The 45,304-nt window shown below is 36.2% G+C and carries 35 protein-coding genes; 13 read left to right on the top strand and 22 right to left on the bottom strand.

Going from position 1 to position 45,304, the window contains the following annotated elements; genetic code table 11:
* Positions 1-197: 197 nt before the first annotated feature.
* From NK356_RS16765 to NK356_RS16775, 3 genes are read right to left on the bottom strand one after another with little or no spacing between them, the layout of a single operon-like run.
* Positions 198-1,616: an MFS transporter gene (locus NK356_RS16765; protein ID WP_253317512.1), complete on the bottom strand. Its 1,419-nt coding sequence runs from the start codon at positions 1,614-1,616 to the stop codon at positions 198-200.
* Entirely contained in the window at positions 1,616-2,134 is a 519-nt protein-coding gene (locus NK356_RS16770) for a nuclear transport factor 2 family protein (RefSeq protein WP_034695902.1), read from the bottom strand. Before NK356_RS16770 ends, NK356_RS16765 begins: the two co-directional genes overlap by 1 nt.
* A gap of 9 nt (positions 2,135-2,143) precedes the next feature.
* On the bottom strand, positions 2,144-4,003 hold the full coding sequence (locus NK356_RS16775; protein ID WP_253317513.1) for a glycoside hydrolase family 13 protein: 1,860 nt from the start codon (positions 4,001-4,003) through the stop codon (positions 2,144-2,146).
* Between the two features lie 203 nt (positions 4,004-4,206).
* Between NK356_RS16775 and NK356_RS16780 the strand changes: the two genes are divergently transcribed.
* A complete protein-coding gene (locus tag NK356_RS16780; RefSeq protein ID WP_253317531.1) occupies positions 4,207-5,196 on the top strand; it encodes a sterol desaturase family protein in 990 nt (329 codons plus the stop codon).
* 57 nt (positions 5,197-5,253) lie between these two features.
* Here the strand turns inward: NK356_RS16780 and NK356_RS16785 are convergent, their stop codons facing one another.
* From NK356_RS16785 to NK356_RS16800, 4 genes are all read right to left on the bottom strand, one after another.
* Positions 5,254-7,410: a glycoside hydrolase family 97 protein gene (locus tag NK356_RS16785; protein WP_253317514.1), complete on the bottom strand. Its 2,157-nt coding sequence runs from the start codon at positions 7,408-7,410 to the stop codon at positions 5,254-5,256.
* A 79-nt stretch (positions 7,411-7,489) separates the two neighbouring features.
* Positions 7,490-8,599, bottom strand: coding sequence for a SusE domain-containing protein (locus NK356_RS16790; protein WP_253317515.1), 1,110 nt, complete (start codon positions 8,597-8,599; stop codon positions 7,490-7,492).
* Between the two features lie 18 nt (positions 8,600-8,617).
* Complete coding sequence (locus NK356_RS16795) at positions 8,618-10,198, bottom strand: RagB/SusD family nutrient uptake outer membrane protein (protein WP_253317516.1); 1,581 nt, start codon at positions 10,196-10,198, stop codon at positions 8,618-8,620.
* Positions 10,199-10,203: 5 nt separating this feature from the next.
* Positions 10,204-12,972: a SusC/RagA family TonB-linked outer membrane protein gene (locus NK356_RS16800; RefSeq protein WP_253317517.1), complete on the bottom strand. Its 2,769-nt coding sequence runs from the start codon at positions 12,970-12,972 to the stop codon at positions 10,204-10,206.
* A 335-nt stretch (positions 12,973-13,307) separates the two neighbouring features.
* On the opposite strand from NK356_RS16800, the gene metG reads away from it, so the two are divergent.
* Together metG and NK356_RS16810 are read left to right on the top strand one after the other, a co-directional pair.
* Positions 13,308-15,344: a methionine--tRNA ligase gene (gene metG / locus NK356_RS16805; protein WP_253317518.1), complete on the top strand. Its 2,037-nt coding sequence runs from the start codon at positions 13,308-13,310 to the stop codon at positions 15,342-15,344.
* 64 nt (positions 15,345-15,408) lie between these two features.
* The gene (locus tag NK356_RS16810; RefSeq protein ID WP_253317519.1) at positions 15,409-16,074 is read left to right on the top strand and encodes a hypothetical protein; all 666 of its coding nucleotides are present in this window, start codon (positions 15,409-15,411) and stop codon (positions 16,072-16,074) included.
* Positions 16,075-16,277: 203 nt separating this feature from the next.
* Here the strand turns inward: NK356_RS16810 and NK356_RS16815 are convergent, their stop codons facing one another.
* The 7 genes from NK356_RS16815 to NK356_RS16845 form a co-directional block, all read right to left on the bottom strand.
* On the bottom strand, positions 16,278-16,982 hold the full coding sequence (locus NK356_RS16815; protein ID WP_034695913.1) for a bifunctional 2-polyprenyl-6-hydroxyphenol methylase/3-demethylubiquinol 3-O-methyltransferase UbiG: 705 nt from the start codon (positions 16,980-16,982) through the stop codon (positions 16,278-16,280).
* A gap of 193 nt (positions 16,983-17,175) precedes the next feature.
* A complete protein-coding gene (locus NK356_RS16820; RefSeq protein WP_253317520.1) occupies positions 17,176-17,988 on the bottom strand; it encodes a siderophore-interacting protein in 813 nt (270 codons plus the stop codon).
* Between the two features lie 104 nt (positions 17,989-18,092).
* Positions 18,093-20,303 (bottom strand): TonB-dependent receptor, encoded by a 2,211-nt coding sequence (locus NK356_RS16825; RefSeq protein ID WP_253317521.1) that lies wholly within the window; start codon positions 20,301-20,303, stop codon positions 18,093-18,095.
* Positions 20,304-20,664: 361 nt separating this feature from the next.
* Complete coding sequence (locus tag NK356_RS16830; RefSeq protein WP_253317522.1) at positions 20,665-22,257, bottom strand: MFS transporter; 1,593 nt, start codon at positions 22,255-22,257, stop codon at positions 20,665-20,667.
* A 109-nt stretch (positions 22,258-22,366) separates the two neighbouring features.
* Positions 22,367-23,482, bottom strand: a complete 1,116-nt coding sequence (locus NK356_RS16835) for an HlyD family secretion protein (RefSeq protein ID WP_253317523.1) — start codon at positions 23,480-23,482, stop codon at positions 22,367-22,369.
* Between the two features lie 22 nt (positions 23,483-23,504).
* Complete coding sequence (locus tag NK356_RS16840; protein ID WP_034695921.1) at positions 23,505-24,815, bottom strand: TolC family protein; 1,311 nt, start codon at positions 24,813-24,815, stop codon at positions 23,505-23,507.
* 89 nt (positions 24,816-24,904) lie between these two features.
* Positions 24,905-25,750: an AraC family transcriptional regulator gene (locus NK356_RS16845; RefSeq protein WP_034695922.1), complete on the bottom strand. Its 846-nt coding sequence runs from the start codon at positions 25,748-25,750 to the stop codon at positions 24,905-24,907.
* 74 nt (positions 25,751-25,824) lie between these two features.
* On the opposite strand from NK356_RS16845, the gene NK356_RS16850 reads away from it, so the two are divergent.
* Positions 25,825-26,298 carry a DUF962 domain-containing protein gene (locus NK356_RS16850; RefSeq protein WP_253317524.1) on the top strand — a complete coding sequence of 158 codons (474 nt, stop codon included), beginning with the start codon at positions 25,825-25,827 and terminating at the stop codon, positions 26,296-26,298.
* On the opposite strand, the gene NK356_RS16855 is transcribed toward NK356_RS16850, so the two are convergent.
* On the bottom strand, positions 26,295-27,362 hold the full coding sequence (locus NK356_RS16855) for a DUF2891 domain-containing protein (RefSeq protein ID WP_253317525.1): 1,068 nt from the start codon (positions 27,360-27,362) through the stop codon (positions 26,295-26,297). The genes NK356_RS16850 and NK356_RS16855 overlap by 4 nt on opposite strands.
* A gap of 178 nt (positions 27,363-27,540) precedes the next feature.
* On the opposite strand from NK356_RS16855, the gene NK356_RS16860 reads away from it, so the two are divergent.
* Entirely contained in the window at positions 27,541-28,440 is a 900-nt protein-coding gene (locus NK356_RS16860) for a DUF4349 domain-containing protein (RefSeq protein ID WP_253317526.1), read from the top strand.
* 135 nt (positions 28,441-28,575) lie between these two features.
* Here the strand turns inward: NK356_RS16860 and NK356_RS16865 are convergent, their stop codons facing one another.
* The 5 genes from NK356_RS16865 to dnaA all read right to left on the bottom strand — a co-directional run bounded on the left by NK356_RS16865 (position 28,576) and on the right by dnaA (position 34,062).
* Entirely contained in the window at positions 28,576-30,375 is a 1,800-nt protein-coding gene (locus tag NK356_RS16865; protein ID WP_253317527.1) for a lytic polysaccharide monooxygenase, read from the bottom strand.
* Between the two features lie 473 nt (positions 30,376-30,848).
* Positions 30,849-31,547 carry an SAM-dependent methyltransferase gene (locus tag NK356_RS16870; RefSeq protein ID WP_034695928.1) on the bottom strand — a complete coding sequence of 233 codons (699 nt, stop codon included), beginning with the start codon at positions 31,545-31,547 and terminating at the stop codon, positions 30,849-30,851.
* 4 nt (positions 31,548-31,551) lie between these two features.
* Positions 31,552-32,052, bottom strand: coding sequence for a nuclear transport factor 2 family protein (locus tag NK356_RS16875; RefSeq protein WP_034695929.1), 501 nt, complete (start codon positions 32,050-32,052; stop codon positions 31,552-31,554).
* A 5-nt stretch (positions 32,053-32,057) separates the two neighbouring features.
* Positions 32,058-32,507 carry a low molecular weight protein-tyrosine-phosphatase gene (locus NK356_RS16880; RefSeq protein ID WP_034695930.1) on the bottom strand — a complete coding sequence of 150 codons (450 nt, stop codon included), beginning with the start codon at positions 32,505-32,507 and terminating at the stop codon, positions 32,058-32,060.
* Between the two features lie 100 nt (positions 32,508-32,607).
* Positions 32,608-34,062 carry a chromosomal replication initiator protein DnaA gene (dnaA, locus tag NK356_RS16885; protein WP_034695932.1) on the bottom strand — a complete coding sequence of 485 codons (1,455 nt, stop codon included), beginning with the start codon at positions 34,060-34,062 and terminating at the stop codon, positions 32,608-32,610.
* 136 nt (positions 34,063-34,198) lie between these two features.
* On the opposite strand from dnaA, the gene NK356_RS16890 reads away from it, so the two are divergent.
* The 5 genes from NK356_RS16890 (at position 34,199) to NK356_RS16910 (ending at position 39,704) form a co-directional block, all read left to right on the top strand.
* Complete coding sequence (locus NK356_RS16890; protein WP_253317528.1) at positions 34,199-34,609, top strand: thioesterase family protein; 411 nt, start codon at positions 34,199-34,201, stop codon at positions 34,607-34,609.
* A gap of 267 nt (positions 34,610-34,876) precedes the next feature.
* Positions 34,877-35,725 (top strand): prephenate dehydratase, encoded by an 849-nt coding sequence (pheA, locus tag NK356_RS16895; RefSeq protein WP_034695934.1) that lies wholly within the window; start codon positions 34,877-34,879, stop codon positions 35,723-35,725.
* Between the two features lie 365 nt (positions 35,726-36,090).
* Complete coding sequence (locus tag NK356_RS16900; RefSeq protein WP_034695937.1) at positions 36,091-36,801, top strand: hypothetical protein; 711 nt, start codon at positions 36,091-36,093, stop codon at positions 36,799-36,801.
* A 114-nt stretch (positions 36,802-36,915) separates the two neighbouring features.
* Positions 36,916-39,150 carry a DUF2339 domain-containing protein gene (locus tag NK356_RS16905; protein WP_253317529.1) on the top strand — a complete coding sequence of 745 codons (2,235 nt, stop codon included), beginning with the start codon at positions 36,916-36,918 and terminating at the stop codon, positions 39,148-39,150.
* Positions 39,151-39,266: 116 nt separating this feature from the next.
* The gene (locus NK356_RS16910) at positions 39,267-39,704 is read left to right on the top strand and encodes a hypothetical protein (protein ID WP_034695940.1); all 438 of its coding nucleotides are present in this window, start codon (positions 39,267-39,269) and stop codon (positions 39,702-39,704) included.
* A gap of 265 nt (positions 39,705-39,969) precedes the next feature.
* Here the strand turns inward: NK356_RS16910 and NK356_RS16915 are convergent, their stop codons facing one another.
* The gene (locus tag NK356_RS16915) at positions 39,970-41,247 is read right to left on the bottom strand and encodes a replication-associated recombination protein A (RefSeq protein ID WP_034695942.1); all 1,278 of its coding nucleotides are present in this window, start codon (positions 41,245-41,247) and stop codon (positions 39,970-39,972) included.
* Between the two features lie 103 nt (positions 41,248-41,350).
* Here NK356_RS16915 and yidD point away from each other — a divergent pair, with 103 nt between their 5' ends.
* Positions 41,351-41,602, top strand: coding sequence for a membrane protein insertion efficiency factor YidD (gene yidD / locus NK356_RS16920; protein WP_034695943.1), 252 nt, complete (start codon positions 41,351-41,353; stop codon positions 41,600-41,602).
* Between the two features lie 450 nt (positions 41,603-42,052).
* Entirely contained in the window at positions 42,053-42,901 is an 849-nt protein-coding gene (gene lgt, locus NK356_RS24175; protein ID WP_367399312.1) for a prolipoprotein diacylglyceryl transferase, read from the top strand.
* A 113-nt stretch (positions 42,902-43,014) separates the two neighbouring features.
* Here lgt and NK356_RS16930 read toward each other — a convergent pair whose 3' ends face one another.
* Positions 43,015-44,532, bottom strand: a complete 1,518-nt coding sequence (locus NK356_RS16930) for an NAD(P)H-hydrate dehydratase (protein ID WP_253317530.1) — start codon at positions 44,530-44,532, stop codon at positions 43,015-43,017.
* Between the two features lie 246 nt (positions 44,533-44,778).
* On the opposite strand from NK356_RS16930, the gene mscL reads away from it, so the two are divergent.
* On the top strand, positions 44,779-45,156 hold the full coding sequence (mscL, locus tag NK356_RS16935; protein WP_034695945.1) for a large conductance mechanosensitive channel protein MscL: 378 nt from the start codon (positions 44,779-44,781) through the stop codon (positions 45,154-45,156).
* Positions 45,157-45,304 lie beyond the last annotated feature (148 nt).

Genomic DNA, 45,304 nt, shown 5'->3' on the forward strand with positions numbered 1-45,304 from the left:
CTTATTTTTGAGAAAAGGCTCAGATTATAAAATCTAAGCCCTGACTTTTTAACTTACACACTTTACGGGATAGTGTCGAATTTTGTTATATTTTTTTATATTTAAGTTAAAGTTTTCGGCGCAACTAACTTCTAACTTCTAACTTCTAACTTCTAACTTCTAACTTCTACTTCTAACCTCTAACTTCTAGTTTCTAATTAAAAATGTACCTGCTTGATTTCTTCTTCAATTTCCTTTGGTGTTTCATCTTCAGATTTTACAAAAATCATGGTTACTACAGCTCCAATCAGCATGCAAACACCTCCAACAACAACATAATCCATGGCCTGTTTTCCGAAAATACCGCTTACGACAGGACCTCCGAATAAACCATTGATGATCTGCGGAATCACAATAAAGAAGTTGAATATTCCCATATAAACACCCATCTTCCGTTGTGGAATCACCTCAATAAGCATGGCATAAGGCATTGCCAGAATACTTGCCCAGGCAAAACCTAATCCGATCATTGAAATCCATAGGTTGTTGACATCTTTAATAAAGTACATTGAAACCAGTCCCAAACCTCCACACAATAAAGCTAAAGCATGAGTCTGTTTTTTACCAATCAGTTTAGCGATAGGTGTTAACAGAAACGCAAACGGAATTGCCCAGAGATTATACATTCCGAAAAGTTTTCCGGTAAGGTCACCTGCATCATTAAATGCTTTGGAATGGGTATCTTCCGGGGAAAGACCGAAATGATGGGTTGCCAATGCACTGGTTGTGAAAACCCACATCGTAAACAATGCAAACCACGAGAAAAACTGAACAATTCCCAGTTTTTTCATCTGTGCAGGAATCGCAGCAAAATCTTTAAAAATATCTGAAAACTTAGAGTTATGTTGTTCTCCTTCTTTTCCATCTTCAAAATCAGCAAATTCCTGTGGGGAATACTCTCTGGTTGTCATGATGGTGTATAGAATTGATATGATAAGCAATCCTGCACCAATATAAAAAGAGTAAATAACATTATCCGCAACAAATCCTTCTGGAGCTACATTGGAAATTCCCATTTTTGTTAACCAATCCGGTAGATAAGAGCCTAGTACCGCACCGATTCCAATTAAAATCGTTTGTACGGAAAATCCTATAGTACCTTGATGTTTGGGAAGCATATCTCCTACCAAAGCTCTGAATGGCTCCATCGCAATATTGACCGAAGCATCCATCATGGCAAGGAATATTACCGCTAACAAAAGAGCATTGGCCGCAAACATCTGCGTAACTGAAGCTGCATTAGGAAGCAAAACCAATCCTATAGCACACAAAACAGCGCCAATCAGGAAATAAGGTTTTCTTCTACCCAACGGACTCCAAGTATTGTCGCCCATGTGGCCGATTATAGGCTGAACAATCAGACCTGTAATGGGGGCCACCAGCCAGAACCACGATAATTCGTGTACATCTGCTCCTAAATTCCCAAGAATACGGCTCGCATTTCCATTCTGTAGTCCAAATGCCATCTGAATTCCCAGGAATCCCATGCTCATATTGATAATCTGGAGCATTGATAAGTCTGGCTTTTTTCTTTTTCCGACTGCCCCAGTATCATATTTCCCCATCATTATTGCCATTATGACTTCAGTTTTTGAATTAATGCATCTTCGATAGGTGCTTTTTCAGTAACCACTTTATCTACCACTTCATTAGGAACTGTCACAGAAAGAACATATTGTTTTACCTTCCAGCTTCCATTGATTTTTTCTACCACTCCGGAACCTCTGCAAATTTTCATCTGCGTATCCAATAATTCATCAAACCATGCCAGTTTTCCATCTTTGCTGAAGTAAATATTTCTTTTAAGCGCTTTAAAATTCCAGGTTTTCTTTTTGTCGAAATAAGGTTTTGCCCACACCATAAATGCTTTTTTATCCCAGATTTCGGTAGCATCTGTTCCGATGAAAGTAGATTCATCCGCAAAGAGATTAAAATACCCTGTATAATCCGCCTTTGCAGCTGTTGCATTGAAAGTGTCCAGCATCATACTTATTTCCGTTTTTTCTTTCTCAAATGTATTTTTTGACTGTGCGGTAAATAAAGAGAATCCCAGTAAAAAAAGGATTAATGTATAAGCAGTCGTTAGTTTTTTCATATGGTATTATTATTTTTCTAGTTCAATAATCAATGATGTTTTCGCAGGAATATTCATATTGTTTTGTAATGAAATTTCTTTGTCTGAAATAATCTCTTTTCCTTTTGCAAATCCGTTAAGTGATTCCGCAAATCGTTTCAATTCTAACGACTGATCTTTTTCATTATTGTTGATGATTACCATTACACTTTCTTTTGCATTATATCTGAAGTACACAAAAACACCATCCTGAGGAACGAAATTTTTAGTCTTTCCATTATGAATCACCTCTTTGCCTTTTCTCCAGTTCATTAATTTTTGAGTAAACTGAAAAAATTCTTTCTGCTCCTGAGTCTGAGTAGATGAATTGAAAGCATTTTGTTGATCAGATTTCCATCCTCCCGGAAAATCTCTGCGGATATCGGCATCGCCTCCTGCTTTTTTATCGCCTCTCATTCCTATTTCAGATCCGTAATAAATCTGTGGAATTCCTCTTACTGTCGAGATCAGAGTGAGTGCCATTTTGTAGGCATCAGGGTTTACATTAAAGATTTCGTTCCACCTTTCGGTATCATGATTTTCGAAGAAAACAAGCGTATTATTGATATCCGGGTAAAGAAAATCACTGGTAAAAGAATCGTAAATACGGATCATTCCTTTATCCCAGCTTTCTTTTTCTTTAAGGGCTTTAGGCATATTTTCAAACAGCATGAAGTCCATCACAGAAGGTAAATTTGAATTGTACCCTTCTATTTCTCCGATCTTCGAATTTTTCTGCCATGCTGCAATTTGTGCCGCCGTATAAAGCCAGGTTTCTCCTACAATATTGAATTTCGGATATTCATCAGTGATTGCCTTTGCCCATTTTGCCATCGCATCTTTATCATTGTAAGGATAGGTATCTACACGAAATCCTCCCAGTTCGGCATATTCTATCCACCAGATTGCATTTTGTATGAGATACTTCAGAACCAATGGATTTTTTTGGTTGATATCAGGCATCGTAGTATCAAACCATCCATCCAGTGCATATTTTTTATCAATATCAGAAGCATTGGTATCAAATTGCGTTGTGGTTTTATAATTGGAACGTTTAAATCCTTTTTCTCCTTCATCAAACCAATGGATCCAGTCTTTGGAAGGAAGATCTTTAATCATCCAGTGTGAGCCACCCCAGTGATTGGTAACATAATCCATCACCAGCATCATCTTTCGTTTATTCAGTTCCTGAGATAATGTTTTATATTCTTCGTTGGTACCGTAGCGGGAATCAATTTTATACAGATCGGTCTGAGCATAACCGTGGTAGGAATACACTTTTTCGTTGTCTTCATTCACTGGAGTCAGCCAGACTGCTGTTGCTCCCAGATTCTGAATATAATCAAGGTTATTGATAATCCCACGGAGATCACCTCCATGTCTGCCGTTTGGAAGACTGCGATCTGCTTTCTCGGTAAGTTCCGGCCTTGAGTCATTCTTCTCATCACCGTTGGCAAATCGATCCGGCATGATCAGATACATGAGATCTTTTGAAGTAAAAGATTCACGGTTGGCAGATCCCGGATTTCTTTGTTTCAGCTCATAAGTGTATGAACCTATATTTTTTTTGCCTTTTTTAAGATTGATAGCAAACTTCGGAACGTTTATCTCGTTGGTATTGACTGTAATAAAAACATAATTCGGATTGTCTACTTTCCGGATGTCTTTAATCTGTATTCCATCTGAAAGCGTAATTTCGTTATTAGCCACTTCTTTTCCGTACACAAGAATCTGAAGTTCAGGATTTTTCATTCCCTTCCACCAGAAAGCCGGTTCTACTCTTTCCAGATTTTTCTGAGAAAAAGCACAAGAAGCTATTGAAAGGGCGAATGCTGCATATATTGTCTTCATATTAGTTTTCAATTTAGCATTAAATTTTCAAATACACGTTCAAAAATGTTACGGAAAACCTCTTTTTTTCATCTTCATTTCTAGAAGATGATAAGATTAAATATCTTCATTTTAAATTTTATAAAGAATAATTAAATTTTTCACAAAAAATTCATGCATAAAATTAATTTCCCATGCTTTTTATGTTTAGTTTTATAGAAAAAATGTTGGATTTCAGCAATATATTCAAAACTGAAGGACCGGATGTTGTTTACACATGGACAATTCCTGTTTTTGCTGCTATAATTTTCCTGGAAATGGCCTACAGTCATTTTAATAAAGAGAAAATATATGAGACTAAAGATGTAGCAACAAATGTTCTTTTCGCCTTGCTTAATTATGGGCTAGATATCATCATGAAAGGTTTTTCATTATTCGTTATGATGTTTTTTTACCAACATCGTCTTTTCGACTGGCAGGAAGGAATCTGGTACTGGATCGCCGTATTCCTGGCCCAGGACTTTGCTTATTATGTCCATCATTATGTAGATCATCATTCACGTGTTTTCTGGGCAGTACATATTACGCACCACAATTCTGATTATTTCAATATCAGCACAGGATTCAGAAGTCCTGTATTTCAGCCCTTGTACAGGTATTTATTTTTCTCTCCATTAGCTTTCATGGGCTTTCATCCGTGGCATATTCTGGTAGCGTATTCTTCCATACAGATTTACGGTACATTTGTACACACTCAATCCATTAAAAGTATGGGATTTTTAGAATATATTCTGGTGACTCCTTCTCATCACAGAGTACATCACGCTTGTAATATCAAATATCTGGACCGTAACATGGGAATGGGACTGATTATCTGGGATAAAATTTTCGGAACTTTTGAAAAAGAAGATCCTGAAGTTCCTGTAAAATATGGTGTTTATCCTAAAATAAAATCCAAAGACCCTGCAACGATGCTTTTCTATGAATGGAGAAGAATAGGGAAAGATATCAGACAGCCGGGAATCTCTTTTAAAGACCGCATTAAATATCTTTTTTATTCGCCGGGATGGAGGCATGACGGTACTGGAAAAACTGTCAAACAGTACCAGAAAGAATATAAAGAGAAAGTAAAAACTCCTGTTAAAGTACAGGAGCAACTATTAGAATCTGAAAATCAATATTCCCAACTGATTCAACAGGCAGAGGATAAATAAAAATACCCCGGCCATCGAAAATTCGATAAACCGGGGCACCTTAGTGTCTCTTTACAATTATTTTACTGGTTTAATTGAAATTGCGAAACCGCCACTTCTTACCATTTTAAAATTAATTTTCGACTTACCTGTAATCTCTTTTTTATAGATGTTATAGCTTTGAGGATTATCAATATAATCAGCGTTTTTTCCGTCTTCATAGATGGTTGCTTCATATTTTTTTCCTTTGTCTAAGAAAGAGAAATCTACTGCATATTCACGTTTGTTTTCATCAGTAATACCTCCTACAAACCAGTTTTCAGTACCTTTTGCTTTTCTTGCTGTAACTACATAATCACCTGGCTCAGCAGCTAAGATTTTTGTATCATCCCAATCTGCTGCTACATCCTTAATAAACTGGAATGCATCCATGTGCTTTTTGTAGTTTTCAGGAAGATCTGCAGCCATCTGAAGCGGCATATACATCGTTACATAAAGCGCTAACTGTTTTACCAAAGTAGTTTTTACAAAACGGTTATCTCCAGGGAAATAATAGTCAAGTTTTGTCTGGAAAATTCCCGGCGTGTAGTCCATAGAACCTCCCATCCATCTTGTAAACGGAAGAACCGTCTGATGATCTGGCTTATTTCCTCCGAAAGCTTCATATTCCGTTCCACGAGCTGCTTCTGCAGAGATGTAGTTCGGATAAGTACGGCTTTCTCCCGTAGGACGTACAGACTCGTGAGAATTCACCATGATTTTATAGTCGTTTGCTTTTTCTGCAATTCTATAATAATGGTTGATTGTCCATTGAGAATAATGATGTTCCCCTCTAGGAATGATATCTCCTACATATCCGGTTTTCACGGCATCATATCCATACTTATTCATTGTTTGGAAAGCTTTATCCGCCCATCTTTCATAGTTCGTGGCAGAACCTGAAGTTTCGTGGTGCATGATCAGCTTGATTCCTTTTGAATGGGCATATTCATTCAACATTTTAATGTCAAAATCCGGGTAAGGTGTGATGAAATCAAAAACAAATTCTTTTGAGTGTCCGAACCAGTCTTCCCAACCGATATTCCATCCTTCGATCAATAATCCCTGGAATCCGTTTTCTGCAGCAAAGTCAATATATTCTTTAACTTTTGTATTGTTGGCAGCATGTTTTCCGTTTGGAGTTAATTTTGCAAAGTCTGTTTTACCTAAATGAACATTTTCAGCGATAGAATAAGCCCACTGTGATTTCCCGATGATCATTTCCCACCAGACTCCCATGTATTTTGTAGGGTGAATGTAAGAAGTATCGGTGTACTTTGTAGGCTCATTAAGGTTGAAGATCATTTTAGAATCCATCACCTGTTCTGCTTTCGGAGCTACAATAATCGTTCTCCAAGGCGTTACTGACGGAGTCTGAATATATCCTTTCGCTCCCTGTCTGTCGGCAGTCAAATGCGTTTTGAATTTAAAATTCTGTGCATCTACCTCAAGGTGTGAAGCCGGATAATCTAATACAGCAGCTTCAGCAACGTTGATATATAAAGGTTCTTTTCCTTCTTTTTTAAGCATCAATGGAGACTGAACTGCATTTTTCACCAATGACTGTGAAGCGTTTGCATCGTATGCTTTGTCCCATTTTGAAGGAATTTCAGACACTTTAGTTTCCTGATACTGATATTCCTGAGAATCGTAATCTGCTACCATCCACCATGCCTTCATATCGGTAGGGAAATCGATTTCAGAATCTTCTTCTCTGATGACGAAATAATTAAGGTTTTTCTGTTGTGGAAATTCATATCTGAAACCAAGACCATCATTGAATAGTCTGAATTTCACCACAATACTTCTGTCTGTAGAAGCCTGGTTCAGGGTAACTGCCAGTTCGTTGTAATGGTTGATATAATTTTTCTTTTCTCCTAAAACCGGCTGCCAGGTTTCATTTTTGGAGTCTCTTTTTTCATCTGTCTTCGCAAAACCGTTGTTCAGATCGTATTTTGCATCTTCTGGTTTGGCAATCTCAGAAGCGAATTTTATGGCTGTGTCTTTAAATAATCTCAATCCCAATTTAGAATCTTCCACTACTACTGCACCGTTATACTTAAGGTTGTAGTAAGGCACTCCTTCTTTCAACTGAAAGTTCATTTCAAATTTCCCGTCCGGAGATTTTAAAGCTTGGGCTTTCACACCTGTAAACATCATTGAGAGCAAAAGTGCTCCAACTGTAATTTTCTTCATAATGACTATTTATTAACTTAAAAAATAGATAAAGTGCCGCAGTAAAGCAGCACTTTGCTTTATTATCAGATTTAATCTATTATATTGGTTTTATTGTATACACACCTAATTTAACATCTACTGAGATTTTATAATTTCCACCAGTACCATCAAATTTGATATTTCCATTACTTCCTTTTGGCCCCAAGTATCCTGTATTCCCGTCAGCCGTTATATTACCCCAGTCTAAATCACCAAAGCTCTGCTGACCAAGAAATTTAAATTCAGAAGCTGCTGGAAGAGCTATTGTATATTCAAATTTTCCATTTCCTAAACTATTCATTGGAATAGCTGTAGCAGCATTCCATCCGTTAATAGTACCTACCAGATACATATTTGTTGGATTCCAATTATTAATAGGTGATGGAGTTACAGTAATTGATTTTTGTGTAGCATCCGCATCAATAACTATTTTATACATTCCTGTTGCTCCATTAAACTGAATATTTTCAGCAGGTGCTGCCAATAAGTTATTTGACCAGGTTTTGAAATACTTATAAGTAGTATTAATTCCTGCAGTATCTAAACTATAATTGATAGGACTCCAATCCTGCTGTCCCAAAAATCTAAATGATTTACTATTCTCCAGATAAGTATAGATTGTGGAAAAATTATCTTTTTTATAAAGAAGCTGAGCTGCTGTTGCATTCCAACCTACAGCCGACGCATCTCCAACAATATAAAATGAAGGGTAAGCAGTAGTATAAGGTGTTACCTTAATAGTCACTGCATTTGAAACGATCGCAGCATTCTCTCCAAGTTTTGAAGAAAGTCTCACTTCAACATCAGCTGCAGTTTCAGGAATTAATCCCGCATCTAATACATAATTATTGAAATCCGCTACTGTAAAGGTTACTTTGGTAGCTCCATCATTCAAATCCACATTTTTCGGAGTGGCAAAGTTTGTTCCCTTAACAGCAATCTGAAGCTGATTCTTCTGAGCAACAGCTACACCATAGTCAGGCATTTTCCAATTAAAAGTGATCGCAGATTGTGTGGCATTATCTTTAAGTAAAACCAAACTTGTTTTATCTGAAGTAAGGCTAGATGCAGAAGGATTTCCCAATACTGCCCTATCTTCATCTTTCTCACAGGAAATAACCAAAAATCCTAAAACAAGAAGTGTAAATATTTTGAATAAATTTTTCATTGTAATCAAATTTTTAAATTAATATCCAGGATTCTGAATTAAGTTTGGATTAGCAATAATATCTTTTGCAGGAATAGGATAAAGATTTCTATAGTCTTCTACACTTTTTCCATCCTTAACTCCTCCTTTCCAAGGCCATAAATATGAAGCAGTAGTAAATTTACCATAACGGATAAGGTCTGTTCTTCTTGTCATCTCCCAGCCAAGTTCCCTTCCTCTTTCATCCAGTATATAATCTGTATTAATAGAAGCTACAGTTCCAGCACCAGCACGTTTTCTTAAAGCATTTACATAACCAAGAGCTGTTGCCGCATTTCCTCCACTTCCTCCTCTTAAAGTAGCCTCAGCATACATTAAGTAAACATCAGCCAATCTGAATAAAGGAATATCAGTATCACAGAAGTTTCCGGCAGCATCAGATCCTGGTTTACCTGCACTCGTTAAATTTTTGTATTTAACAAATCCGTAACCATCTGTAAAAACTCCTAAATCATTAATCTCAAGATTCTGTCCGTCTGTATAGAAGTTACCTCTTTGATCAGAAGGAGATCCCGCAAATAAATTGACATAAGCCTTTGTAGTTCTTAAACCACCCCAGCCGCCACTGATCCCAAAACTTGAAGCAGGCATACTTCCTCCTACTCCAGCATGGATAAGATATGTTGTCCCTCCAGATGTCTGAATATGAACACCGTCAAATGCAATTGGAAGTATCACTTCCGGATTATTTTTATCATTATCCGCAAGGAATAAATCTGCAAATTTTGTTTTCAGAGAATACCCCGACTGAATTATTTTATTACAATACGTAATACAATCTGTATAATGATTAGAGCCATTATAAACCTGAGAATTAAGATACAGACGAGCCAATAAAGCCCATGCAGCTGCTTTATCTACTCTTGCATAAACATTTGCTTTAGGATCTTTCAGATCTCCAGATACTGCAAGCAGTTCACTTTCAATAAAATTAAATAACTCTGCCCTGGTAATTCTTTTAGGTGGATTAACAGATCCCGGCAAATAACTTTCATCAACGAAAGGTACATTTCCAAAAAGATCCAGCGCATAATAATATGATAATGCACGAAGGTATCTTGCTTCAGCTCTCATATATTTTGCCTCTGTTAAATTAGCACCAGTAATATTATTTGATGCAAGTTTTTCATCGGTTACGTTTCTTAAAAACTCATTACTTGTAGCAATTTGTGTAAAAATTCTGTAATATGCACCTTCAACAAACTCACTTGAAGAATCCCAAGTCATTTTATGAATTGTCTGTAGGGTACCATCATTCCAGGCAATTACCGCTTCGTCTGTGGGAAGGGTCTGCAATGTATACAATACTCTTGTATATTGTGAGAAGTTTCCATCAATTCCGTTAATATCTGAGTTTCCACCATTTGTATTCTGTCCACCATTTGCAAAACCTCCATAAATTTTTGCTAACGCTAAAGGATAATTAGCAAAATCAGTAAATACACTGGCAGAAGTGACATCCGTTATAGGCTGCTGTTCAAGATCGTTCACACAAGATGTTGCAGTAAGAATACTGAATAAGGCTGCAACAGCTATTATATTTGTTTTAAATTGTTTCATTTTTCTTAAAATTGAAAGTTAAACCCTAAAGAATACACTTTTGGCATCTGATAATATCCATTGTCAATGTTTCCAAATACTTCAGGATCTATTCCCGAATATTTGGTAATCACAAATACGTTTTGAAGCATCGCATATACTCTGATATTGCTTCCTTTATAGAAAACATCTTTAAAATTGTACCCTGCGTTGATATTATCTAACCTTAAGAAAGAAGCATTTTCTACAAAAATATCGGAGAAATATTGTGGGCTTGAAAATCTGTAATCTGCTGCAGTAGAATACACATTCTGCAGATAATTATTGGTTGTTAATGACTGAATTGAACTATTGGAGGCAGCATTATTATAGACATAATTCCCTAGTACAGCTCTTGCACTTAAACCAATATCCCAGTTATTGTGAGAGAATTTAGTATTAAATCCTATGATAGCATCCGGCTGTGTTGATTTGTAATAATATCTGTCATTAACATCAATTTTTCCGTCATTGTTTCTATCTACATAGATTCCATCCAATGGTTTCCCATTAGCATCATAAACTTGTTGGAATACATAGAAAGCATTAGGCTGGCGTCCTACCGTATGAGCCTGAATTGTATTATTCACACCACCATCAATTCCTCCTACCAGAATTCTGTATGAAGAATCCGCTCCATTAATAAGCTTGGTAATCTTAGATTTATAGTGCGTAGCATTAAAAGATACTTCCCATGTTGTATTTTCTTTTTTTACAGGAACAAATGTAACCGAAGCTTCTATACCCTTTGTCTGCATATTCCCCACATTCAAAAGATTATGGTTACTTAAATCCCCTGCTGCAATTGGTGAATCTACAATAAGATCTTTCGTATCTTTCTGATAAACATCAATGGAACCTGTGATTCTGTTTTTTGCAAAACCAAAGTCAATACCTGCATTTTTTGTTGTTGTGATCTCCCAACCTAGATTTGGATTATAAATTTCGGGTCTCATCATAAAAAAGAACTGATCTCCAAACTGGTATTCTGCTCCACTGAAACTTAAATTATAAGCAGCATAAGATGGGTAGTTTCTCGGTTTATTTGTATCTAGTGTAGGAAGTTCTTGTTGTCCGGTTTTACCCCAACCAGCTCTTAATTTTAAAACATTGATACCTGTATCTTTCAGGAAATTTTCTTCGTTAATTTTCCATGCAACTGACACACCTGGGAAGTTCCCCCACACATTACTGCTGGTACCATTATAAAATCTTGAAGAACCATCTCTTCTTATGGAGGCTGAAATAATATATTTATTAGCTATCGTAAAAATACCTCTACCGTAGAATGATAATAGGACACTTTTCGTTTCAAAATCATTAGTAAATGTATTTTGCCCTCTTCCTTTGAAAGTAGTTGATCCCGGAATAATTGTATGAAAATCCTGATAAGCATATCCTGCAGTAAGATCAATAGTAGTAGAAATTGAAGAAATTGTTTTAAGATAATTTAAATAAGTTTCCAGCAACTTATTCTTTTTCTCCATCGTATACTGATTATAGGTTCCTAAATCACCTATCCCAGCTCTGTATATTGGACTTACAGTTTTCGCTCCATTACTTTTAGAGTAATCATATCCAGCATTTACATTAACATGTAAATCAGGCAAAAAGTGCAGCTTATAATCTAATTGAATATTTCCTAATCCTCTCCAAAGAGAAGATACATCGTGTACACCATTTAAAAGACCAACTGGATTGGAAGTTCCATTTACATTAAGACCGGTAATATCATTATTAGGATCTGTCCATTCATAAAACCCTCCGTATTTTGTGTTTCCTGAATAAACAGATTGGGTAGGATCAAAATATGTAGCAGCCTTAATTACTTTATCATCAGTAAATCTATTGTCTGTGAAAGTACCTTTTGCATTTACATTTACGCTTAAATGATTATCAAAAAATTTAGGATTCAAATTTAACCCTACAGAGGTTCTTTTAAAAGAATTCGTCTTTACGATACCATTTTGATCATTATATCCGATCGATAAGCGGTATGGCAACCCCTTAATACCTCCTGAAAATGCCAAATTATTATCCGTTCCCCATGCATTTTGATAAATAAGATCCTGCCAATTTGTATTAGCAGTCCCCATTCTTGATACATTATTAGCAACTGCAGCATTTGTTTTTGCAAGATCATTTACAAATGATCTGTATTCATTGGCATCAAGAACATTCACATTATCCATTTTTGTAGAAACAGTGGTAAGAGTTGAAAAATTAACTTTTAATTTACCTGCAGTTCCTTTTTTAGTAGTGATTAAGATAACCCCATTGGAAGCTCTGTTACCATAAATTGCCGTAGCAGAAGCATCTTTAAGAATATCAAATGTTTCAATATCATTTGGATTAATAAGTGATAATGGATCCGATGCTCCGTTTATCCCTGTAAAATCCTGTGGCACACCATCAATCACGATTAATGGTGAATTTTCACCATTCAAAGAAGAAGTACCCCTGATCCTGATTTTCGTTCCTGAACCCGGAGCTCCGCTGTTATTGGTAATCTGAACTCCTGGTGTTTTACCCTGGATCAACTGCCCGGCAGAAGTAGCTCCTCCGTTGAAGTCTTTAGCCGTAACAGAAGTTATAGAACCGGTAAGATCAGATTTTTTCTGTTTTCCATATCCGATTAGTACAACTTCGTCAATCTTCTTCTCCTGAGGAAGAGAATCTTTTTTCTGCGCATGTATTACTGTACTGGCCAGTAAAAAAGCGGGCGCGATTTTTAATACTGTTGCAAAATTCTTCACAATCTTATTTTTTTATAGTTTCGTTTTTCAGTCATATTTTGGCCTGGAGCCAGACTCGCAATTTAAAAAAAAAATAGAATTATTATAAATTTAATATAATTTTAGTTAAAATTATGTATATTACGAAACCCATTTTAGTTAGTTTTTTAAAATCCAATAATTTACAACGTCTTATGCATTGCATAATATTTGTTTTAAATTAAGATAATGTTAAACAACTGTTTAACTTAATTTCATATTCAGCTCCTAAAATTTGCTTTCTTCATCATAATAATGCCACCAATAGCGGTATTCAACAGATATTCCTTATCTTTGCAGTTAAAACTTTACTATAAATGTCAAACAGAAAGATGATTACGGCAGCTTTGCCTTATGCAAACGGGCCGGTTCATATAGGACATTTGGCAGGTGTTTATATTCCTGCGGATGTTTACGCAAGATTTCAGAGAAGATTAGGAAAAGATGTAGCGTTTATCTGTGGTTCGGATGAGCACGGGATTCCTATTACCATAAGAGCTAAAAAAGAAGGAGTAACTCCTCAGGATATCGTGGACAAATATCACGAAATCATTAAAAAATCTTTTTCTGACCTTGGAATTTCATTTGATGAATATTCCAGAACAACGTCTAAAAATCATTATGAAACCAGTCAGGATTTCTTCAAGGTTTTATACGAGAAAGGAAAATTCACTGAAGAAGTTTCTGAGCAGTATTTTGATGAGCAGGCGGGAGAATTCCTTGCTGACCGTTATATTGTAGGAACATGTCCTAATTGTGGTAACGAAAACGCTTACGGAGATCAGTGTGAGAAATGTGGTTCTACCCTTTCTCCTTCTGAGCTGATCAATCCGAAATCAATGCTTAGTGGAAATGTTCCTATCCTTAAAGAAACCAAAAACTGGTACCTTCCATTAAACGAATACGAAGACTTTTTAAATGAATGGATCATTGAAGGTCATAAAGATGACTGGAAGCCTAACGTATACGGACAGGTTAAATCATGGTTGAATGATGGCCTTAAGCCTCGTGCAATGACCAGAGACCTTAACTGGGGAGTTCCGGTTCCTCTTCCGAATGCAGAAGGAAAAGTATTATACGTATGGTTTGATGCTCCTATCGGTTATATTTCTTTCACCAAAGAATGGGCGGAGAAAAACGGAAAAGACTGGAAAGACTACTGGCAAAGTCCAGAAAGCGATCTGGTACATTTTATCGGAAAGGATAATATTGTTTTCCACTGTATTATTTTCCCTTCGATGATGAAAGCTCATGGAGATTATATTATGCCGGCTAATGTTCCTGCTTTTGAATTCCTGAATCTTGAGAACGATAAGATCTCAACATCAAGAAACTGGGCAGTATGGGCTCATGAATATGTGGAAGATTTCCCTGGACAGCAGGATGTTTTAAGATATGCTCTTCTTTCATCTGCTCCGGAAACAAAGGATAATAACTTTACATGGAAAGATTTCCAGACTAAGAATAATTCTGAATTGGTAGGGATCTTCGGAAACTTCATTAACAGAGTTGCTGTTCTTATTCACAAATATTATGACGGTGTTGTTCCACAAGGTGATGTAAACAGCCCTGAACTACAGGAAATAAGTAAATCGGCAAAAGAAATCTCAGGATTCCTTGAAAATTATGAGTTCAGAAATTCATTAACTGCATTAATGAACCTTGCCCGTTTTGGAAACCAGTATCTTCAGACAGAAGAACCTTGGAAAACCATCAAGGACAACCCGGAAAAAGCGGCTCAATCTTTATTCGTTGGAGCACAGATAGCTGTTGCTTTAGCTCAGTTATGCGAACCTTTCATGCCTTTCAGTTCTGACAAATTATTGAACATGTTCAATGTTGAGAAGAAAGACTGGAGTTCTATTGAAAACCAATCAGTGCTAATTGAAACAGGGCATAAAATTAACGAATCATCTCTTCTTTTCTCAAAAATTGAAGATGATGTCATTGAAGCTCAAATCCAAAAGCTGGAAAACACAAAACAAAACAATAAAAAAACAAACCCTAACGCAAACCCTATGAAAGAAGAGATCACATTTGATGACTTTACTAAAATAGACCTTAGAACAGCTACCATTTTAGAAGCTGAAAAAGTAGAAAAAGCAGACAAATTATTAAAGCTTACTGTAGATACAGGAGTAGATGTAAGAACTGTTGTTTCCGGTATTGCTGAAAGTTTCACTCCTGAAGAATTAATCGGGAAGCAGGTGATGATCCTTCTGAATCTTGCGCCAAGAAAGATCAGAGGAATTGAGTCTCAGGGAATGTTATTATTAACAACAAAACCAGACGGAAAATTATCTTTCGTAACTCCGGATGACAGCAATGTTGAAAACGGTATTGAGATCGGATAATTAAAATCTTTATAAAGATAACAGGCTGTTTCATGAGAAGCAGCCTTTCTTTTATATACAGTTTATGGTTAATAGAAATGTTTTAAGAAAGCTTTCCAATCAGGAATTAGAAGGATATTTAAAAGAAGGCAACCGTTTTGTTCCGGAGGCAGTTCAGGCAGCTTTTGAAATTCTGGAAGAAAGAGGGCGTGTTTTCAATGAGCAGGAAAAAACAACTGTTCAGCAATTGATTCAGCGTAAACAAGAAGCTGAAGAAGCAAAACGTGCAGAAGAAGTGGAAGTTTGGAAAGATCATATTACAGAAGATCCGGAGGCCATTAAACTTTATTCGCGAATGACTATTTTTGTCAGCAGTATTTTGTTCAGCACGATTCCCGGAGCTATTTTACTTTCTCTTAATTTAATCAAACTCAGAAAATACTTTCCTGCCTTTCTGACACTGGCATTTGGTGTGCTTTTTTTTATATTTCAAAAATACGTCCTGCTTTCCCATTTTGATTTTGGTACATCTTCCAGATACAGTCCCGAAATTGGGGTGATTGGAATCGGAGCTCTCAGTCTAATTCTTATCAGCGTTTTAGCGACTCCCAAAAAACTTCCTTACCGTGCAGCATCATATATTTTCCCGGTAATTTTATGTTTGGGAACAGCTGTTGTGATGTATTTTTATTTTCAGGAATGGTTTTCTAATTATCCGTTTGCAAGAGCGATTCATCTATTCAGACAATAGCAAGGAGCTGATTCCCGCTATCCACTTTTACTCCTCGCACCCAGCTGTCACCCTGAGCGTAGTCGAAGGGCCTCTTCTTTGCTGTGGGGTAACCGTTACTATCGGGGCTAGAAAGTACAAAAAAAGTCATTCCGGTTTACAGAATGACCATATATTAGTTCGTGAGATTGCTTCGCTTTCAGCTCGCAATGACTTGTTGTCAATTATTTCTTAGTTAGTTTTGCCAGATAAGAATCTTCATCTTTCAAAACTCTTTCTATTTTGAAGCCATTATTTGTGGCAGCATTTTTCAACGTATTAAAGTCAAGATACAGCCAGGTAATCGGTTCCTCGGATTCTCCTTTATAATGAACTACGTATTCCAGTTCTCCGTAATATCCACCAGCCGGAATATACACTCCACCGTCTTTATCACGGTCGAACATATAAAGAATATCCGTACTGTCAATTAAAACCTGTCCGCCATCGTTCAGTAAAGTATGCAATTTCTGAAGATAAGTATCAATTTTCGCAAGGCTTTCAAAAACTCCGGTACCGTTCATCAATAATAAAATGGTATCAAAAGTTTCTTCAGAGAAATCAAGCATATTTTCACAAACTGCTTTTTTAATGCCTCTGAGCTTGCAGACCTCAATTGATTTTGGTGAAATATCCAAAGCCGTCACCTCAAGATTTCTTTCATTTTGAAGGTATAAAGAATGAGAACCTGCTCCCGCTCCGATATCCAGAACTTTTCCGTTGGATAACTGCAGTGCTTTCTGCTCAATATCATTCATTTCTTCAAAATCTCTGAATAAATAATCCACCGGAAGTTCATCCAGCTCAGAAATTGACGTTTCAGTCTGCAGATCTTCAGGATTGTCATTGTGGTAATAATCCCAGATCGCTCTGCCCATTAAATCTTTCATAGTGCAAAGATAGTAGTTCAATGTTCAATGTTCAAAGTTTTTAGTTGAATGTTGCGAGATGCGGGTTTGCGAGGTACGGGTTTCGAGATGCAGAGTACGGGTTCCCAGTTACAAGATACGGCGTACCTTAAACTTTAAACTTTAAACTTTAAACCTTGAACTTTAAACTCTCAAACTCTCAAACTCCTGCCACCTACTCCATCGAATCCTTCTCTTTATGTCTGTCCGCCTGAGATTCATTTTCTGCTACACCTGCTTTCCAGTAAGAATAAGCATATAGTTCCTGGGAAGTCCAGTTTTTCTCTTTTCTCAGATAAGTACGGATTTCTTTCACGCTTGAGAATTCACAGGCTACATAACCAAACTTTGTTGATTCTGGAATCTCAATACTTTTTACAGCATTTGAAATTTCACTGCTGATCTGAGGCTCTGCATTGTGTAACCATTTAAAATCAATCTGAGCTTTGGTTTCAAGCAGTTGTTCATCTTCTTTTCCATGAACTTCGATAATACATATCCCATTTGCCGTTTCAGGAAGTGTTTCTAAAATAGCACTGATGACCGGAATAGCTGTAGCATCTCCTACCAGCAAATACCAATCCGCTGCCGGATACAATTCTTTCCCTTCCAAACGCATCATGACACCCAGTTTTGAGCCTGCTTCAGCTTCTCTTACCCATCTTGAGGCTGGTCCACCGTCTCCGTGATCTACAAAATCGATGATCAGTTCATTTTTTTCCAGATCAATTCCTCTGTGGGTATAGGTTCTGATGGATGGAGCCACTTCTTTTGGCGGATACACCCATTGATGATTTTCGTCCAGCGCAGGGAAATGAATCTCGTTCAGTCCAGCCGGAGGAACTGCGATCTTATTATTATCTCCCACCATCGTATTTTTGAACAGATGAACTTCCGGTGAGTACAAATACACTCTGATAAAATGGTCAGTAATGTATTCTTTTCTGGTGACTTCGGCAACAATCTGCCCTGTTGAAATTTTAGCCATAACTGATTTTTTTAAAGTTAAAATCCGGTTTCCGATTGATTCAGAAACCGGATTTGAAATACAATATGTTTTCAGATCAAGGCATTTTTACCTTCATCTTATTTTTAAAATTCAAAAGTGTAAGAAAGATTGAATGTTCTTCCTCTTCCTTTATAATTAAACAATTCCGGAAGTCCGTAAGTAGAATACAGTACCTGGGAACGCTTGCTCCATATTGTCTGATAATCTGTATTGAATAGATTCTGGATTCCTAAATTGAATTTTCCAAAATGGAATCTGTATCCTATCATCAAATCTGAAGTATTATACCCTTCCACTACATTATTAAGCTCGTCTTTCTGTTTGAAATTCTGCAAAGACTGGAATCTGAATGACCAGTTCTGAATGTTATAGCCGATATAGGTTACCAATTTGGAAGGAGAAGCATTATAAATCTCCTGTTTCTGCCATTCTCCCTTATTATCTACCTCAGATTTGATCAAAAGTCCGCTTGCCCCGAAATAAACTCCGTTGTTTAAGGAATAAGAAACCTCAGCTTCAATTCCCATGTTTCTTAGTTTCAAATCATTCACAAGAATCTGGAAAGTCTTCTTATCTACAGCAACGGTTTTGTCTGAATTACTTAAAAATCCTGCAATCTGGGCTCTTAAACCACCTCTGTTGACACGGTAACCTACCTCAAACTGATTGGTTTTGATAGCTTGAAGCGGCTGTTCTTTTACATTGATACTGGATATTACATCCCAGTTTGTTCCTACCAATTTGTACTGTCCGATTCCATAAAATTTAGCAGGATCAGCTAAGCTTGCTCCCTGGGAAAAAGTTCCCCAAACCTGATGCTGCTCATTGAATTTGTATAATAAACCTGCATTAGCTAAAGTCACATTATAAGAACTTTCGCCTCCGGGAATTGCGGATGCTGAATTTCCATAGCCCATAGCAATCTGTGTCTGCTGCTCTGAACCTACAAAATCATCCATTTTTACGTTGATATGCTGATAACGGATTCCTGCATTCAATTGCAGTTTTGGAAGAATATTATATTTTGCCTGAACATATCCTGCATAACTCTGTGAGTGATTCGTAGGATATCTGCCAAGGCTGTATTTTGTTTCGTTGATTAAACCTCCGCTAGACATGGTTTTTGCGATATCATAAACAGATTGAGTTCCTTCAAATTTTTCAAAATCGAAATCTGCTCCGTAAGTCACATTCAGCCCTCGCCATGATTTTGACAGCAAAGCTTTAATCCCTGAGTAATAAGTATCCTGCTGTGAAGAAGACATATAAGGTATTTTCCCCGTCTGCAAAGTAACATTTCCCGGGAATGGATAGAATCCTAATTTTTCACCACGGGTAGCCAATTGTACATACAAATCCTGTCCGCCTAAAATTCCATTTCCGTTATACGCTACGGTGGCCATATAACGTTCTGTTCCTACATTTTTATCGGATGAGAAACCATCTCTCATTTCCAATAATGAAGCATTTTTTGTAGTAAATGCACTTAAATTTTCACCTAAAAATAAGCTTCTGTCTCCATTAAATTTAGAGTTGTAATACTGAACAGAGGCTGTTATTTTATGTTTATTGTTAAACTGATATCCTCCTGTAGCCAAGACATCAATAGACTGGTTATACTGAAGGTCCGTCTGGGTTATATCTGTAAAAAGCTGTTTCTGATCTGCCCCATACACTCCACCATTCTGTTGGTAAGCAACACCTAGTCTTCCGAAGAACTTTTCTCCTTTAGCAGCAATAGACTGAGCAGCACGGAAATCATGGTCATCTTTTCCCATAAATCCTGTACGTACACCCAATTCAGTTTCACCGCTGATTCCTTTTTTGGTAGGTGTTTTAGTAATAATATTGATAATCCCACCAGTAGCATTCCCTCCATAAATTGAGCTTGCACCTGAAAGCACTTCGATTCTTTCGATATTAAAAGGGTCTATCGCATCCAGCTGACGGCTTATGGCACGGATACTGTTCAAAGTGACTCCATCAATCATCACAAGCGCTGAACGCCCTCTCATATTCTGTCCGTAATTGGTTCTTCCCTGAGGACCAATATCCATAGAAGGTATCAGAATCGATAACATTTCTTTGATCGGAACTCCACTTTTGGCCTGCTCCTGGATCTTTTCTTTCTGTACTACCCAAACCGTTCCCGGAACTTCAGAGATTTTTGTAGGTTTTCTGGAGGCTACGATCACCACATCTTCAATACCTTTAGAGGCAATAGTATCTTTAGCGGTCTGGGAAATCATCACTCCCGAAACCAAAAGACCTATGAATGCATACTGCTTTTTCATTCTTTCTACTTCAAAGTTTTATAATCTCACAAAGATAATTGTTATTTAGAAAGAATAAAAATAACAAAATATGAGATTTTTCCTTATTTTATGATGACAAACATGTTTTTTACAGAGAGATTGTTTTAATTCTGGATATATTAAAAACCATTAAGAGGGATTTAAGAAATAAAGTAGAGTTAAGATGAATCATTCTGATTTTAACCTTAAAGCGAAGCCCACCTTAATAATCTCAACACCTTCATACAATCTTAATGGTTCAAAAAGCTTAAACAGGTTTAAAGTTTAACATCTTATTAAAAACGTAAAATCCCAGCCCAACGAAGGACCAGGATTTTACTAGTGAAAAACAAGGTATTTTTTATACTGCAGGACCTGCTGCATCTTTTATTTCTTCTAATAATTTTCTTCTTTCGCGAAGTCTTCTTCTCGCGATAACGGATTTACCTCCCAAAACTCTTATAAATCTGAAATACTGGAATCGTTTTGCTCCAAAATGATGGGTCGCAACATAAATCAATACCGCAAATCCAACTAAAATAATATATCCGAATATCTTTTTGGTGGCGATGATAATGGCATTAAGCTGAATCGCTTTCATATTAGCCGCAACATTTTGAGGAGTAATGGTCATTCCATCCATATAAACGGCAAGGTCACCTATTGCTGTAACCTGAAAACGGTATTGAAACCACGAGTACAGTGTTGAAAAAATTCCTACAGCCAGGAAGGTTCTCCAAACCAATACAAGTCCGATGGCTGCCAGCATTTCATCCATTTCAAGTTTATCCAGTGTATAAAACCATACAGAGATAAACAGTGAACACATTCCATAGCCTTTTAAAAACATAGGCAGATACCAGTTGTCATAACTGAATTCCAAAACCATAGAAAAGTACATGATAATAGCATATCCAATCATAGCAGCAAAACCGGAAAAAATATACATTTTCAAAGGTTTTTCTTTTTTGAACCAGAAGATGGCTATGATTCCTGCTAAAATAATTCCGGGAATCATCAATAAACTTAGCCTGGTATTGGTCAATTGGTCATATCCCAATACTCCCACTGCAAAAGTATTCTGAATAGAAGCTGTTCCTAAAAACATTCCCAGCCAGAAAAGCATAAACAATCCATTCTGTACATTATTTTTTTTGAAGATTTTGAATGAAAGGTACGGTCGTTTTAAAGTGAGCTGACGGATAGAAAGCAGTGCAAAACTTACAAAAGCAGCAATGCTCGCATTCATGATATTTTTAGAGTTGAACCAGTCCTGTTGTCTTCCAAATGAATACACATATGCAGAAAACATAAAAGTGGAGATGAAAAGCAAAATACTCAACCAGTCAATATAATGCAGAGGAACTTTTAACGCAAAATATTTATTATGCATAAAAATCCAGTGGATCAAAGCTAAAATAAAGCATAACACAGCTGTAAAAAGGTAAAATTGCTGCCAATTGTAAAGAAGAGCAAACTCAGCGGCATAATAGGTAGCTACCTGGTTCATGACAAGAACGAAGGTATAAAAAGCTCCGTAAAACATCCCGCGGTTTCCAATCATCACCATCAGTGGGAGGAACAACTCTATGGTAACCATCATCTTCATAAAACCAATCAACAGAGAAGTAAATATGAAAACCATCGGCTGTAAAGTAGTTCCGTTCACATAGCTGAGTAATCCTAAAAGGACCAGCAATAAAACCAGTTTATCTCTTACTTTGAATCTCATTTTGATTCTGATAACAACAGGCATACAGGCTCCCATCCCAATGGTAGTTGCGTAGTTAGCCCACATAAAATATTCTGTCATGGCTCCGGTACCGCTTACCAGAGAACTGATATTTCCTGTATACACCCCACCGATGGGCATTACTACAGCAAGCAGTAATACAATCAGCAGCAGCTGTATGGGTTTTGGTACCCAGTCATTATATAATCCTTTGTTGTACATGATGAAGTTAGAAGTTAGAGGTTAGAAACCAGAAGTTAGTAACTGAAAGTTTTCAGCTTAACTTCTGTATTTTCCAATCTTTTAATCTTTCAATGATTAAAGCTTTAAATTATTGCCCAATATTTACATTCATATTCATTCCGGCACTCAGTTTATCCAGGTCTTCTTTTTTGTTGGAAGCTGTAAACTCTATTCTTACAGGAATTCTCTGCTGTACTTTAATGAAGTTTCCGGTAGAGTTATCTGTTGGCACATTTGAATATCTTGAACCGGTAGCCGCAGAAACTGCTGTGACTACTCCTTCGAATTTTTTACCGCCTAAAGCATCAGCTGTCATGAAAATTTTCTCACCTACTTTAATGTTTGGCATCTGGCTTTCGAGGAAGTTGGCGGTTACCCATTTCTGACCATTCAGAACGATCGTTGCCACCTGTTGTCCCGGTTGGATCAACTGACCTTCAGAAATTGTTCTTCTCCCCATTACTCCATCATAAGGTGCTGTAATAACAGTATACGAAAGATTGATCCTTGCCATATCCAGAGCCGATTTTGTTCTTTTAATTTCAGCATCATTGATTCCCAGTCTGCTTTTCACTTCTGTAGTAGAAAGGTTGGCGGATTGTTTTTGATTCACCAGCGTTTCATAAGCGGCCTTTTGGGCATCATATTCTGTTTTTACCTGATCATATTGTTGTCTGGTAACGGCTTCAGCTGCCAAAAGGTTTTTGTATCTATTTAAATTCTGCTCAGCATTCCATAATCTCGCTTTCGCTCCTGCAATATTAGACTGCATGACATTGATATTGTTGGAAACCGTATTCACGGAAGAACTTGTTGCTGTTTTCTGAGCCATTGCATTCTGATAAGCTGCTTCTGCCTGTCCCAATTGAGTAAGAATTTCACGTTCGTCAAGGATTACTAAAGTATCTCCTTTTTTTACACGTTGATGTTCAATGAATTTAATTTCCTTGATATAAGCAGAAACTCTTGTATTGATAGGATTAATAAATTCCTCTACCTGTGCCGCTTCTGTATAGGTTTTACTTCCGATATGGAAATATTCACGGATTAACCAGAATAGTCCGAATCCAATCACCAGAAAAACGATGATGTTGGAAATGATTGCTCTGATTTTATTCGTTTTATTTTTCTTTTTTTTATTTTCTACAGCAGATGTTGCCGGAGTTGGTGTTGTATTTTGAGTAGTTTGTCCCTTGTTTTCCATTGTTGATTTTCAGTTTTAAAAATTAAAGTGTTCCCGTAGATTTCAAAAGGTTGTAATACTGATACAAAACATTGATCTCAGCATTTGCATAATCCAGCTCTGACTGTAGCTTCTGATTCTGCGCATCAATCATTTCTGCCTGCACAGCCAATTGGTTCAGATATTTCGCTTCTGTAATCTTGTAGTTTTCTTCAGCCAGTCTTTTGGAATCATTCAGAATATCAGCCTGCTGAATCGCTTCCTGATATTTTGTATAGGCTGCGTTCACTCCCATATCTACATTCTGCTGTACCAGAGTTTTGGCATCATTCGCCTGATTCTTCTGCAGCTCACCTAATTTTACTTTTTCCTTTGTTTTAAAAAGAGTATCGATATTATAACTCAAAGAAACTCCTGTCTGCCATCCTCCTGAATACATATCCAAAACAGGATTTCTTGTTGTAATCGGTCTTTGCAGCGTATACCCACCAAATCCTGCCAATGTAGGCGCATTATCGGTTTTGATAATCTCTATATTTTTATCTGCAACTGCAATATTTTTTTGAGCCGATTTCAGTAACGGATTGCTTTCATGAGCAAGATCTGTATAATATTCCATACCTATTCCGGATTCTTTATTCTCCAGACTTTCTGTAGGAACAATCTCCGTGTCAGAAGATAAACCTAAAGCAATGTTCAGATTATAATTAAGGATTTTCTTATTGTTGGTAAGGGTAAGAATTCCCTGATCCAGGTTTTTGATGGCCAATTCTCCACGTATCACTTCGTTTCGGGTTACCATTCCCTGTTGATAGAATTTCTGGATGTTTTTCAGACGTTCCTGAGCCAGTTTTTTATTATTCTGAAATACCTCTTCCTGATTGATGATTTTATAGACATCCAGATAATTGGAAATCACTAAAAATTTCACATCCTGCTTATTTTTCTCTAAATCCAGTTCCGAAAGCTGTTCACGAAGCCCTGCCATTTCAATAGATTTATTCACCAATCCTCCTTTGAAGATCAATTGTGTTGCCTGTACAGCATATGAACTTCCATAATGCGGCATCGGAACGTTTGTAGAATTCGAAAAGTCTTTGTCAATAGCTACTGCATCTCCTAAATAGAACTGACTTGTAGAAGCTGTGATCGTAGGAAGTTTCTGAAGCTTAACGACATTCGTATTTTGTTTTGCAATACCAATGTTCTGTGCAGAAACCTTGAGCTGCTGGTGATTCTGAACAGCGAGTTCCGCCACCTCACTTGCGGTCATCTGCTTGATCTGTTGTGAAAAAAACAGCGCAGGAAAAGCTGCTATCAATACAGATAGTGCTGTTTTTATTTTCTTTGTCATTTTACCTTGTTTTACAGATGCAAAGTTAGGTCAACAACAAAATCAATCAAATGTTTGATTTTTGGAAAAAGATGTTCAAATGTAAGATTTTAACTTTCAAACTGATGCCTGTACTGTGTAGGGCTTACCTCCAGATGTTTCTTAAAAAAGTGAGAAAACGAGTATTGATCGCTAAATCCAAGAATAGAAGAAACCTCTGAAACCGGTTTATTGGAAGAGTTTAAGAGTACTTTTGCCTCATTAATAACAATTAAAGCAATGATGTGGCTTGCAGACTTACCCGTAATGGTCTTTACCACTGAAGAAAGATGTCTGGTTGTAATTGATTGTCGTTCGGCATAGAACTCAACTGTTCTTTCGGTAAGATGATGCTCTGCAAGATCGGTAAGAAATACAAATACAATTTCTTCCTGTCTGGACATCTGATTCAAAGAACTGTTATCTTCCTTGGAAATAATTCCTGCCATCTGATAACAGAAAACAGAGAAAAGATGTTCCACCATTTCTTTCTTATAGAGCATTTCAGTATCAGAATCAAGGATATATTTCAGGAAATTGACACTTTTCCAGACTACTTCCATTTCGTCTTCAGGAAAAGGAACTCCTTTGTTCATCTGCTGTCTGAAATAGCGATACGTAATCAGACGGTTAAATTTCAATGATAAGGCAGAAATAAATTCTCTTTTGTAAGAAACCATCCTCGACTGAAAGTCATCCGTTACTCCCACCACTTCATAAATGGTTTGTGGATCAGTTACCATAAACATATTGGCAGAAACTTCCAGATCGCTGAAATGCTGACGGAGTTTTATAGTCCCTGATTTAATAAATATAAAAGCAGGATTTTCAGGACGGAAAGGTTTACCGACAGCAATTCTCTCGAAAATATTTCTTTCCGTAAAAATATCAACGCCAAATTTTTCCAGGGCAGACATAAGACAAATGTAAGCAATCTTATCAGTGATTACAAAATTTTATTATTTTAGCAAGAATCCAATTTCCCTTCATTATGAGAAAGGTTGATCTATTATTTGCCGAGTATAGTAAAAGCCATAGAAATGCGACCAACAAGTTCATTCACTGGATTTGTGTGCCTTTAATTTTCTGGACAATTCTTGGTTTTACTTCCCTGATTCCTTCCCCACATTTCTGTGCTTCCTATTTCGGATGTGTCAGTATCATAAGCCTTATAGTGATTACTCTGATCACTTTATTCTATGTAAGACTGTCTTTTTTGATCTCAGTTGTGATGATCCTAATAATGCTTATCATGGAACATTTTATCTATTTGACCAATATCAGTGTCGGAAAGCAATCATGGATGGTTTACCTTTCTGTGTTCATCATCACATGGATTTTCCAGTTTATTGGTCATAAAATTGAAGGAAAAAAGCCCACTTTTCTCAAAGATCTTCAGTTTCTTCTGATAGGACCCATATGGCTTTTAGGCTTTATTCTGAAAAAAACAGGAATCAGATACTAATCTTCCAAGGCATAAACAGCAAAACTGGCCAGCCAGTGATCTCCACCATAATTTCCCTGGAAAAGCAGTGGTAATCCATTATTCAGAAACACATCTGCTGTTTTTCTGAAGTCTTTTTTCAACGGATGATTAGCAGGAAGTGCGTTGGAAATCCCTTTCATACACCATGCTTTAGAAAAGGATAATCCTACAAGGTGAACCGTCTGATAATCACTCAGATCACTTACTACAGGAATTTTCTCAACATTTTCCAGACTTCTTTTTTCATAAAAAGCATTCAGCCATTGTACAAATTCTTTTTGAGGAAGAACTCTGCGCATAAGATCTGCAATTTCCAGACTTGGCGAAAAGAAATCCGAACCGTCCGGCTCCAGATAAGCAGGTGTTTTCTGATCTTTTAAGAAAAAGTATTTTGCCTTTTCCATCAACTGATTTTCAAACTCTTTATCTTTATTGGCTCTTGCCCAATCTATAGCAAACGCCATTGCAAATGCTGTATTAGGGTGAACTCCGGTTCTGTTTGGATAAGTCTGTTTGGGAAGATAAGTCTTCCATGATTTCAGGATCTGATCCGTAAGCGGCTTCAGGTTTTGATGCCATATTTTAGCTTTTGGATGATCCCAGGTCGTGAGTTCTTCATCCAATTTTAAGATCCACGCCCAGCCATAGGTTCTTTCAAAAGTTCCTGTCAGCTGATATTTTGTAAAGTAATCTGCTTCTGTCTGAAGTTTTTCTTTTTGAAATGATTCATCCAGAATTTTTTCAATCTCTTTGGCATTGGAGAGATTAGGTTTTGTTTTTAAAAGTCTTGTCAGCATCCAATGTCCGTGAACAGAGCTATGCCAGTCGAAACATCCATAAAAACTAGGATGAAGATCTTTGGGTGTCAAAGGAACTTCACCGGCATTATTAATGATATGAGCCGTTTTATTAGGATATTCCTGATTGATACAGTGAAGAGGTTTATCGGACAATTTCATCGCCATCTCGTCTGTAAGTTTCGGAACTTCCTGGGCATACATCAGAAATGGAGAAAACACAAATGCTAAAAGACTTTTTTTCATGAATTAAAAATAGAAATAATTTACCAGTCTCCACAATTTTTCACATTGGTTTTAAAGCTATTTCTTCTATTTTTTGATTCAATTTTAAACATTCCCGTATTTTAAATTTTAATCAATCTTACCAATAATCATTTTTGAGCATACTTTTTGATCATATCCATCAAAAACTAACTAACCTATGAAAAAAATTATTTTCCTATTATCTGGTCTTATTCTGATCAATTGCAGTAAATCTGGTGGTGAAAAACAAGAAGTGAAAGCCGACCTGATGGAAGTTTTAACCGAAGAGAAAGCGCCCTCTTCTGCAGCTGAACCTATACCTCCACCCCCATCACTTTCTGTTTCCGAAAAGCTAGTCTCTGATGAGAATGGGATAAACAAAGATGTTTACACTCCAAAGAAAACAGATACGATCTCCAAAAAAATCATCAAAAAAGGAGATATGAAGATTCAGGTGGGTGATATTAAAAAAACGCAGAATCAGATCAATGAGATCATTAAGAAAAACAATGCTTATATCCAGAAAGAAGAGTTTCAAAATACGGATATGGATGATAATCTTACTCTGATCATCCGTGTGCCTCATAAAAATTTTGATGCACTGATCAATTCCTTTTCAGAAGGTGTAGGAACTGTATTGTCTAAAAATATTTCATCCAATGATGTGACTGAAGAATATACTGATGTAGCGATAAAGCTGGCCAACAAAAAGATATATCTTGAAAAATACCGTGATATGCTTAAAAAGGCTGCTACTACGAAAGATATGCTGGAAATTCAGGAAAATATCCGTGAACTGGAAGATGAGATTGATGTGGCTGAAGGCAGACTTCGTTTTATTGATGACCGTGTGAATTACAGTACTTTGAATTTAAACTTATATAAAGAAAAAGTAAGAAGCTCAACCACTTCAAAAATTGGTTTTGGAAGCCGCTTTATAGATTCTCTGACAGAAGGCTGGAACAGTTTTGTAAGTTTTCTGCTGGGAATGGTTTCGTTATGGCCTTTCTTTTTACTTATTCCTGTTATTATTTTCCTTTGGAGAAAATGGAAACCAGGGAAGGAAAATAAAAATTAAATGATAAAAAATCCGGGCATCTGCGATGCCCGGATTTTTACTGCATTATCAACAATTTATCCTGTTTCCAGTACTTGTTTAAAATCAATAACAATGCAATAGTCTTGTTAACAGCTGTTAAATATTTTTGAAAAATTACTTTCTGATGGTTTTAGTAATACTGCTTCCATCTTTATACTGAATTTTTACAAAATAGATTCCAGACTGAAGTCGGCTGATATTCATGCTATTTTGTCCCGGATTCATGAAAGTTATGATCTGAAGTCCTTGAGGGGTGATGATATCTACTCTGTTTATTTTACCATAATAAGTTTCTGGTGCAAAATTGATCATATGTTCAGATACAATAATTGAAAGATCATTCTCTTTGTTAGCAAGAGCTGATGTTTTACAGCTTTGCACTTCATTACAGTCGCTTACCATTTTCCAGACAGCATTACTTCCCGGTGCTTCTCCCGGATTTGCATACCATTTGTTTTCCCAGATTTTGCAGGCGTGGAAAACCTTTGTTCCTGCTGTTGGATAGGTTTTTGCCGGATTATATTCCTGCGCTCCACAATACGTAACCGGACCGCCGGATTCACAACCTGGACCTTCGGTACATGTGCTTACTTCTTCCCATACCATATTAGTTCCCGGTAGTTCTCCCGGATTCGCATACCATTTGTTTTTCCAGATTTTACAAGAGTAGAAAACTTTCACTCCTGCTGTAGGATATGCATTAGCAGCATTATATTGCTCTGCGCCACAATATTGACCATTGCCTGGCGTAGTCTTCTTCGTTCTGACTTTTAATTCATTGCTGGCATCAGATAGCTGATCATTCATGGCAATTGATTTTACGGTATAACGATATTCTGTGTCTTGTGCCAATCCTGTTCGTAAAAAGCTTGTTTGCACAGTCTCTCCTACCTTGATTCCATTTTCAAAGATCTGGTAATTTTTGATGCCTTGTGAGTGAGTAGAAGCCATCCACATCAATGAAACAGAATTTTCAGTAACTTCCATTGAATGGAGGTTTGATGGTGGTGTAGGTTTTTCGAGAGTGCCTTCACTATTCGTTTTTACATTAAGTGACGCACTTTTTCCAGAAGTAAGTCCCAAAGAGCCTTTCGCCTGTATTTCATAGGTATAAATTGTATTAGCAGTTAATCCGTTATCCTGAAATGTAGCTGTACTTACCTGCTGAATATTTTGTCCGTTTCGGAAAACGTTATAGGACACTGCATCTGATTGTGCATTCCAGCTTATTTTAGCAGAAGAGCTTGTAACTCCTACTTGTGTTAATCCTGTTGGAGTAGCGGGTGCAGAAACTCCTGTTCCGGAGGTGACGTTCACATCAATTACATTATAGAATGCATTGGTGGTATCTGCAACATCCCAAACTGCTAAAATAATATGGTAGCCCGTACGGTTAGCAGGAACTGTAATCTGATGAGAAACATTGTCCTGTGGTGGTGTTCCATTATGCGTAACTGTACCTATAAGTTCAAGATCCTGACGGGAAAGCGGTTGATTGGGATTCCAACCCTGTTTTGTCATATAATAATGCCATTTCGCAGTGGCATGGTAAGCCAGATATTTCCAGATAAAGGCGTTCACTCCGGTAGTGATATTGGTTTTCTTCCATCGGTCAGCAGTTTGGATATCCAACGTTGTGTCTCCACCAATACTTCCGTTTGCAGAAGCAATCTTTCCGTCTGCTGGTCCTAATGCAGGAAACCCTTTTGGAGCTTCCAGAGATCCGGGTTCGTTAATGATAGATCCATAGATTCCAAATGCTGTGGAATAACCAAGTGTAGCCTTATCCAGACTTCCCTGATAGCCTCTTGAAGCAGGGCTCATTACATATCCATGTGCAGATACATGAATTAGAGAAGGTACCAGCATCGCCAACATCAGCAATACCGGAAGAAAAAATTTACGTGTCATCATATTTTAATATTTTGGTGTTGATTTTATAAGATCAATTTTCTATAAGCTAATTTTTCAAACCATTTCACTCCAGATAACTAAAGAAATACAAGAGGTACAGGTTTAAATTCACTGAATAATTCTAATTACATATTTTTTAATAAAAATCAAATTAAACAAAATAAATTATTCAATAATTTAAATTAAAACATAAAATAATAATTCATAACATATTATTATTAACATATAATTACAACATGTTAAAACATAAAAATACAAAAAATTAAATAATTAGTCACATTTTGTTGAAATATTTTTATGTAAATCAACATTAAATAGAGCATTGAGGGAAAATAAAAACACAAAACACTGACAATTATATGATTTGCATCCAATTACTATAAAAACTATTAAAAAAAAGCTGAGAGAATTGATCATTCTCTCAGCCAGTAAATTTTAAAGATCCAAAGATTATCTTCAAAAAGGAATAAGATTTATTTCCCAAGTACAAATACTGCGGGAATTTTATGAAGTTCCGGTTTTTGTTTTTGCCAGTCTTTTATCGTTTTTGTTTTGATGAATTCATGTTCCGGATCATTGATATTGGCAGCAATACAAAGCTTTGTATTAGGCGATAAAAACTTGCATAAGTCTTCAAAAAGCTGGTTATTTCTGTAAGGAGTTTCCATGAAAATCTGTGAATATCCGGTTTTCTGAACAAGGCTTTCAAGATTCATGATCTGTTTCTTCTTTTCTCCTTTATCGATAGGAAGATAGCCATGGAATGTGAATTCCTGACCATTAAAACCACTAGAAATCAAAGCAAGAATAATGGATGAAGGCCCTGAAACAGGAACTACTCTGATATTTTTTTCATGGCACCATTTCACAATCAGATTTCCGGGATCCGCAATACATGGCAATCCTGCTTCCGAAAGTAATCCGAAGTCCTGCCCTTTCAGCATTAGCTCCTGAGCTTCCTTAATATCTGCATTTTCTGTGTATTTATCCAATAAGAATAACTTCAAATCAGCCTGTTTTTTTTCGGGAGCAAAAAATTTCACAACCTTTCGTGCTGTTTTCTCATTTTCCACGAAGAAATAATCCGTCTGCATGATATAATCTTTCAAAACAGGTGAAAAGTGATTGATAGAAGTATTTTCTGATAAGTAAGCAGGGAGTAAAAAAAGCATTGTATTATTTTTTAGTTCTTTCGTTTAATGTAGGTTGTGGGAAGTATTTTGTCAAATCCATAGAAAAGGTAACGGAGGTGATTTTCCAGGTTCCATTGATCTTCATTAATGTCCAGATCTCCTTTCCCCAGTTTTCCATTTTACCGTCATACCAAAAACTGTAATCGAAATTGGCAGAAGCTATTGCTCCATCTTCCACAATCTTAATATTGTCAAATTTTTCTTCAGATTTATCATCTTTAAAACTCTTGATAAAAGCTTTATAATCATCTGCAAAGTAATAATCTGCCTTAGGATTTTTCTCCAAACGTTTGGCCTGTGTTCTGTCTTTATAAATTCCAGTCCAGAGCACCGGCTCTTGAAATAAAGAGAGATATTTGGCTTCATCTCTGGATTTGATACATCCCATGAAATCATCCATTACCTTGCGGATTTCAGTTTCATCCTTGGTTTGAGCAAAGGAAAAATTAAAGCTTACTAAAAGCAGTAAAAGCAGCTTCTTCATAATTATTATTTTGATATCTGGTTTTTGATAGCATCACATCCTTTATCCAAAAGCTGGAAAACCTTTTCAAAATCTTTCATATCTCCCCAATAAGGATCCGGAACCTCAGCATTTTTATGATCACCCAATACTTCCAGGAATAAGGATACTTTCTGACGTTCTTCTTCATTTTTAGTTTTAGAAACTACATCTTCCAATACGTCAATATCCATACAGTAGATTTTATCAAAGGTTTCAAAGTCTTTTCTGGTGATAGGTCTTGATCTTTGTCCGGATATATCAATATGATGATGAGCAGCCGTTTTAATGGCTCTTTTATCGGGATGTTCGCCTTCATGCATTGAAATAGTTCCGGCTGAATCCACCGTATAATGATCAGGTAGTTTTGCTTTCATAATCCCTTCCGCCAAGGGGCTTCTGCATATATTCCCCAGACAAACCATTAATATTTTCATATCCTGTGTATTTAAAAAGAATCTTTTCTCACGACAAAACTAAATAAAAAATGAAGAATAAAACTATCCTTCATTTTAATTTATGTAAGCTCAACCTTAATTATTGTTTGATTCTTTCAGTAAGGTCTTTTACGTATTTCTTGATTTCTTTATCTATTTTAGAAACGTCTTTGATGGTATCACAAGCATACATTACTGTAGAGTGATCTTTTCCACCCATTTCTTCACCAATTTTAGTAAATGTAGAATTGGTAAATTCTTTGGAGAAGTACATCGCAAGCTGTCTTGGTAATGCAATCTCTCTTTTTCTTGTTTTTGAAAGCAGCTGTTCTTTTTTGATTCCAAAATAATCACAAACCACTTCCTGAATGTAAGGAATATTGATAACCTTCTTCTGGTTCGCTGCAATTCTGTTGATTGTTTCCTTAAGCAACTCAAGACTAAGATCTCTCTTATATACTGTAGAGTAAGCAATCACAGAGTTGATAACCCCGATAAGCTCTCTTACATTCGTTTTTGCTTCAGCAGCTAGGAAATCAAGCATATCTCCCGGAAGAACAATTCCGTCTCTGCTTAGTTTATCTTCAATAATCTGCCTTCTTGTAGATAGATCCGGAGATTTGATTTCTGCAGAAAGTCCCCATTTGAAACGGGAAACAATTCTGTCCTGGATATCCATGATATCTGCAGGTGCCTTATCTGAAGTAAGGATAATCTGTTTTCCATTCTGATGCAGGTGATCAAAAATATGGAAGAAGCTGTCCTGTGTAGCTGATTTTCCGGACAGGAACTGAATATCATCAATAATCAGTACATCTACCATTTGATAGAAGTTTGCAAATTCCGTCTGCTTATGAGCTTTAGCCGCAGAGATAAACTGCTGGATAAACTTTTCAGAAGACAGATAAAGAACTACTTTATCAGGAAACTGATTTTTTACTTCAAGACCTACAGCCTGTCCTAAGTGAGTTTTACCCACTCCATAACCTCCATATAAAAATAAAGGGTTGAATGCTGTTGCTCCAGGTCTTTTTGCTATGGATCTGGCTACAGTAGCTGCAAATTTATTGCTTTCTCCTTCTACATAACTATCAAATGAATAGTCAGGCTTAAGGTTAGAATCTATGTTTACTTTTCTAATTCCAGGAACTACAAACGGGTTTACAATATTAGCGGAAAAACCTTGTGGCATTGTTTCCTGTGTTTTTGGAGTAGGAACACTTTGTCCCTTGATATTCATGGTAACTGGTTTCTCTTCACCTTTTGGTCTGTTTTCCATCACAGAATACCATAATTTCACTCCTTTTCCAATATTTTTCTTCAGGGCAGCAGAAAGTAAGGACAGGTAATTGTCCTCTATATATTCCTTGTAAAAATCGCTCGGTACGATCAACGTAAGGTTATTGGCCATCAACGAAAGCGGCTGAACCTTATCGAATAGCATATCGAAAGATTTTTCAAGTTTTTTTAGGTCAGAATTGTCTTCAGCAGCGTTCAGGTTATCGCGCATAAACTGAAGGCATTTCTGCCATATCATCATTAAATTGTCATCCATTTTTTAAGCCCCGATTATTCTTTGTTTGTACTGTGTTTAGAAGGAAGACAAAGGTCCAATATTTTCTTTTCAAAAAAAAATATTGCAGGTATTGATTATTTAAAAATATATTTGTATGTATAATTTAACACGTAAAATGATACACACAACACACTCAATACGAGTACGTTACGCAGAGACAGACCCGATGAAATATGTATACTATGGAAACTATGCAACGTACTTCGAAGTAGCGAGAGTTGAACTCTTCAGAAGCATAGGAATTTCATACGATGAAATTGAAAACCAAGGAATTTGGCTGCCGGTTTCAGAGTATAAAATTAAATATATCCGACCTGCTTTATATGATCAAAAATTAGAAATCCATACTTATGTTAAAAAAATTCCAGGGGTAAGAATTGAATTTGAGTATGAAATTTACAATGAAGAGCATACTAAAATAACAGAAGCTTCCACTACTCTATTCTTTCTCGACGCAAAAACCAACAAGGTAATCAAGTGTCCGGATTTCCTGATGGAGCTAATTGAGAAGAACTGGAAAGGATAAATGGTAGATAGGAGGTTTTAGGTTACAGGTAATAGGTTGCAGAAATCAGGAGATACTCTACGAAATATTGGTGGAAGTTTTATAAAGGTGAATTTTTAATAGAGTTAAGATATCTATCTCAAATTATCCCGTCACAAAATAAAACCGCAACTCGAAACTAAAAACATTAAACTCGAAACCTTAAACTTTAAACCCCACACCCTCTCTATTTATGAATTAATTCGCACCTTTGTACCCTTATTTTAATTATCCCTTATATACTATATTATGAAGATTGCATTTTTGGGACCTCATGCCAGTTTCACCCAGCTTGCTACAGCACAGCTTTTCCCTGAAGACGAAATAGTACCACAAGCCAGCATTCTGGATTGTTTTAATGCCGTTGAAAGCGGAGAGGCAGTAAAAGCAGTAGTACCTTTGGAAAACTCTATTGAAGGAACCGTCTCTATGACGCTGGATTATTTATATAAGACTCCGTCTATTAAAATTGAAGCAGAAGCAGTAATGCCTATTGCCCATCATCTGATGATTCACCCGGAAAATTCTATTGAGAATATCGAAAGAATATATTCACATCCGCAGGCTCTTGCACAGAGCTTCCATTTTCTGGATACTCATTATAAAGAAATTCCAAAACAGGACTTTTCCTCAACTGCAGCCGCTGCCAAATTTGTTTCTGAGAATCCGGACACTCCTATTGCTGCGGTAGCCAATCAGTTTGCAGCCAATTTATATGGTTTGAAAATAGTGAATCGTAATATTCAGGATTTCGAACAGAACCACACCCGATTTATCATCATTTCTAAAGAGCAGAATAAATATCAAAATGATAAACTGGAAACACTGGGTGAAAAATCAGGTATGCTGATCACTCTTCCCGAAGATCATCCCGGTGGATTACATCAGGTATTATCTGTTTTTGCATGGAGAAAAATGAATCTCAGCAAGATTGAATCCAGAACATTAAAAACAGGACTGGGAAACTATTTCTTCTTTATCAATGTTGAAGGCCCATGGAAAGAAGTCTTACATGAAAATGCACTAAAAGAGCTTGAATCAATCCATGCAAATGTAGATTTTCTTGGGAATTACAAAGAATTTCTTCTGGAAAGCTAGAAAGAAAACAATAAATCTGTAAAAAAACACTGCCATTAAAGCAGTGTTTTTTTTTTATTTCCACTATAAAAAAAACAAAATCAAAAAAACTTTTACAATAAATTACCATAATAACAATACCTTCTGTTTAATTGAAAAATAACCCACACAATGGAGAGAATTATTATTTTTAAACAATTGAAATACAATATGTTAAACTAAAAACAAATATAATAAGTCGTAATTAAATTATGTAGTAATATCGATCAAAATATAAACATATGTTTAAGGATATTATATCATAATAATATTAAAAATGAAAATATCACAATGTAGAGTATAATTTTTATTGTATATTTGCTTAGCAACTAATTAAAATCTTGATCATGAAAACTAAACTTTACAGCTTAATGTTAGCATGCGCTTCATTACCTCTATTTTCTCAAGTAGGTATTAATACAGCAACTCCATCTGCGACTTTAGATGTTAACGGGACACTGAAAGTTCGTGACACTCCCGCCGCTACCGCATTACCCGGATACCAGGTTTTAGCAATTAACCAGGGAACTACCCAGGTTTTCACCGTGGACCCTGCTCTATTAACAGCCGCTGCAGGAACTAATAGTTCGGTATATTCTGCAAAAAAAACAACAGGTATAACCCTTCTGAATTTAGGTGTTTTACCGTCTGATTTCCAGCCTGTCAGCTTTGTACAAGCCGACAGAACTATAGGAACTGCTACTTTATTTACAAATGCTGACGGTTCTTATAATATTCCATCCACTGGAGTTTATGCTGTTGGATTCGCATTCAGATATGGAACAGGTTTACAGGCTTCTTTACTATCAGGAGCACCTGGTATCGCAATTGCAAGAACCAGATCCGCAGTAACAACTCTAATAGACACACGTCCATTCAGTGGTGTTAACCTTGCATTAGCAGTTAACTTAACACTTTCTGATTCCAGCATTAATTCTTTGTATTCATTTCAGGCAGGTGACAAAGTCTCTTTTGGAATTGTAGATTCCGGTATTGTTTCGGCAGGATTATTAGGATCCAGTATTGCATCATTCTACATTTACAAAGTATCCAACTAGTAAAACATATTGTTAGTTATCTATACCATTTAACCCATCGCTTATACCGTGATGGGTTAATTTTTTAAATAGCATATCAAACCATTTCTTTATATTTGATAAAAAACTAATGAAATGAATGAATTTGTTGCGGTCATCATCTTTATCATTATCTTGATCATTTTCAATAATCTGAATACCAAAATCAGAAAATTGGAAAAGGAGATTTCAGATCTTAATTATAAAATCAATAATACTCCTCCGGCTCAGACTGAAGTAATTCATAAGAAAACCTCAACAGAAGAGACATTCATCCCTCAGCAAGAGCAATCTCAGCAGGTTCATCATCAAAACATACAACACAGTGAAGAAAGTGAAAACATTTCTACACCCGCCCAAAAAGACTGGCTTACTCCTGTTTCTGATTTTTTAAAACAAAATGCACTCACAGTTATTGGTATTTTCACCCTTGTTCTTGGAATTGGCTATTTTGTAAAATACGCTATTGATAAAAACTGGATTGGAGAAGCAGCAAGAGCAGGAATTGGTTTTTGTACCGGAGCAGGAATCATTATCACCGGACATTTTCTCAGAAAAAATTACCAGGCTTTTTCTTCTATTATTACAGGAGGTGGAGTTGCTGTTTTATATTTCACAGCTACCATTGCCTTCCGTGAATACCATCTGTTTACTCAAAATACCGCTTTTATCATAACTGCACTCATAACTGCAGCTTCTATAATCTTATCCTATTATTATAAAAGTGAAGTACTGATCATCTTTTCACTGATAGGAGGTTTTGCAGCTCCTCTGATGATCAGCATCGGACAAAGCAACTATCTTTTCCTTTTTATTTATATTACTCTTTTAAATACAGGAATGCTGGCAGCCTCTTTTCTGCAGCACTGGAAAAGCGTGGGATGGACAGCTTATATTTTCACCACCGGATATCTTTTCTTTTGGACCAATGAAAGCCCTGAGATTTTAAGCATTACTTTTTATTTGATCAGTTATCTGATTTTCTATATCTTCGCCCTGCATGATTACTTCAGAAGAAATATATTTTCAACCTCCGATATTTTAATACTTGCTCTCGCTAATTTTTCGAGCATTCTGGGACTGCTTTATATTTTTGATACCCTGAAATATGAACCCCCGATTATTTTCCCACTTATTTTTGCTGCTATTAATGCCGTTCTTCTGTTCAGAGAGTATAGCCGCAGAAATTTCGGAATTGCCTATTCTGTATTTGCAGGTCTTGTTACCAGCCTTATAACCGTTGCGATTGCTATTCAGTTTAAAACCCATCTCATCACCAGTATCTGGGCAATAGAGACTACTCTCCTTCTTTTTATCTGGAAAAAAACAGGCCATAAGATTTTCAAAATCTTCTTTTACATTCTGTTTCCATTAGTGATGATTGCTCAGCTTGTAACCTGGACCGCATATCTTGGAACAAAAGATTTCAACATCATATTGAATGCTCCGTTTATCACCAGTTTATTTACGATCATTTCTATCATAATTAACCTGTATTTATTAAGGAACACCTCCAAAGAATCCAATGGAAAAGATCATAACTTTTTTGAAGATCTTATTACTGTGGTCAGCTACGGGGTTATCTACATTACTTTTCTTCTTGAGATTACGTACCATATTTCAGAAATGCCATGGGCAGCCATTACCAGCGTAGGACTTTTATTCAGTATTTATTATATTTTTGCTTTATTACTTCTCAGAAAACCATTGAACATCAGAAATGATATCCAAAACATCCTGATTTATCTGTTTTTATTCCTGATCATCCTTAATACATCTGCTTCTACATTTCCAGTTGTAGCAGCTATTATAACAAAAAAACTCCATTTAAGTTTTTATTTCCTACACCTGCTTCAATGGATTCCTTTTATATATATAGGATATAGAATTATTCCTTCTTCAGAATTTCATAAGCAACGGATTTCTTACTGGATGCTATCTTTAGCTCTCATTATCTCTGTAAGCTGTGAACTTCACCACTCTTATATTTTAATGATCTCCAATGATCTTCCTCATTCTTATAAAGCAAGTGAACATTTCAATATTCTTTATCTTCCTATTATATGGACAATTCTTGCCAGTATATTTATTTATAAAGGCTTGAAAAATAATATCCAGGAATACAACAAGATTGGTTTTGCATTGATAGGCCTGATGGTATTAAAACTTTACGGGTATGATGTATGGCAAATGGATAACATTTCAAGAATCAGTGCCTTTATTGTTCTCGGAATTATTTTATTATTAAGCTCTTTCACTTTTCAGCGACTGAAAAATATGATCAGAAATATGGTGGACAAAAAAGACAAAACGGAAGAAAGCACCGACTGACAATCAGGGTAAAAGTTTTTATTTCTAAATAAAATTTAAAACAATTTAAGATTTTATTCAAATTTTATAAAAAATAACTATATTTATCACGTTTTTAACAGTTACATATTCTGATTATGAAAAAATTACTCTATTCTTTTTTACTCCTATCTTCTGCTACTTTATTTGCTCAGCAAAAAAATCCTGCGGTGAAGTTTGCAGTGGCTGACAATGCCATTGGGACGGTAGAATTGTTCAATACCAAAAAGAACGTATTGCAGGTTTCAAAGGTATACAATACTTCAGCCAGTCTTCCCCAAAGCTTAAAAAAATACAGTTCTGTTTTTACAAAAGGCGTAACTGAATATAAGTTTAAAAATGGAGAAAATATATTGGACAGAATGTCATTATCCAATATCAATGTACAATACAATATCCCGGCAGATAATCCTGTATTTATTGAAGGATATGAATTTGCAGACACAAGTACTATGATCTATCCTGAAATCAAGAAAAGAACAGAAACAAAAGATTACAACGGTAAGAAAACATTATTTATTTACACTACCGAATAAAACTTGAATAATAAAGTTTTTTGAACCATTAAGATTGTATTAAGACGTTAAGATTATTAAGATATATTCGCTTTAACTTAAAATCAGAATGATTGATCTTAACTATACTTTAATTCTTCAGATTCCTTAATGGTTTAAAAATATCTATACCCCTTTTTCACTTTATAATAGCTGAAATATGATAACCTTTATATTTTAAGGTTATTAAATTTAAACAGATTTAATATAAAAAGGATGCCGTTTTTTCAGCATCCTTTTTTTATTTTTAGTATTTATTGTTCCATTTTTTCTTGAGCTCTTCGTAAATCTTCTTTTCCGTAGAGTTATTTCCCGGCTCATACAGCTTCACATTCCTGATTTCTTCCGGAAGAAAATCCTGTTCTACAAAGTTTCCTTCATAAGAATGGGCATACTTATACTCTTTTCCATAATCCAGGTCTTTCATCAGTTTGGTAGGAGCATTTCTCAAATGAAGTGGCACAGGCAGATTTCCCGTCTGTTTTACCAAAGCCAGAGCTTCATTGATGGCCATATATGCAGAATTGCTTTTAGGGGAAACTGCAAGATACACCGCTGTTTCACTTAATATAATTCTTGCCTCAGGATTCCCGATCACATTGATTGCCTGAAAACAGTTATTAGCAACCACCAAAGCGTTAGGATTTGCCAGCCCTACATCTTCAGCAGCCAGAATAAGCATCCTCCTTGCGATAAACTTGATATCTTCTCCCCCGGCAATCATTCTCGCCAGCCAATATACCGCTCCATTAGGATCACCTCCACGCATGGACTTGATAAAGGCTGAGATAATGTCATAATGTTGCTCTCCGTTCTTATCATACAAAGCCATCGTCTCCTGAAGAACTTCCAGTACATCAGAATTAATAATTTCCGTTGTACCCGAATTTTTATATTGATTCAAAACCAATTCTACAGAATTGATCAGTTTTCTGGCGTCACCACCTGAGTATTGAATAAAAGCTTCTTTTTCAAGGATTTTAAAATCCGTTCCTTCATCTTTATTGTATCTTTCCGAAGCAATATCAATTAATTCTTCCAGCTTTTCATAGCTCAAAGCTTTTAAAATATAGACCTGACTTCTTGAAAGCAAAGCCGAAACCACTTCAAAACTAGGATTCTCGGTAGTAGCTCCAATCAAAACAATCCAGCCTTTTTCTACCGCATGTAATAATGAATCCTGCTGCGACTTATTGAACCGGTGAATCTCATCAATAAAAAGAATTGGTGATTTTCCAGAGAAAAGATTCTGCTTCTTGGCATCTTCAATCACATCACGTACATCTTTCACCCCGGAAGACACTGCAGAAAGCTTATAAAACTTTCTCCCCGACTGTTCTGAGATAATTTCAGCCAGCGTAGTTTTACCGGTACCAGGAGGCCCCCACAATATCAGTGAATTCAGGGTATTGTTTTCAATCATTTTTCTGATTGTTCCTTTATCGCCGGTAAGGTGTTCCTGTCCCAACACATCGTTCAGGGTTTTAGGTCTTAATTTTTCAGCTAATGGAATATTTTGATTCAAAGTAATTCTATTTTTTTAAGATCAATGTTCCGGATTTCTGATCTCCGAAACTTATAACAAATTTAAACTAATTTTCATTTTTTTACCCTATTTTTGCATTGTTTTGAAACTTACATTCAATAAAATCATTACATTTCCGCTGGTAATTTTGATCAAATTTTACCAATGGTTCATCTCGCCCTTACTTCCCAAAAACTGCCGTTACGAACCTACATGCTCTCACTATATGATTGAGTCGCTTCAGGTACATGGTGTTTTTAAAGGTTTCTGGCTGGGATTTAAAAGAATTTTAAGATGTCACCCATGGGGAGGAAGCGGCTATGACCCTGTTCCACCCAAACATAAATGTCAATAATAAAACTATTAAATCAATAGAAAAATGAATACACTCTTTTTCAGAATTTATCTTGTGCTGTTTGCGTTCACAACGCAGCTTTTTTTCGCACAGGAATACCCTGGAGGTTTATCTGACGGAACTTTAGATATCAATGGAAGCAATGTTCCTGTAAAAATCTATTCTACTACAGAGATGGGAGACCTTACGGCTTTTCCGGACAGAGAATCAGACAAGAACCAGTCTTTTGTTGTCATCCTTAATGAATCTAATTTTGAACCCGCTTATTACAACTATGGCGCTTCCACTTTAGCAAAGTACAAGGATTCAAAGTACCAGTTTTTCGATAAAAACTTTAAACTGATTGACACTGGTGTTACCAAAGAAAATATCACCACTTTCAAGTATGCAGTAAAATCTGTAAAACCTATCACTGATTCTGATAAAGTAGAACTTAAAACGTCATTTAAAATCTGGGATCCTTCAAAAGGTATTCACATTGGATCATTTACGCTTCACTTTTACAGTTTGATGTTTGTATTTGCATTTGGTTTCGGATATATTTTAATGACAAGAATCTTTAAGATTGACAATGTCAACCAGAAATACCTTGAACCTCTGTTTACATGGACACTGATCGGGACAATTCTGGGAGCAAGATTAGGACATGTTATCTTTTATCAGCCGGAGTTATTCAAAGAAGATTTCTGGAGCGTATTCCTACCGATAAGCACAAAAAACGGTTTTAAATTTACTGGATTTTCGGGACTAGCGAGCCACGGAGCTACGATTGCCCTGATTTTCACTACACTTTATTATTCATTTAAAATCATCAGAAAAAATCCATTCTGGGTATATGACAGATTGGGTATTGTGGTTGCTTTAGGAGGAGCATTTGTAAGAATGGGGAACTTTTTCAATTCTGAAATCGTTGGTAAACCAGCGGACCCGAATTCTCCGTTTGCTTTGCTTTTCCCACAACAAAGCAGTGAGTATGGCCTTACTGTACCACGTTATCCAAGCCAGTTATTTGAAGCCGTAGGATATGTTCTGCTGTTCATTCTATTATGGATATTGTACAGAAAGACAGATAAAAAATATCAGCAAGGATGGTTATTCGGTCTGTTTTTCATCATTCTTTGGGCGATCAGATTCTTTGTTGAATTCCTTAAAGAGCCACAAGGAGATGAATTCATCCAGATTGGTGGTCTGAATACGGGTCAGGTTCTTTCCATTCCTTTTATGATTGCAGGGGTTGTGATCATGATTGTTTCTAAGAAATTTAAAATTACAGAAGAAGAAAACGGAAAGCCGGAATAATTGAAGACTAACCGTTTTATTCAGCAATAAAATATAAAAGGCAAATTTGTATACATACAGATTTGCCTTTTATATTATCTTAAAATCATTGACTATCTTGTTTATTCACCTTATTACAGATTCCTCTCTTCCTTCCTGTTCAGTTCCTCAAAAACAGTCCCAAATGCATCAATGACATCCGTAGGCAGCATAGATTCTTTTGAATGTTTCTCTGAAGCTATATCGGCAGCTCTGCCATGTAACCATACACCAAGAATACAAGTCTCTTCTTCAGAATATTTCTGGGCCAGAAGCGAAGTAAGGATTCCGGTAAGAATATCTCCGCTTCCACCCTTTGCCAATCCTGAATTACCCGTTATATTATAAAAAACCTTCCCTTGTGGAGTGATAACCTGGGTATGATGATCTTTCAGAATAATATAAATATTCAGATCTTTTGCCTTTTTCTTTGCCAGTTCAAGCCTTTTGAAAGAATCTTCCGTACTTCCGAAAAGTCTTTCAAATTCTTTCGGATGAGGGGTGATGATTGATTTTTCAGGGATTAATTTCAGGTTTTCCGGATCTTTTGAAATGATATTCAGTGCATCTGCATCCAGAATCAATGGTTTTGAATAGTCTTTCAGAAAATTCAGAAAACTTTTCTCAGTTCCTGAATGAGTTCCCAATCCAGGTCCTACACCACAAGTAAAGTCATTGTCAATCTCAAAATTGAGTATAAACGTATCTCCTCCTTTAATGAACATGGCTTCGGGACATGAGGTTTGCAAAATATCATATCCACATTCCGGAGCTAGAGTAAAAGTCAGTCCTGCTCCAGTTTTTAAGGCTGATTTTGTTGCGAGTACTGCTGCACCTATTTTTCCATAGTTTCCTCCTATAATAACAGCCTTACCATAACTGCCTTTATGAGAAAATTCCTGTCTCGGAATGAATACAGAGGCTACCAGCGAATCATCAATCACATAATAATCAGAATCAGTAGCATCTGCATATATTTTACTTAAATCAATATCCAGCAACACTACTTTTCCTGTATATTTTCCTGTTTCAGGATGAAGGAAAGTTCGCTTCCAGCATTGAAAAGTCAGCGTATAATCAGCATTCAGAATAACAGGATCATTATCAAACATTCCATCCGCAGACAATCCGGAAGGGATATCGATGGATATTTTAATGTTCTTTTTGGTATTCAATTGCTCAACAAGCATTTTATATTCTCCTTCCAACGGTCTGGATAATCCTGTTCCGAAAAGAGTGTCAATAATGATTGTTTTATCATCAAAATTATATTGTTCTTTAGTATCAAGTTTCCTTACTGAAATTCCGGATAAATCGCGGAGTCTTTTCAGGTTGACAGAAGCATCTTCTGAAAATTTCCTTTTAGAATCATTCACAAATACATCCACATCAAACCCTTTCAGGTAAAGTAATCTTGCAACCGCTAATCCGTCTCCTCCATTATTTCCGTTACCACAAAATATGGCTAGTTTTTTATGGTTTTTACAATGCTCCGAAATCCAATGTGCTACAGCCATTGAAGCTCTTTCCATCAATTGAATGGAGGAAACCGGCTCTTGAGAAATCGTGAACTGATCCCAGTTTCGTATCTGTTCTGCAGTAAAAACTTTCATAGGTAAATTAAACTTTTAAGCAAATTACAAAAGATTTTTCATTATGATATCACGTCATTAACAAAAATAAAAAGTCATCATTAATGAAATAATGTATTGATATAATGATGAAACATTCATTAAAACAGATAATAGGAAATCAGCATAAAATTCAATATTTTGGGAATAAAAAACTATAAAACGTAGTGTTTTTTACATTTTTAAATTATATTTTTGTGTATATACTAATTAAAAAAAATATAAATTATGGGATTTGTAAAAGAATTTAAAGAGTTTGCTTTTAAAGGCAATGTTCTCGATTTAGCTGTCGGTGTGATCATTGGAGCAGCTTTTGGTAAAATTGTTTCGTCTTTGGTAGAAGATGTCATCACGCCTCTGATCTTAAACCCTGCATTGAAAGCAGCCGGTGCAGAAAACATTGCAAAACTTACATGGAATGGTGTTGCCTATGGGAACTTCCTTTCAGCGGTAATCAGTTTCCTTTGTATTGCGATGGTTCTTTTCTGGATCATTAAACTGGCTAACAAAGTGAACAAAAAAGAGGCTCCGGCTCCTGCAGGTCCTACAGAAGATCAGAAATTACTGACTGAGATCAGAGATTTATTGAAAAGCAAAAATATCTAATCTGTAACCACAGTTTTTAAAATAAAAAAGAGAGGCTGTCCAAAAAGGGCAGTCTTTTTTTATGCGACCCGTTACTGTCCGATAAAAAGTATAAATACATTGAAAATATTAATATTTATGCTATGAATTAACAGGTCGCTCCTCCGGA

The sequence above is a fragment of the Chryseobacterium sp. S0630 genome, assembly GCF_024158915.1.
In the GTDB taxonomy this organism is placed as follows: Bacteria; Bacteroidota; Bacteroidia; order Flavobacteriales; family Weeksellaceae; genus Chryseobacterium.

Coding starts and splice junctions, on each gene's coding strand:
- NK356_RS16810 (WP_253317519.1), top strand. CDS start 15,409: ATGGTTAATAGAAATGTTTTAAGAAAGCTTTCCAATCAGGAATTAGAA.
- metG (WP_253317518.1), top strand. CDS start 13,308: ATGTCAAACAGAAAGATGATTACGGCAGCTTTGCCTTATGCAAACGGG.
- NK356_RS16900 (WP_034695937.1), top strand. CDS start 36,091: ATGAAAACTAAACTTTACAGCTTAATGTTAGCATGCGCTTCATTACCT.
- NK356_RS16845 (WP_034695922.1), bottom strand. CDS start 25,750: ATGTCTGCCCTGGAAAAATTTGGCGTTGATATTTTTACGGAAAGAAAT.
- NK356_RS16890 (WP_253317528.1), top strand. CDS start 34,199: ATGATACACACAACACACTCAATACGAGTACGTTACGCAGAGACAGAC.
- NK356_RS16820 (WP_253317520.1), bottom strand. CDS start 17,988: ATGGCTAAAATTTCAACAGGGCAGATTGTTGCCGAAGTCACCAGAAAA.
- NK356_RS16770 (WP_034695902.1), bottom strand. CDS start 2,134: ATGAAAAAACTAACGACTGCTTATACATTAATCCTTTTTTTACTGGGA.
- NK356_RS16780 (WP_253317531.1), top strand. CDS start 4,207: ATGTTGGATTTCAGCAATATATTCAAAACTGAAGGACCGGATGTTGTT.
- pheA (WP_034695934.1), top strand. CDS start 34,877: ATGAAGATTGCATTTTTGGGACCTCATGCCAGTTTCACCCAGCTTGCT.
- NK356_RS16815 (WP_034695913.1), bottom strand. CDS start 16,982: ATGAAAGATTTAATGGGCAGAGCGATCTGGGATTATTACCACAATGAC.
- NK356_RS16880 (WP_034695930.1), bottom strand. CDS start 32,507: ATGAAAATATTAATGGTTTGTCTGGGGAATATATGCAGAAGCCCCTTG.
- NK356_RS16775 (WP_253317513.1), bottom strand. CDS start 4,003: ATGAAGACAATATATGCAGCATTCGCCCTTTCAATAGCTTCTTGTGCT.
- NK356_RS16835 (WP_253317523.1), bottom strand. CDS start 23,482: ATGGAAAACAAGGGACAAACTACTCAAAATACAACACCAACTCCGGCA.
- dnaA (WP_034695932.1), bottom strand. CDS start 34,062: ATGGATGACAATTTAATGATGATATGGCAGAAATGCCTTCAGTTTATG.
- NK356_RS16860 (WP_253317526.1), top strand. CDS start 27,541: ATGAAAAAAATTATTTTCCTATTATCTGGTCTTATTCTGATCAATTGC.
- mscL (WP_034695945.1), top strand. CDS start 44,779: ATGGGATTTGTAAAAGAATTTAAAGAGTTTGCTTTTAAAGGCAATGTT.
- NK356_RS16785 (WP_253317514.1), bottom strand. CDS start 7,410: ATGAAGAAAATTACAGTTGGAGCACTTTTGCTCTCAATGATGTTTACA.
- NK356_RS16875 (WP_034695929.1), bottom strand. CDS start 32,052: ATGAAGAAGCTGCTTTTACTGCTTTTAGTAAGCTTTAATTTTTCCTTT.
- NK356_RS16840 (WP_034695921.1), bottom strand. CDS start 24,815: ATGACAAAGAAAATAAAAACAGCACTATCTGTATTGATAGCAGCTTTT.
- NK356_RS16825 (WP_253317521.1), bottom strand. CDS start 20,303: ATGAAAAAGCAGTATGCATTCATAGGTCTTTTGGTTTCGGGAGTGATG.
- NK356_RS16870 (WP_034695928.1), bottom strand. CDS start 31,547: ATGCTTTTTTTACTCCCTGCTTACTTATCAGAAAATACTTCTATCAAT.
- NK356_RS16765 (WP_253317512.1), bottom strand. CDS start 1,616: ATGGCAATAATGATGGGGAAATATGATACTGGGGCAGTCGGAAAAAGA.
- NK356_RS16930 (WP_253317530.1), bottom strand. CDS start 44,532: ATGAAAGTTTTTACTGCAGAACAGATACGAAACTGGGATCAGTTCACG.
- NK356_RS16850 (WP_253317524.1), top strand. CDS start 25,825: ATGAGAAAGGTTGATCTATTATTTGCCGAGTATAGTAAAAGCCATAGA.
- NK356_RS16910 (WP_034695940.1), top strand. CDS start 39,267: ATGAAAAAATTACTCTATTCTTTTTTACTCCTATCTTCTGCTACTTTA.
- NK356_RS16865 (WP_253317527.1), bottom strand. CDS start 30,375: ATGATGACACGTAAATTTTTTCTTCCGGTATTGCTGATGTTGGCGATG.
- NK356_RS16855 (WP_253317525.1), bottom strand. CDS start 27,362: ATGAAAAAAAGTCTTTTAGCATTTGTGTTTTCTCCATTTCTGATGTAT.
- NK356_RS16905 (WP_253317529.1), top strand. CDS start 36,916: ATGAATGAATTTGTTGCGGTCATCATCTTTATCATTATCTTGATCATT.
- NK356_RS16830 (WP_253317522.1), bottom strand. CDS start 22,257: ATGTACAACAAAGGATTATATAATGACTGGGTACCAAAACCCATACAG.
- NK356_RS16795 (WP_253317516.1), bottom strand. CDS start 10,198: ATGAAACAATTTAAAACAAATATAATAGCTGTTGCAGCCTTATTCAGT.
- NK356_RS16790 (WP_253317515.1), bottom strand. CDS start 8,599: ATGAAAAATTTATTCAAAATATTTACACTTCTTGTTTTAGGATTTTTG.